At 67.9% G+C, this 57,494-nt stretch carries 54 protein-coding genes, 1 other RNA gene and 3 pseudogenes (1 of these 58 running past the window's edge); 28 read left to right on the top strand and 30 right to left on the bottom strand.

Annotation, left to right across the window (positions count from 1 at the left end; genetic code table 11):
- Positions 1 to 33 (top strand): annotated as a pseudogene (locus A5780_RS42930) (recombinase family protein); its annotated part reaches 777 nt to the left of the window's first position; the annotation flags it as partial.
- A gap of 342 nt (positions 34 to 375) precedes the next feature.
- On the opposite strand, the gene A5780_RS00600 reads toward A5780_RS42930, so the two are convergent.
- The 3 genes from A5780_RS00600 to smpB form a co-directional block, all read right to left on the bottom strand.
- Positions 376 to 819: a hypothetical protein gene (locus tag A5780_RS00600; RefSeq protein WP_064907443.1), complete on the bottom strand. Its 444-nt coding sequence runs from the start codon at positions 817 to 819 to the stop codon at positions 376 to 378.
- Between the two features lie 88 nt (positions 820 to 907).
- Positions 908 to 1,278, bottom strand: a transfer-messenger RNA (tmRNA) gene (gene ssrA, locus A5780_RS00595).
- A gap of 81 nt (positions 1,279 to 1,359) precedes the next feature.
- Positions 1,360 to 1,833, bottom strand: coding sequence for an SsrA-binding protein SmpB (gene smpB, locus A5780_RS00590; RefSeq protein WP_063013852.1), 474 nt, complete (start codon positions 1,831 to 1,833; stop codon positions 1,360 to 1,362).
- A 340-nt stretch (positions 1,834 to 2,173) separates the two neighbouring features.
- Between smpB and A5780_RS00585 the strand changes: the two genes are divergently transcribed.
- On the top strand, positions 2,174 to 2,542 hold the full coding sequence (locus A5780_RS00585) for a hypothetical protein (protein WP_064907442.1): 369 nt from the start codon (positions 2,174 to 2,176) through the stop codon (positions 2,540 to 2,542).
- A 7-nt stretch (positions 2,543 to 2,549) separates the two neighbouring features.
- On the opposite strand, the gene A5780_RS00580 is transcribed toward A5780_RS00585, so the two are convergent.
- The 9 genes from A5780_RS00580 to A5780_RS00545 all read right to left on the bottom strand — a co-directional run bounded on the left by A5780_RS00580 (position 2,550) and on the right by A5780_RS00545 (position 10,364).
- A complete protein-coding gene (locus A5780_RS00580; protein ID WP_030515490.1) occupies positions 2,550 to 2,786 on the bottom strand; it encodes a hypothetical protein in 237 nt (78 codons plus the stop codon).
- A gap of 15 nt (positions 2,787 to 2,801) precedes the next feature.
- Complete coding sequence (locus A5780_RS00575) at positions 2,802 to 3,053, bottom strand: hypothetical protein (RefSeq protein ID WP_146098649.1); 252 nt, start codon at positions 3,051 to 3,053, stop codon at positions 2,802 to 2,804.
- 145 nt (positions 3,054 to 3,198) lie between these two features.
- On the bottom strand, positions 3,199 to 5,319 hold the full coding sequence (gene recQ / locus A5780_RS00570) for a DNA helicase RecQ (protein WP_064907441.1): 2,121 nt from the start codon (positions 5,317 to 5,319) through the stop codon (positions 3,199 to 3,201).
- 192 nt (positions 5,320 to 5,511) lie between these two features.
- Entirely contained in the window at positions 5,512 to 6,417 is a 906-nt protein-coding gene (gene ftsX / locus A5780_RS00565; RefSeq protein ID WP_063013804.1) for a permease-like cell division protein FtsX, read from the bottom strand.
- Entirely contained in the window at positions 6,417 to 7,106 is a 690-nt protein-coding gene (ftsE, locus tag A5780_RS00560) for a cell division ATP-binding protein FtsE (RefSeq protein WP_063013806.1), read from the bottom strand. Before ftsE ends, ftsX begins: the two co-directional genes overlap by 1 nt.
- 74 nt (positions 7,107 to 7,180) lie before the next feature.
- Positions 7,181 to 7,339 carry a hypothetical protein gene (locus A5780_RS39685; protein ID WP_156055619.1) on the bottom strand — a complete coding sequence of 53 codons (159 nt, stop codon included), beginning with the start codon at positions 7,337 to 7,339 and terminating at the stop codon, positions 7,181 to 7,183.
- Positions 7,326 to 8,183, bottom strand: a complete 858-nt coding sequence (locus A5780_RS00555) for a mechanosensitive ion channel family protein (RefSeq protein WP_063013854.1) — start codon at positions 8,181 to 8,183, stop codon at positions 7,326 to 7,328. Before A5780_RS00555 ends, A5780_RS39685 begins: the two co-directional genes overlap by 14 nt.
- A 127-nt stretch (positions 8,184 to 8,310) precedes the next feature.
- The gene (gene prfB / locus A5780_RS00550; protein WP_063013808.1) at positions 8,311 to 9,423 is read right to left on the bottom strand and encodes a peptide chain release factor 2; all 1,113 of its coding nucleotides are present in this window, start codon (positions 9,421 to 9,423) and stop codon (positions 8,311 to 8,313) included.
- Positions 9,424 to 9,506: 83 nt separating this feature from the next.
- Positions 9,507 to 10,364, bottom strand: a complete 858-nt coding sequence (locus tag A5780_RS00545) for a helix-turn-helix domain-containing protein (protein WP_064907440.1) — start codon at positions 10,362 to 10,364, stop codon at positions 9,507 to 9,509.
- Positions 10,365 to 10,496: 132 nt separating this feature from the next.
- On the opposite strand from A5780_RS00545, the gene A5780_RS00540 reads away from it, so the two are divergent.
- The 7 genes from A5780_RS00540 (at position 10,497) to A5780_RS00510 (ending at position 17,429) form a co-directional block, all read left to right on the top strand.
- On the top strand, positions 10,497 to 11,084 hold the full coding sequence (locus A5780_RS00540; protein ID WP_064907439.1) for an NADPH-dependent FMN reductase: 588 nt from the start codon (positions 10,497 to 10,499) through the stop codon (positions 11,082 to 11,084).
- Positions 11,085 to 11,229: 145 nt separating this feature from the next.
- Positions 11,230 to 12,036, top strand: coding sequence for an SDR family oxidoreductase (locus A5780_RS00535; RefSeq protein WP_064907438.1), 807 nt, complete (start codon positions 11,230 to 11,232; stop codon positions 12,034 to 12,036).
- A 60-nt stretch (positions 12,037 to 12,096) separates the two neighbouring features.
- On the top strand, positions 12,097 to 12,882 hold the full coding sequence (gene hisN, locus A5780_RS00530; RefSeq protein ID WP_227462794.1) for a histidinol-phosphatase: 786 nt from the start codon (positions 12,097 to 12,099) through the stop codon (positions 12,880 to 12,882).
- 67 nt (positions 12,883 to 12,949) lie between these two features.
- Complete coding sequence (locus A5780_RS00525) at positions 12,950 to 13,843, top strand: ABC transporter ATP-binding protein (protein WP_063013818.1); 894 nt, start codon at positions 12,950 to 12,952, stop codon at positions 13,841 to 13,843.
- Positions 13,843 to 14,637: a hypothetical protein gene (locus A5780_RS00520; protein ID WP_063013820.1), complete on the top strand. Its 795-nt coding sequence runs from the start codon at positions 13,843 to 13,845 to the stop codon at positions 14,635 to 14,637. The genes A5780_RS00525 and A5780_RS00520 overlap by 1 nt, the downstream gene beginning before the upstream one ends.
- Positions 14,638 to 14,758: 121 nt before the next feature.
- Complete coding sequence (locus A5780_RS00515) at positions 14,759 to 16,144, top strand: acyl-CoA dehydrogenase family protein (protein WP_063013822.1); 1,386 nt, start codon at positions 14,759 to 14,761, stop codon at positions 16,142 to 16,144.
- A 46-nt stretch (positions 16,145 to 16,190) separates the two neighbouring features.
- Positions 16,191 to 17,429 carry an acyl-CoA dehydrogenase family protein gene (locus tag A5780_RS00510; RefSeq protein ID WP_063013824.1) on the top strand — a complete coding sequence of 413 codons (1,239 nt, stop codon included), beginning with the start codon at positions 16,191 to 16,193 and terminating at the stop codon, positions 17,427 to 17,429.
- A gap of 586 nt (positions 17,430 to 18,015) precedes the next feature.
- On the opposite strand, the gene A5780_RS00505 is transcribed toward A5780_RS00510, so the two are convergent.
- Positions 18,016 to 18,618 (bottom strand): chloramphenicol phosphotransferase CPT family protein, encoded by a 603-nt coding sequence (locus A5780_RS00505; RefSeq protein ID WP_064907436.1) that lies wholly within the window; start codon positions 18,616 to 18,618, stop codon positions 18,016 to 18,018.
- 176 nt (positions 18,619 to 18,794) lie between these two features.
- On the opposite strand from A5780_RS00505, the gene A5780_RS00500 reads away from it, so the two are divergent.
- The gene (locus A5780_RS00500; RefSeq protein WP_064907435.1) at positions 18,795 to 18,989 is read left to right on the top strand and encodes a hypothetical protein; all 195 of its coding nucleotides are present in this window, start codon (positions 18,795 to 18,797) and stop codon (positions 18,987 to 18,989) included.
- A gap of 6 nt (positions 18,990 to 18,995) precedes the next feature.
- Positions 18,996 to 19,124: pseudogene (locus A5780_RS42925) on the top strand (acyl-CoA dehydrogenase); the annotation flags it as partial.
- Positions 19,125 to 19,439: 315 nt separating this feature from the next.
- Here A5780_RS42925 and A5780_RS00495 read toward each other — a convergent pair.
- The 3 genes and pseudogenes from A5780_RS00495 to A5780_RS38780 all read right to left on the bottom strand — a co-directional run.
- Positions 19,440 to 20,327, bottom strand: a complete 888-nt coding sequence (locus tag A5780_RS00495) for a proline iminopeptidase-family hydrolase (RefSeq protein WP_064907469.1) — start codon at positions 20,325 to 20,327, stop codon at positions 19,440 to 19,442.
- 176 nt (positions 20,328 to 20,503) lie between these two features.
- Positions 20,504 to 20,689, bottom strand: a complete 186-nt coding sequence (locus A5780_RS40565; RefSeq protein ID WP_064907434.1) for a hypothetical protein — start codon at positions 20,687 to 20,689, stop codon at positions 20,504 to 20,506.
- A gap of 2 nt (positions 20,690 to 20,691) precedes the next feature.
- Positions 20,692 to 21,063 (bottom strand): annotated as a pseudogene (locus A5780_RS38780) (FAD-dependent oxidoreductase); the annotation flags it as partial.
- Positions 21,064 to 21,223: 160 nt separating this feature from the next.
- Here A5780_RS38780 and A5780_RS00480 point away from each other — a divergent pair.
- The 7 genes from A5780_RS00480 (at position 21,224) to lhgO (ending at position 30,356) form a co-directional block, all read left to right on the top strand.
- A complete protein-coding gene (locus A5780_RS00480; RefSeq protein ID WP_369829499.1) occupies positions 21,224 to 22,894 on the top strand; it encodes an acyl-CoA synthetase in 1,671 nt (556 codons plus the stop codon).
- Positions 22,895 to 23,038: 144 nt separating this feature from the next.
- Positions 23,039 to 24,697, top strand: a complete 1,659-nt coding sequence (locus A5780_RS00475; protein WP_063013836.1) for an acyl-CoA synthetase — start codon at positions 23,039 to 23,041, stop codon at positions 24,695 to 24,697.
- Positions 24,698 to 24,825: 128 nt separating this feature from the next.
- Complete coding sequence (locus A5780_RS00470; RefSeq protein WP_064907467.1) at positions 24,826 to 25,404, top strand: hypothetical protein; 579 nt, start codon at positions 24,826 to 24,828, stop codon at positions 25,402 to 25,404.
- Positions 25,405 to 25,697: 293 nt separating this feature from the next.
- A complete protein-coding gene (locus A5780_RS00465; RefSeq protein WP_082976206.1) occupies positions 25,698 to 27,203 on the top strand; it encodes a PepSY domain-containing protein in 1,506 nt (501 codons plus the stop codon).
- A gap of 284 nt (positions 27,204 to 27,487) precedes the next feature.
- Positions 27,488 to 28,186, top strand: a complete 699-nt coding sequence (locus tag A5780_RS00460; protein WP_064907432.1) for a hypothetical protein — start codon at positions 27,488 to 27,490, stop codon at positions 28,184 to 28,186.
- A 196-nt stretch (positions 28,187 to 28,382) separates the two neighbouring features.
- Positions 28,383 to 29,045 carry a YcnI family protein gene (locus tag A5780_RS00455; protein ID WP_063013842.1) on the top strand — a complete coding sequence of 221 codons (663 nt, stop codon included), beginning with the start codon at positions 28,383 to 28,385 and terminating at the stop codon, positions 29,043 to 29,045.
- A 108-nt stretch (positions 29,046 to 29,153) separates the two neighbouring features.
- Complete coding sequence (lhgO, locus tag A5780_RS00450; RefSeq protein ID WP_064907465.1) at positions 29,154 to 30,356, top strand: L-2-hydroxyglutarate oxidase; 1,203 nt, start codon at positions 29,154 to 29,156, stop codon at positions 30,354 to 30,356.
- Positions 30,357 to 30,366: 10 nt separating this feature from the next.
- On the opposite strand, the gene A5780_RS00445 is transcribed toward lhgO, so the two are convergent.
- Complete coding sequence (locus A5780_RS00445; RefSeq protein WP_063018484.1) at positions 30,367 to 30,630, bottom strand: hypothetical protein; 264 nt, start codon at positions 30,628 to 30,630, stop codon at positions 30,367 to 30,369.
- Positions 30,631 to 30,642: 12 nt separating this feature from the next.
- Positions 30,643 to 32,364 (bottom strand): sodium:solute symporter family protein, encoded by a 1,722-nt coding sequence (locus A5780_RS00440; RefSeq protein ID WP_228794972.1) that lies wholly within the window; start codon positions 32,362 to 32,364, stop codon positions 30,643 to 30,645.
- A gap of 200 nt (positions 32,365 to 32,564) precedes the next feature.
- On the opposite strand from A5780_RS00440, the gene A5780_RS00435 reads away from it, so the two are divergent.
- From A5780_RS00435 to A5780_RS00425, 3 genes are read left to right on the top strand one after another with little or no spacing between them, the layout of a single operon-like run.
- Entirely contained in the window at positions 32,565 to 33,113 is a 549-nt protein-coding gene (locus A5780_RS00435; protein WP_104363743.1) for a pyruvoyl-dependent arginine decarboxylase, read from the top strand.
- Positions 33,110 to 33,709 carry a hypothetical protein gene (locus A5780_RS00430; RefSeq protein ID WP_063018488.1) on the top strand — a complete coding sequence of 200 codons (600 nt, stop codon included), beginning with the start codon at positions 33,110 to 33,112 and terminating at the stop codon, positions 33,707 to 33,709. Before A5780_RS00435 ends, A5780_RS00430 begins: the two co-directional genes overlap by 4 nt.
- Positions 33,709 to 35,250 (top strand): GGDEF domain-containing protein, encoded by a 1,542-nt coding sequence (locus tag A5780_RS00425; protein WP_082976205.1) that lies wholly within the window; start codon positions 33,709 to 33,711, stop codon positions 35,248 to 35,250. The genes A5780_RS00430 and A5780_RS00425 overlap by 1 nt, the downstream gene beginning before the upstream one ends.
- Positions 35,251 to 35,257: 7 nt before the next feature.
- On the opposite strand, the gene A5780_RS00420 is transcribed toward A5780_RS00425, so the two are convergent.
- From A5780_RS00420 to A5780_RS42680, 3 genes are all read right to left on the bottom strand, one after another.
- Positions 35,258 to 36,121: a TIGR03619 family F420-dependent LLM class oxidoreductase gene (locus tag A5780_RS00420; RefSeq protein ID WP_064907431.1), complete on the bottom strand. Its 864-nt coding sequence runs from the start codon at positions 36,119 to 36,121 to the stop codon at positions 35,258 to 35,260.
- Between the two features lie 15 nt (positions 36,122 to 36,136).
- A complete protein-coding gene (locus tag A5780_RS00415) occupies positions 36,137 to 36,514 on the bottom strand; it encodes a MerR family transcriptional regulator (RefSeq protein ID WP_064905963.1) in 378 nt (125 codons plus the stop codon).
- Between the two features lie 102 nt (positions 36,515 to 36,616).
- Positions 36,617 to 37,381, bottom strand: a complete 765-nt coding sequence (locus tag A5780_RS42680; protein WP_064907463.1) for a DUF6319 family protein — start codon at positions 37,379 to 37,381, stop codon at positions 36,617 to 36,619.
- 416 nt (positions 37,382 to 37,797) lie between these two features.
- Between A5780_RS42680 and A5780_RS00405 the strand changes: the two genes are divergently transcribed.
- From A5780_RS00405 to A5780_RS00395, 3 genes are all read left to right on the top strand, one after another.
- Positions 37,798 to 38,583, top strand: a complete 786-nt coding sequence (locus A5780_RS00405) for a maleylpyruvate isomerase N-terminal domain-containing protein (RefSeq protein WP_064905961.1) — start codon at positions 37,798 to 37,800, stop codon at positions 38,581 to 38,583.
- Positions 38,584 to 38,701: 118 nt separating this feature from the next.
- Positions 38,702 to 39,505, top strand: coding sequence for an SAM-dependent methyltransferase (locus A5780_RS00400; protein WP_082976203.1), 804 nt, complete (start codon positions 38,702 to 38,704; stop codon positions 39,503 to 39,505).
- A 32-nt stretch (positions 39,506 to 39,537) separates the two neighbouring features.
- Positions 39,538 to 40,833, top strand: coding sequence for a sensor domain-containing diguanylate cyclase (locus A5780_RS00395; protein WP_063018496.1), 1,296 nt, complete (start codon positions 39,538 to 39,540; stop codon positions 40,831 to 40,833).
- On the opposite strand, the gene A5780_RS00390 is transcribed toward A5780_RS00395, so the two are convergent.
- Positions 40,827 to 41,267, bottom strand: a complete 441-nt coding sequence (locus A5780_RS00390; protein WP_064907430.1) for a MerR family transcriptional regulator — start codon at positions 41,265 to 41,267, stop codon at positions 40,827 to 40,829. The genes A5780_RS00395 and A5780_RS00390 overlap by 7 nt on opposite strands.
- A 157-nt stretch (positions 41,268 to 41,424) precedes the next feature.
- Between A5780_RS00390 and A5780_RS00385 the strand changes: the two genes are divergently transcribed.
- Positions 41,425 to 42,330: an MBL fold metallo-hydrolase gene (locus A5780_RS00385; protein ID WP_231982759.1), complete on the top strand. Its 906-nt coding sequence runs from the start codon at positions 41,425 to 41,427 to the stop codon at positions 42,328 to 42,330.
- 87 nt (positions 42,331 to 42,417) lie between these two features.
- Entirely contained in the window at positions 42,418 to 43,509 is a 1,092-nt protein-coding gene (locus A5780_RS00380) for an aminotransferase class V-fold PLP-dependent enzyme (RefSeq protein WP_064907428.1), read from the top strand.
- Here A5780_RS00380 and A5780_RS00375 read toward each other — a convergent pair.
- The 5 genes from A5780_RS00375 to A5780_RS00355 form a co-directional block, all read right to left on the bottom strand.
- Positions 43,503 to 45,998, bottom strand: coding sequence for an AAA family ATPase (locus tag A5780_RS00375; RefSeq protein ID WP_064907427.1), 2,496 nt, complete (start codon positions 45,996 to 45,998; stop codon positions 43,503 to 43,505). The genes A5780_RS00380 and A5780_RS00375 overlap by 7 nt on opposite strands.
- Positions 45,995 to 47,374 (bottom strand): LuxR C-terminal-related transcriptional regulator, encoded by a 1,380-nt coding sequence (locus A5780_RS00370; protein ID WP_064907426.1) that lies wholly within the window; start codon positions 47,372 to 47,374, stop codon positions 45,995 to 45,997. Before A5780_RS00370 ends, A5780_RS00375 begins: the two co-directional genes overlap by 4 nt.
- A gap of 64 nt (positions 47,375 to 47,438) precedes the next feature.
- Positions 47,439 to 48,023 (bottom strand): dihydrofolate reductase family protein, encoded by a 585-nt coding sequence (locus A5780_RS00365; protein ID WP_030515447.1) that lies wholly within the window; start codon positions 48,021 to 48,023, stop codon positions 47,439 to 47,441.
- Between the two features lie 123 nt (positions 48,024 to 48,146).
- Entirely contained in the window at positions 48,147 to 48,656 is a 510-nt protein-coding gene (locus tag A5780_RS00360; RefSeq protein ID WP_064907425.1) for a hypothetical protein, read from the bottom strand.
- Between the two features lie 142 nt (positions 48,657 to 48,798).
- Complete coding sequence (locus A5780_RS00355) at positions 48,799 to 49,533, bottom strand: MerR family transcriptional regulator (RefSeq protein WP_064907424.1); 735 nt, start codon at positions 49,531 to 49,533, stop codon at positions 48,799 to 48,801.
- A 117-nt stretch (positions 49,534 to 49,650) separates the two neighbouring features.
- Here A5780_RS00355 and A5780_RS00350 point away from each other — a divergent pair, with 117 nt between their 5' ends.
- On the top strand, positions 49,651 to 50,016 hold the full coding sequence (locus A5780_RS00350; RefSeq protein ID WP_036524529.1) for a DUF1707 domain-containing protein: 366 nt from the start codon (positions 49,651 to 49,653) through the stop codon (positions 50,014 to 50,016).
- Between the two features lie 6 nt (positions 50,017 to 50,022).
- On the opposite strand, the gene A5780_RS00345 is transcribed toward A5780_RS00350, so the two are convergent.
- Positions 50,023 to 52,452 (bottom strand): serine/threonine-protein kinase, encoded by a 2,430-nt coding sequence (locus A5780_RS00345; RefSeq protein ID WP_082976201.1) that lies wholly within the window; start codon positions 52,450 to 52,452, stop codon positions 50,023 to 50,025.
- A 127-nt stretch (positions 52,453 to 52,579) separates the two neighbouring features.
- Complete coding sequence (locus tag A5780_RS00340; RefSeq protein ID WP_063018512.1) at positions 52,580 to 54,130, bottom strand: amino acid permease; 1,551 nt, start codon at positions 54,128 to 54,130, stop codon at positions 52,580 to 52,582.
- Positions 54,131 to 54,314: 184 nt separating this feature from the next.
- Here A5780_RS00340 and A5780_RS00335 point away from each other — a divergent pair, with 184 nt between their 5' ends.
- Entirely contained in the window at positions 54,315 to 55,577 is a 1,263-nt protein-coding gene (locus tag A5780_RS00335; RefSeq protein ID WP_064905944.1) for an SPFH domain-containing protein, read from the top strand.
- Between the two features lie 135 nt (positions 55,578 to 55,712).
- Here A5780_RS00335 and A5780_RS00330 read toward each other — a convergent pair.
- A partial coding sequence (locus A5780_RS00330) for an NAD-glutamate dehydrogenase domain-containing protein (protein ID WP_197521631.1) occupies positions 55,713 to 57,494 on the bottom strand: 1,782 nt, incomplete at its 5' end.

Here is a 57,494-nt window from a genome sequence, read left to right as displayed (position 1 = left end):
GGATGGATCGACTACGACGGCGAGCTGTACCCCGGCCGCCACGAGCCGATCGTTACCCAGGAACTTTTCGACCGCGTGCAAGACGTCATGGATATGCGCAGTCGCCTAGGGCAGCGGGACCGCGTTCTGCAGCACTACCCGAAGGGTGATCTCTTCTGTGAGCGCTGCCGTCGAGCGGGACGTACCTCCCGGTTGATCTACACGGAGGCGCGGAGCCGAAATAGGAGTCTCTACGGCTACTTCCTGTGTCGAGGAAGACAAGACCGGCTGTGTGATCTGCCCTACCTCCCCGTCGAACAGGTCGAACAGGCCATTGCCGACCACTACAGCACGCTTCAACTCCCCGCACGGTTCCTGGATGAGATTCGCGAAGCCCTAGAGGCGGCGCTGAGCGACGAACAGGGCGACTTGCGTGACACACACGGCACGCTGAGAAAGCAGCTCAAAGAGCTCGACGGCCAGGAAGAGCGATTGCTCGATCTCGCGATGGACAAGGCTCTCCCCCAGCCCAAGATCAAAGCACGCCTGCGCCGCATCCAGAACGACCGCGCCAGTATCGAGGCACGTCTCAACGCAACCACCGCAGAGCTGACGGTGGGGGTCGAAGTGCTCACCAGTGCTCTTGACCTTCTCCGCGACCCCCAGCAGATGTACGAAGACGGCAGTGATGCCGTGCGGCGTCATCTCAACCAGACGTTTTTCGAATGCTTCTACGTGGACATCGAAGGGGTGCTGACGGACCAGCTCAAGGAGCCGTTTGGGGACCTGCACGAAGTCGTTGGTGTGGATCGCACCTTTCACCGGGCGATCACCGGCCATGTATCGCCAGGTAGAAGGTCTAGAAACGAAGAAAGTGGTCCTACTCTCCCCCTGGTCCCGAAGGACCCCGGTTCGAGTAGGACCACCCTTGTGGAGCTGCCGGGAATTGAACCCGGGTCCTCCGCCGCTTCTTCAGGGCTTCTCCGTGTGCAGTTCGCTGAGCCTCTACTCGGATCTCTCGGTCACGCGAACAAGCCGAGATGACGATCCCAGTCGCTGTTCGATGTCCCGTACGACTCCGCGACCGAGCCGCACGGTAGAGCTCTCTAGCTGATGCCAGTACCCGGGCCGAGAGCAAACCCGGACTGACAGACACGCTCTACTGCTTAGGCAGCGAGAGCGTAGTCGCGCTGATGAGAATCGGCGCTTATTGGGTTACAGCGACGCTTACGGTGGTCTCCTGCCTGCACCGACACGCTTCCCCTGAATCGACGTACGCAGTCGAAACCGATCAGCCCCGTACTCAACTCAGTTGAACACCCGGCTGGTGGGCCGGGCTGTTCATATTAACATCACTTCGCCGTCATACATTCCCGCCGGTCAGTGCATACCTTTCACGCGCCGGCCGAGTTCGCGCGTCACCTCTCGCTCCGCGGTCCGGCGGGCCAGGTCGTGGCGCTTGTCGTAGTCCTGCTTACCCTTGGCCAGCGCCAGTTCGACCTTCACCTTGCCGTCGGCGAAATACATCGACAGCGGGACGAGGGTTTGTGAGCTCTCCTTGGTCTTGCCGGTGAGCTTGTCGATCTCGCGACGGTGCAGCAGCAGTTTCCGAGTGCGGCGCGGGGCGTGGTTGGTCCAGGTGCCGTGCCCGTATTCGGGAATGTGCAGGCCACGCAGCCACACCTCCCCGTCGTCGATGGTGGCGTAGGCGTCCACCAGCGACGCCTTACCTTCCCGCAGGCTTTTCACCTCGGTACCGACCAGCGCGATCCCCGCCTCGTAGGTGTCGAGGATCGTGTAGTTGTGCCGCGCCTTGCGGTTGGTGGCGATGACCTTGCGCCCCTTCTCCTTCATGAACACCTTTCCCTCGACTCCGCGCAGCTCGGCGGCGCTCCACGCTGTCATTGTGCCTCGACGCCCGCTGAGCGTACGGACCTGTCCGGTTTACACGGCCGCCGAACAGAAGGAAAACGAAATTCCCACGCGGAACATGCCGTGATCCGGCTCACGGCCGGCCGGTCTCCGGCAACCCGCCCGCGCCGCCCGGGCGCCGGTGTCGCGGGAGAAACCACCGCACCGGCAGGCGGCGGCAGCGGACGAATGCGGACATCCCCACCGCCGGGAACCGATTTTGTGTGCCCATCGCCGAGTGAGCGCGCAAAATGGTTGCGTGACAACGGTACCCAGATTCAGAGTGAGCACCGCCTCGGATCGTGTACTCGACGACCCGACCGATGCGCAACTACACGATCTCCTGGCCGAGTTGGATTACCGAGAACCCCAACTCGTCGTCGAACGCCCGGGTTCGCCTGCGGCCCAACACTATCTGCGCGTCGAGATGGATCGGCGCATCGATCCCGACGACGGTCGCGGCTATATCGTCGAATACGGCGGGGGCGGGCCGGGCATGCAGTTCCGCGCCAGCGTGCGCGACACCGCGCGCTGGGGAACCCCGCACTCACCCGCCTTCGAGCTCGTCGCAAAGACCGTGCAGGACTGGGCCTTTCAGCGCTACGGCTGGCAGAACGCGATGATGTGGGAGCGGGTGAGCACCGACTGCTGACGCGCGGTCAGCCGCCGGGGCGGACCTGCAGATAGAGAATCAGCAAGGCGATCCACGCGAGTAGCAGCACCACGGTCGTCAGCCGCGGGCGACCGAGCGGGTTCGCGTGCGGGCGCAGCCACCCGGCCTCGACCGAATCCGCTCGGGTGCGGCGAGGTCCGGGTTTCGCGGCATCCGGCGGATCGCCGCCGGGGCCGGAATCCGACGACTGATCGGAGCGGTCGTCGTGATGGTCGTGGGACATAGCGGCACGCTACCGCTATCCGCCCGGTCGCACCGCCAGATACAGCGCCAAGACGGCAATCCAGACAGTGATCAGGGCCAGCGTCGAGGGCCGCATGCCGGTGCGGGCTCGTCGCAACTGCCGGGTCATGCCGATCCGGCCCAGAGGCCGCACCCCGAGCCGGGAAGGATCCGGCGTGGCCGAGACGGCCCAATCGGCGCCTGAAGCCGGGTCGTGGTTCTTCGGCGACCCGTTGGTTTCGATCACTCCGTCCTGCCCATGTGTCACGGCGAGACGGTTACCCGCGCCGGGCGGAGGGATAAACGTGGAACGGGCGCCACCCCGAGTCCGGCGTGGCGGTCGACACCGGCGCGCACAGCGACCGCAACCACCGTCCGCGCTGGTGAGCGGGCACGCCGATGCACCGAGCGGTTCAGTAGAAGTCGTCCGGCGGGGGCTCGAAATCGGCGTCGGGGATGTCCCGGTTCACCGAATCGTTCGGGGCTGCCGGTTCCGCGGCCTCGAACCTCGAGCGTGTGACCGGGCCGCGAGACGGTTCCGGGCGCGGGCGGGCACCCGATGCGGCTGCGCGGGAGGAGCCGCGCCGGCCGGCCGGTCGCTCGGCTCGGTTCGGACGCGGGGCCGGCGCCTCCGCCGCCCCGACCGAGCTACCCGCATCGAATCCCACGACCACTTCGAGGACACCTTCGCCGTACTTCGCGAGCTTGTTCTCACCGATTCCGCTGATGCCGCCGAGTTCGGCCAGGGTCGCGGGGGCACGGCCGGCGATATCGCGCAGGGTGGCGTCGTGGAAGACGACGTAGGCGGGAACGCCCTGCTCCTTGGCGACCGAGGCACGCCAGGCACGAAGCTGTTCGAACAGGTCTGCCGCGGCGGGCGCCAGCTCGGCCGCGGCGAGGCGGGACGCCTTCGCCTTGGCCGCGCGCGGTGGCTTCACGCGTTCCGGCTCGCGGCGCATGAGGACCGTGCGGTTCTTGAACAGCACCTCGTCGCTGGCTTCGGTGAGGGTCAGCACGCCGTATTCGCCGTGCACCGCGAGCAGGCCCTGGGCGAGCAACTGGCGGATCACGCCGCGCCATTCGGTATCGCGCAAATCGGCGCCGACGCCGAACACCTTCAACTCGTTGTGCTTGTGCTGCAACACTTTCGGATTCGACTTCCCGAGCAGGATGTCGACGATATGTCCGGCGCCGAAGCTCTGCCCGCGTTCGCGTTTGAGCCGCAGCACCGCCGAGAGCACCTTCTGCGCGGCGACCGTGCCGTCCCAGGATTCCGGCGGATTCAGGCAGGTGTCGCAGTTACCGCAGGTATCACCGGATTGGCCGAAGTAGTTGAGCAGCTGGGTGCGGCGGCACTGCACGGTCTCGCACAGCGCGAGCATCGCATCCAGGTGGAGCTGTAACTGCCGCCGGTGCGCCGCGTCGCCTTCGGAGGAGTCGATCATCTTGCGTTGCTGCACAACATCATTGAGGCCGTAGACCATCCAGGCGGTGGACGGCAGGCCGTCGCGGCCGGCGCGACCGGTCTCCTGGTAGTAGCCCTCCACCGACTTGGGCAGATCCAGATGTGCCACGAACCGCACATCGGGTTTGTCGATGCCCATCCCGAAGGCGATCGTCGCGACGACGATCAGCCCGTCCTCGCGCAGGAACCTGGCCTGGTTGGTGGCGCGGGTACGCGCGTCCAGACCGGCGTGATAGGGCACCGCCTCGATTCCGTTGCGGCACAGGAATTCCGCGGTCCGCTCGACCGAATTGCGAGACAGGCAGTAGACGATGCCCGCCTCCCCCGGATGTTCGGTGCGGATGAAGGACAGCAGTTGCTGATCGGCGCGATTCTTCGGTTCGATCCGGTACTGGATATTGGGCCGGTCGAAACCCGCGACGAAATGCTTGGCCCCGGTGAGGTCGAGCCGCTCGGTGATCTCGCGGCGTGTGGCCTCGGTGGCGGTGGCGGTCAAGGCGATCCGCGGCACGTCGGGCCAGCGTTCGTGCAGTACCGACAACGCCAGATAGTCGGGCCGGAAGTCGTGGCCCCACTGTGAGACACAGTGTGCCTCGTCGATGGCGAATACGGACACCTTGCCGCGATCGAGTAATTCCGCGGTCGATTCGAGCTTCAACCGCTCCGGCGCCAGATACAACACATCCAGTTCCCCGGCGACGAACTGCGCCTCGACCGTGCGCCGCTCGTCCGGGTATTGGGTGGAGTTGAGAAATCCGGCCCGCACCCCGAGCGCGGTCAGCGCGTCGACCTGATCCTGCATCAGCGCGATCAGCGGCGAGATGACCACACCCACCCCCGGCCGCACCAGCGCCGGAATCTGATAACACAGCGACTTGCCGCCGCCGGTAGGCATCAGAACGAGCGCATCGCCCCCGGAGACGACCTGATCGACGATCTCGCGCTGTAATCCCCGGAAACTGTCGTACCCGAATACACGCTGCAGAATCTGTTGCGCCGCATCGGTTTCCACAGTGCGCGACGAAGCATCGGCCGTCTCGAGCGTCTCCGGGGAATTCACGCCAGCCATCCTACGGACCACCACCGACGATCCGAACCCCCAATCCACAGCCGCACCCGTTGCTGTCGATTCTGCGAACCACCACCGATTGATAGTCTCCGCCGACGTGACCGACTCCGCCCCGATGCGACCGGCAACACCGAACGACGCCAGCGCGATTCTCGCGTTGCTGCTCTGCTCCGGCTGGAACCCGGAACGACCCTATTCGCGCACGTAGTAGCGCAGTGTGCCGTAGGCAGTCAGCGCGGCGAACACGATGCCGACCGGCACCACGGTCAGCGCCACCACCGCGATGTCGTCGCCGGTGATGCGCGGGAAGACCTTCGACGCGAACAGGTCGCCGAGGGCGCGGTCGATGACCAGCGGCCGCGCGATCATCAGTCCGATCACCGCCAGCACCGACCCGGCCAGCGCGGCGACCACCGCCTCGAGCAGGAACGGCAGCTGGGTGTACCAGCGCGTCGCACCGACCAGCCGCATGATGCCGACCTCCTCCCGGCGCGTGAACGCCGCGATCTGCACCATATTCGCGATCAGCAGCAGGGCGGCCAGGGCCTGCAGTACCGCCAGGCCGAAGGCCGCGTTGCGCAGGCCGTCGAACAGGCTCACCAGCCGGTCGACGATGTCCTTGTCGTTGCGCACGAATCCGACCCCGGGTTTGCCCTGGAAGTCCTTGAAGATGCGCGGATACTGCGAAGCGTCGGTCATCTTGACGCGCAGCGAGGCCGGCAGGGGTGACTCGCTGACGTATTTGGCCAGCTCCGGCTGATCCTTGAAGGTCTTCTCCTTCGCCTCCCGGACCGCCTCCTCGCGATTGAGGAACTGCACCGATTCCACGCCGGTCTCGGACTTCAGCGCCGACATCAGCGCCTTGCACGGGTCCTGCGAACAGTCCGGATCGTTGGCCGAGACGTCCTCGGTCAGGTACAGCCGCACCTCGAGCCGGTCCAGGAAGTACTGCTCGGTCTTGTCGGCCATCCGGACGGCCAGCATGCCGCCGCCGAGCATGGTGAGCGAGACAGCGGTGGTGAGGATCATCGCGATGGTCATGGTGACGTTGCGGCGTAGGCCGTTGAAGACCTCACCGAAGAGGAAGCTCGCGCGCATTACCGGCCCACCCCGTACACGCCGGTGGCCTCGTCGCGGACCAGGCGGCCGCGATCGAGTTCGACCACGCGCCGGCGCATGGCGTCGACGATGTGATTGTCGTGGGTGGCCATCAGCACCGTGGTGCCCGTGCGGTTGATGCGTTCCAGCAACATCATGATGTCCTGACTGGTGTCGGGGTCCAGGTTGCCGGTGGGTTCGTCGGCGAGCAGTACCAGCGGCCGGTTCACGAACGCGCGGGCGATCGCGACCCGCTGCTGTTCACCGCCGGACAGCTCGGTCGGCAGGCGATCCGCCTTACCGGACAAACCCACCAGGTCCAGCGCCTCCGGCACCGCCCGATTGATGAATTTGCGATTCTTGCCGATCACCTCGAGCGCGAACGCCACGTTTTGTTCGACCGTCTTCTGCTGCAACAACCGGAAATCCTGGAAGACGCAGCCGAGGCGCTGGCGCAGCTTGGGCACCCGTCGTCCCGGCAACCGGTCGACCCGGAAATCCGCGACATGCACTTCGCCGGTGGTCGGCTTGACCTCTTTCAGCAACAGTTGCATGAACGTCGATTTACCCGACCCGGACGGTCCGATAATGAAGACGAACTCGCCCTTGTCGACCTCGACCGAAACATTGTCCAGCGCGGGTCTCGTCGAGGTTTTATATGACTTGGTGACGTTCCGCAGGGTGATCACGAGGTGCCAGTGTAGCCAGCGAAGTCATGGCACACCCCGGCCCACTCCGGAGCATGCGACTTGTCACAGAGAGGTCAGCGGGCCGGCGCGGTCGTCAGCGCGGAACCGGAAACGGTATTCGCGATGTTGGGAAAACCGGAATGGTCCGGCGTGGCCGGCTTCACGAACAGATACAGCACGAGCGTCGCGACCCAGACACTGACCAAGATCGCGGTCGATTTACGCGGTTTCACTCAAACCCTCCCGACGCAGCGCCGCGGCGACACGCACTCGCAGCTCGCGTCCGACGTCGAATTGTTTACCCGGCAGTGTGCGGGCCACCATCCGAATGTTCATCTGGTCGACGGTGAGATCTTCCAGGCCCATCACCGTAGGTTCGTCCAGCAGTAGCGATTTCAGGCGGCGATCCTGAAATGCTTTGGCGCCCACTTCGTGCAGGATTTCGTTGACCTTGGTGATATCGGCGGTGGCGGGCACCGGCACATCGATCGCCGCGCGGGCCCAATCCTTCGACAGATTGGTCACTTTCACGATCTGCCCGTTGGGCACCGTGATGACCTCCCCGTCCGGATTGCGCAATGTGGTGATCCGCAGCGTGACGTCCTCCACGGTACCTTCGGCCGGCTCGGATTGCCCGGTGACCGCGATGCGCACCACATCACCGAATCCGTACTGCCGCTCGGTGATCAGGAAGAATCCGGCGAGCAGGTCCTGCACGATGCGCTGGGCGCCGAAACCGAGCGCGGCACCCAGCACCGCGGCCGGAGCGACCAGACCGCCGAGCTGAAAGCCCAAGCGCTGCAACACTTCCAGCGACACCAGGAAGTAGACGATGGACAGCACCACCCAGGTGATGACCTGGGCCAGTGCATGGCGATGTTTGGCGGCCTCGGTGCGCACCAGCGAATCGCTGCTCTGGAAACCGGCGTCGATGCGGCGGGTGATGCGGTCACGCACGAAGGTGGCGAAGCGGCTGAACAGCATCGCGCCCACGATCAGCAGCACGATCTCGAGCCCGCTGCCGCGCAGCCACGACGTGAATTCCGCACCGGATCCGGTGGCGAGAGTCGTCGTCATCGGCGCATCCTTTCCGGTATCAACCGTGCACCGACACAAGCCGATCTGCCGCCCGAACACACGCCAGACAGGTTACTACGACCGGCGACCGACCGATATGCCGTGATTGTGCCGTGATAGGCGGGTTTCACGCGTCCTGGCGCATCCGCCAGCGGATTCCCTCTTCGATGAAACCGTCGATATCACCGTCGAGAACCGAGGACGGATTGTTCACCTCGAAGTTGGTGCGCAGGTCCTTGACCATCTGGTACGGGTGCAGCACGTACGAGCGCATCTGGTTACCCCAGGAGGCGCCCTCGGTGGTCTTGAGCGCGTCCATCTCGGCGCGCTCCTCCTGCCGTTTGCGCTCCAGCAGCTTGGCCTGCAGCACGCGCATGGCCGAAATCTTGTTCTGCAGCTGCGACTTCTCGTTCTGGCAGGTCACCACGATGCCGGTCGGGAGGTGGGTGATCCGCACCGCCGAATCGGTGGTGTTGACGCTCTGGCCACCCGGGCCCGAGGAGCGATACACGTCGACGCGGATCTCCGACTCCGGAACCTCGATATGGTCGGTGCCCTCGACCACGGGCAGCACCTCGACCTCGGCGAAGGAGGTCTGGCGACGGCCCTGGTTGTCGAAGGGGCTGATCCGCACCAGGCGATGGGTCCCCATCTCCACCGAGAGGGTGCCGTAGGCGTAGGGCACCTTCACCGCGAAGGTGGCGCTCTTGATGCCCGCCTCCTCGGCGTAGGAGGTGTCGTAGATCTCGACCGGATACTTGTGGCGCTCGGCCCAGCGCACATACATGCGCATCAGCATCTGCGCCCAGTCGGCGGCGTCCACACCACCGGCGCCCGAGCGGATGTTGACCAGCGCCTCGCGCTTGTCGTACTCGCCCGAGAGCAGCGTGCGCACCTCCATCGCCTCGACGTCGGCGTGCAGCGCGGCCCGTTCGGCGTCGGCATCGGCGAGGGCGGACGTGCGGGCCTCGCCCTCTTCCTCTTCGGCGAGTTCGTAGAGCACCGGCAGATCGTCGAGCCGCTGCCGCAGTTCGGTGACGCGGCGCAGCTCACCCTGGGCGTGCGACAGCTCGCTGGTCACCTGCTGGGCGTGTTCCTGGTTGTTCCACAGCTCCGGGTCGGCGGCCTGATGTTCGAGCTCGTCGATGCGACGGCGCAGCTCGTCCACGTCGAGTACCGACTCGACAGTCTTCAACGTGGTGTCGAGTTCGGCGAGATCAGCGGAAACGTCAGGATGCACGGTTGTCCAATCTACCGCTCGCGCAGGTGGCGGTGAAATGCGGCGAGTCGCCGGCAGCCCGGGCGATGCGGCGGGCGGCCGGCTCAGCCCGATACCGCGCGCAATCCACCCGGGCGGCGGCCCAGCAGCGCATCGAGGGCCGCGGCCGTCGCGTCGTCGGCAGGCAGCTGGACCTGGATGTACTGGTCGTCGTCGGCGGACAGGTCCAGCCGTTCGTAGGCCAGCCGCAGCGGACCCGCCTCGGGATGGTCCATCCGGCTGATACCGCTGGTATCCGGCAGCCCGGCGATGTCGGCGACACGACGGGTGAATTCCGCACCCGCCAGCAGCGTCAGCTCGTCGGCGAGCGCGGCGATGGTCGGATCCGAGCGAAAGGGACCGGCCTTCAGGTTGGCTACCGCGAGATCGGCACGACGGTCCCACTCCGGGTAGACGATGCGGGCACGCGGATCGGTGAACAGCCAGCGCGGGTAGCCCGCGGGCAGGCCGTGATCGAGCAGGCCGGTGCCGCCGACCAGCGCGCGATAGCCATCGGTGCAGCTCAAAACCTCACCGAGGCGGTTGAAGACGGCCGCGGGCGCCGGTGCGAGACGGTCGAGAATGGTCTGCACCGCGGCCCGGACCAGGCGATTGGGCAGCGCGCCGCCCGTACAGCTGAATCCGGGATCGGCGGATTTGACCAGCCGATGCAGCTGGACGCGCTCACTCGGGCTCAATCGAAGGGCATCGGCCAATGCGGACAGCACGCTCGCCGACGGATGCCGGTCTCGGCCCTGCTCCAGCCGGATCAGATATTCGACGCTGACTCCGGCGAGTGTCGCGAGTTCGGCGCGGCGCAGCCCCGGGGTGCGGCGGCGGGGCCCGGCCGGAAGCCCGACCTCGGCGGGGGTGACCGCCGCACGCCGAGTACGCAGGAAAAGCCCCAGCTCGTTATCGCTCACAGATCGACGCTAACAGCGCGGGGCGCGCCGAGGGTATCCCTCTCACTACCACCCTCGCAGCGGGCTCCCTGGCCTCACGCCCGGACGGCAGAGTCGACGACAGCGAACGACGCTTTCCGAAGGAGATCCGAAATGTCCAGCAGCACAATGCGGCTCGCAGTTGTCATCGCCAGCGTCCGGGAGGGCCGCTTCGGGCCGGTGGTCGGTGAGTGGTTCGCCGAACAGGCCCGACGGCACGACGGATTCGAGGTCGACCTCATCGATCTCGCCGTTGCCGATCTGCCCGTCGCACTGCCGGCGGTTCCCCCGCGAATGGAACCGAATCCGCCGCGGCCCGCCGGCATGGTCGATCTGACCCGGCGTCTGGATGCCGCGGATGCGATCGTCATCGTCACGCCCGACATCAACAGCAGTTACCCGGCCTCGATCAAGACGGCGATCGACTGGCACTACACGCAGTGGGACCGCAAGGCGATCGGCTTCGTGGGCTACAGCGGGGCGAGTGGCGGGCTGAACGCCATCGCTCACCTGCGGCAGGTGTTCGCCGAGCTGAACGCGCACACGATCCGCGACTATGTGTCCTTCCCCCGGTACTACCAGCAGTTCGACGCCGAGGGACGGTGGACCGCACCGGGCGAATCCGAGGCGGCGGCAGCGGGAATGCTCGACCAATTGCATTGGTGGGCGAGCGCTTTGGCTGCGGCGCGGGTCGCGGCGTGAACAACGGCTCGCGGTGGCATGGGCCGGTCACAGACGCTCGGCCGGGCCCGCTCAGTGGAACGACCCTCCACACGACGGGAGCCCACAACTAGCCTCGATTCGAATATCTGATTCGTGGTTTCATCCAGCCGAAACAGGAGGGTCGATGGGGACCATCGCCGTAACCGGGAGCGCGTCGGGGATCGGGGCGGCCGTCGCCGCCCACCTGGAGAAGGAAGGGCACCGGGTCATCGGGGTCGATCTGCGCGACGCCGAGGTGACCGCCGATCTGGGCACGGCCGAGGGACGCGCGCACGCGGTCGCCGAGGTCTTCCGGATCAGTGCGGGCCGGCTGGACGGATTCCTGCCCTTCGCCGGTGTCGCCGCCGCGACCGGGCGGCCCGGTGGGCTCGTGGTGTCGGTGAACTACTTCGGCGCGATCGCGCTGCTGGAGGGGCTGCGGCCGCTGCTGCGCGAGTCCGGCAACGCCTCGGTGGTACTGGTGTCGTCGAATTCCACGACGACACAACCACTCTGGCCGGTGGAACTGACCGACGCCTGCCTGGCCGGCGACGAGGAACGCGCCCGCGGCATCGCCGAATCGTTCGGCGACCTGGGCGCGATCCAGGCCTATCCGGCGACGAAAGCGGCCCTGGCCTGGTACGCGCGGACGAAATCGGCGGAGTACATCGCCGACGGCATCCGCCTCAACGCCATCGCGCCCGGCATCATCGACACCCCGATGACTCAGGAGGGCAGCAAGGACGCGCTCACCGGGGAGGGCATGAAGCAGTTCCTCGCCATGACCCCGATCGGGCGGCCCGGTCGGCCGGAGGAGATCGCCGACCTCGCGGCCTTCCTGCTGTCGGACAAGGCCGGTTTCTTCGTGGGCTCGGTGATCTTCTGCGACGGCGGCATCGATGCGGCCTTCCGCGGTAAGGACTGGCCCGCGGTCTGGAATCCGCAGCAGTAGCTCGTGGCCCCGGCGAGACCGCGAATGGCTCCGATCGGGTCCGCCCATTACGGTGGCCGTGTGACCGATCATGCCGGCGATCTCGACCTTGCCCTGCTGTTGGCCGATGCGGCCGATGCGATCACCCGTGATCGTTTCGGCGCCCTCGACCTGAAGGTGAACAGCAAACCGGATCTGACCCCGGTCTCGGACGCGGATCTGGCGGTGGAGCGGTCGCTGCGCGACATTCTCATCGAGCGGCGTCCGCACGACGCCGTGCTCGGTGAGGAGTTCGGCGGTGAGGCCGAGTTCATCGGACGGCAGTGGGTGATCGATCCGATCGACGGCACCAAGAACTTCGTGCGCGGAGTTCCGGTGTGGGCCAGTCTGATCGCGCTGTTGCAGGACGGCGTTCCGGTCGTCGGCGTCGTCAGCGCGCCCGCGTTGAGCCGACGCTGGTGGGCCGCAACGGGTTCCGGCGCGTGGACCCGTTTCGAGGACGGGGAGCCGAAGCCGATCACGGTCTCCGAGGTCGGCGGGCTGAATTCGGCCAGTCTCGCGATCTCCAGCCTGTCCGGCTGGCGAGACCTGGGGCTGCGTGAGCAGTTGATCGACCTGACCGATCAGGTGTGGCGCACCCGCGGCTACGGCGACTTCTTCGGCTACTGCCTGCTCGCCGAGGGCGCGCTCGATATCGCCACCGAACCGGAGGTCTCGCTGTGGGACCTCGCGCCGCTCGATGTGCTCGTGCGCGAGGCCGGCGGCCGCTTCACCGCCCTGGACGGAACCCCCGGACCGCATCACGGCAGCGCGGTCGCCACCAACGGACTGCTGCACGACTCCGTACTCGAGGCGCTGCGCGGGTGACATAAGTCCGTCCCCACGGGTTCGCAGGGCTCTGCTCTGTCCGGCCCCGGCCGCGCAGTCTGGGACCATGCCACCGATGCTCGCGATGCGCGGCCTGACCAAGTTCTACGGTCACACGCCGGCACTGCTCGACCTGGACCTCGAGGTTCCGCCCGGAGTGATCTTCGGATACCTGGGACCCAACGGGGCCGGTAAGACGACGACCGTTCGGATACTCGTCGGCCTGATGCGTCCGAGCCGCGGTTCGGTGACGGTCGCGGGCGCGGACGTCGGACGTGACCGATCGGCCGCCCAGCGCCATATCGGCTATCTCCCCGGCCAATTCGTCGCCTATCCGAATCTCACCGCCGAGCGGTATCTGACCTACCTGGCCCGGCTGCGCGGCGACGTCGATCCGGCGGTTCCCCGCGAATTGGCCGAACGCCTGAACCTGGACACATCGGCTCGAATCTCGGCGATGTCGCACGGCAATCGGCAGAAGGTCGGGCTGGTGCAGGCATTCATGGGCGAACCGGACGTACTCGTGCTCGACGAACCGACCCAAGGGCTGGATCCGCTGGTCCAGCGAGAATTCCTGACTCTGCTGCGTGAGGCCCGCGACGCCGGGCGCACCGTATTCCTGTCCTCGCACGTGCTGTCGGAGGTGCAGGCGGTCGCCGACACGGTGGCGATTCTGCGGCGGGGCCGGTTGGTCGAAGTCCGGTCGGTCGCGGCACTGGCGGCACAATCGCTGCGGCGGCTCGACCTCACCTTCGCCTCCACACCTCCGGAACCGCAGCTGCTGGCCGCCGTCGGCGGGGTGCGATCGGTGAGCGGCGCCGGTCCGGTGCTGCACGTCGAGGTGGACGGCTCGACGGCCGAACTCCTGAAGTTCGTCGCACCCTACGGGGTGGTCGACGTGATCAGCCACGAACCCGATCTCGAAGAGGTCTTCCTCACCTACTACGGACAGGACAGCTGATGTTCAGCACGGTGTTCGTCAAATGCCTGCGTGACCAACGGCGCGGGTTGATCGGCTGGAGCCTCGGGATCGTCGCGCTGGTACTGCTGGAATCGGCGCTGTGGCCGTCGATATCGAACATCCCCGGGCTCCGGCAGATGGTCGACAACTACCCGCCGGCATTGCGGAAGCTGCTCGGGATCGAGGACTTCCTCACCGGCACAGGCTTTCTCAACACCGAGCTCTACAGCATCATGCTGCCCATTCTGTTCCTGGTCTTCTCGGTCTCGCGCGGCGCCCGCGCGATCGCCGGGGAGGAGGAGTCCGGGACCCTCGAGGTGTTGTTGGTGACGCGGGTGACGCCGGTGCGGCTCGTGCAGGAACAGGTCGCGGTGCTGCTCACCGGCCTGGTGGTGCTCGGCACCGTGCTTTTCGCCTCCGTTGTCGTGTTCTCGGCGATATTCGGGATGCATATCGGCGTCGGGGCCGCGGCGACGGGATCGATCGCCATGATCGCGCTGGCCGCGCCGTTCGGCGGGCTGGCCTTGGCGGTGGGCGCCGCTTCCGGTCGCCGCCTGGTCGCGGTCGCGGTGGCGAGCGTGGCCGCGGTGGCCGCCTATGTGCTGTACGCGGCGTCGAAGATCGTCGACGCGGTGCGCCCGTGGGGCCGGTGGTCGCCGTTCGAACAGGCGCTGTCCGACGGCCCGATGGGCGCGGGACTGCGGCCGGGCTATCTGTGGCTCGTGGTGGCCGCGGCTGTCTTCGTGGTCGCTTCGCTGCCGATTTTCGATCGTCGCGACATCGCCGGGGTATGAGAATCGATACAGACCGATCGGCACTCGACTGCCTTCTTACTCTGGAGTAAGATAGACTTACTCGCAAGTAAGATCCTGGGACCCGATCACCCGAAACCCATACCCGAGAAGACTGGTGACTATGAGCACTCGAGACACCGCAACGGAGCGACGTCCGGATTCCGCCGTCGGCCTCAACCCGGTCAAGCGTGACTGGATGGGCGCGGCCATGCGGGTCATGACGACCATTACCGGTTCCGAACTGGCCGAGAAGTACAACCTGCGCAAGCCCATCGAACGGCTGACCTACGAGGGCACCAAGACCGGCTTCCGCACGCTCGGCGCAGCCACCCGCGCATTCGGCAAGGTATCCGGTGGCGGTAAACCGAAGCGCTTGCCTGCCAACGAGTCCCGCAGTAAGGACTACTTCGACCTCACCCCCACCGACGAGCAGCAGATGATCGTCGAGACGGTGCGCGAATTCGCCGCGGAGATCCTGCGCCCGGCGGCCTACGAGGCCGACGGCGCGGCCCAGGCGCCCAAGGATCTGCTCGAGCGCGCCGCCGAACTGGGCATCACGCTGATCAACGTGCCCGAGGAGCTCGAGGGTGCGGCCACCGAGCGCGGCGCGGTCACCAACTCGCTGGTCGCGGAGGCGCTCGCGCACGGAGATATGGGCCTGGCGCTGCCGATTCTGGCCCCGTCGGGTGTGGCCGTCGCGCTGTCGCAGTGGGGTTCGGACGCACAGCAGCAGACCTACCTGGGCGCCTTCACGGGTGAGAACGTGCCGCAGTCCTCGGTCGTGATCAGCGAGCCGCGGGCACTGTTCGACCCGTTCGCGCTGCAGACCAAGGCCACCCGCTCCCCCAGCGGCTACCGGATCAACGGCGTCAAGAGCCTGGTTCCGGCCGCCGCCGACGCCGAGCTGTTCATCGTGGGTGCCGAAATCGACGGCCGCCCCGCGCTTTTCATCGTCGAATCGGATACGCCGGGTGTGGTGATCGAGGCCGATCCGAGTATGGGCCTGCGCGCCGCCGGTCTGGGCCGGCTGATCCTGGACAACGTCGCGGTTCCGGCCGAGGCCATCCTGGGCGACGGCGACGCCGCCCAGCGCGCCGAGGAATACGCCGACGCGGTGCGGCTGGCCCGCCTGGGCTGGGCGTCGCTCGCGGTCGGCACCGGCCAGGCCGTACTGGACTACGTCAAGCCGTATGTGAAGGAGCGCGAGGCGTTCGGCGAGCCGATCGCGCACCGGCAGGCGGTGGCGTTCATGGTCGCCAATATCGCCATCGAACTCGACGGCCTGCGGCTCGTGACTCTGCGGGGTGCGTCACGCGCGGAGCAGGGGCTGTCCTTCTCCCGGGAGGCGGCGCTGGCCCGCAAGTTCGCCACCGACAAGGGCATGCAGATCGGCCTGGACGGCGTGCAGCTGCTCGGCGGCCACGGCTACACCAAGGAACACCCGGTCGAGCGCTGGTACCGCGATCTGCGGGCGATCGGCGTCGCCGAAGGTGTGGTCCTGATCTGATCCGGGTCTCCTCGACCCCCTGAACCGTATTGATGGAGACATTCCGATGATCAATCTCGAACTCCCCAAGAAGCTGCGGGCCAGCGCCAACCAGGCCCACCAGGTCGCCGCCGAGATCTTCCGCCCCATCTCGCGCAAGTACGACCTGGGCGAGCACGAATACCCGGTGGAGCTCGACACCATGGCAGCCATGGTGGAGGGCCTGGCCGACTCCGGCACCCAGGACATCTCCGGCGCCACCGGCGGCCGCAAGGCCAAGTCCGGTGAGGAGGCCGCCGACAGCCACTCCACCGAACTGCTCGGCAACAGCAACGGCGGCAACATGTCGGCTCTGCTGAATGCGCTCGAAACCTGCTGGGGCGACGTCGGTTTGATGCTGTCGATCCCCTACCAGGGACTGGGCAACGCCGCGATCGCGGCGGTCGCCACCGACGAGCAGCTGGAGCGCTTCGGCAAGGTGTGGGCGGCGATGGCCATCACCGAACCGTCCTTCGGATCGGACTCCGCGGCCGTGTCGACCACCGCGGTGCTCGACGGTGACGAGTGGGTCCTCAACGGCACCAAGATCTTCGTGACCGCCGGCTCGCGCGCCACCCACATCGTGGTGTGGGCCTCGGTGGACAAGTCCAAGGGCCGCGCGGCGATCAAGTCGTTCGTGGTGCCGCGAGATGCCAAGGGCCTCACCGTAGCTCGCCTCGAGCACAAGCTCGGCATCAAGGCCTCCGACACCGCCGAACTGCGCCTCGAGGATTGCCGCATTCCGGCCGACAACATCCTCGGCAGCCCGGAAGTCAACGTGGAGAAGGGTTTTGCCGGGGTCATGCAGACCTTCGACAACACCCGCCCGCTGGTGGCCGCGATGGCCATCGGCGTCGGCCGCGCCGCACTCGAGGAACTGCGCAAGATCCTCGAGGAGTCCGGCGTGGAGATCTCCTACGACATCCCCGCCAACAACCAGTCCGCCGCCGCGGCGGAATTCCTTCGCATGGAATCGGATTGGGAAGCCGCCTACCTGCTCGCCCTGCGCGCGGCGTGGATGGCCGACAACAAGAAGCCCAACTCCCTCGAAGCCTCCATGTCCAAGGCCAAGGCCGGGCGCATGGGCACCGACGTGACCCTGAAGGCCGTCGAACTGGCCGGCGCGGTGGGCTACTCCCAGCGCACCCTGCTGGAGAAGTGGAGCCGTGACTCGAAGATTCTCGACATCTTCGAAGGCACGCAGCAGATCCAGCAGCTGATCGTGGCGCGGCGGGTGCTCGAGCTGAGCAGCGCGCAGCTGAAGTAGGTTGCGGGACAACGGAAAACCCGGTGCGGGTTCGCTTCATCACTCGCACCGGTTCTTTCACCTCCGGCGTTTTCCAAGGCGGGGTTGGAACAGAAGCCGGATAAGCCGGGAAACCGGCCCGGCAAAGGACTGACCGCCGGTAGTGAGCTACCGGCGGTCAGCAACCTGTCACACGCCGCCGTCAGTGGACGCCGAGGTCGATTCCGAACATCAGCTCAATCCACCGCAGAGCGGCAGTAAAGGCGACACTGGTATCGAGTCCGAATGAACCCATCGTCCTCATCTCCTTCAAATGGATTCTTTCTGATTCCCGACCCGATCGATGGCTACCACCCCCTGGTAGCAACGAAACACAAAAAGCAAACAAAAATCGACATAATCGCTGGTCAAAAGACCAGTTACCTTGCCGAGGTCCCGCCGATGCGGTCTACCGACGTGGGCGTCCTTCGGCCGCGTGGCCCTGGTGGTGGTCGGCCCTGCATTGTGTTCCCGCGCCCCTCCAGCCTCGAGGGCGCTACGCGTCACTACGTGATGGGCATTCGCCCACCCATGTACGCATACCGACCACCACCACGGCCAAACAACGTCACTGGCCGGCAGTCTGCTCTCGATGCAGTACAACTCGGGCCAGTTCGGCGGGCGTCGCAGTAGTCGTGTCGACAATCACGTCGTAGGGGAAACCGTGATCGTGCACTGTGGCCAGATGGCCTCGCGCCAACCCGATCGTTTTGCCACGAACCAGTTCCCGCTGCTCGGCGACAGCGAGCGGACAGGTGACACCGACCAGTTGAACATCCAGGCCGGCCAATTCATCCAGCCATATCGGCAGCAGATCCGGGGAAAGCAACATCTCGTCTATGACCAGATGATCACCACCCCGAGCGAATTCAGCAGCCGCAGCACACCCCGACCGCAGCATGCGGTACCCGACCTGGCCGTAACGGACGACCAGCACCGAATGACCGTCTGCATCCTGGCCAGTCCGGTCGTACCAGAAACCGTCGCGACTAAGCCGGCCGTCGCGCCCACCACCCCAGTTCGGCGGCACCAGACTGAACAGGGTGTCGATCCCCCAGTAGACGAACGGGACGTCACTCTCATCCTGGATGGCCCGCGCCAACGTGGTCTTTCCCGCGCACGACGTGCCGTTGAGGAAAATCACCCGCGAAGGACGCTCAACGCTCCGCATCCACCCACGTTATCCGATCGCTTTCGCGTCAACCCGAGAGCCGGCGACAAAGACCACCGCACACAGCGACAACCACGATCCGCCGTCCCAATGCGGCGCAGCACTCAGGACCACCAGGTGCTGTATCGGCGATCCTTCTTTCCAGCTCAGTGGCACCACGGTGTGATTCGATCCGCTTGGCGATCGACGACTTCGGCCGCGGCGAAATCGAGGCCGCGATGCTGCATACGTGTAACGCCGTCGACGGCACCGCCGAGAAGGTATATCCCACAAGACAAGTCGGTGACCGGTTCACCGCACTGATTCGCGACAACGACGACATCTTCGGTCCGATGGCCATCAGAGGGGTGAACACCGCAGCGACCCGCTGAACACGATCTTTGCGCTCATTGCTGTCGCAGTCGTTGAGCCGAAAGATTCTGGTCATCGTCGAAGGCACGCAGCAGATTCAGCAGCTGATCGTGGCCCGGCGGGTGCTGGAGCTGAGCAGCGCGCAGCTGAAGTAGGTTGCGGGACAACGGAAAACCGATGGGGGTCCGACTCGCACCGGTTCACCGATCGGCCCTACACCGGACCGGCCGACGGCCGGTTACCGCTTGGAGAAGCGGCCGGTCAGGTAGGTCGTCACGATGACCATGATCGTGAAGAGGAGAGCGATCAGGACTGCGGCGGTCGGCCAGTTCATGGTGTCATCCTCCCTTGCGGCACTGCCGCTCCTCGGTGTACACCTTCGACGGTAGGGCGCTGACGGTTCCCGATCCCGTGCCGTAGGTCCCGTTCGAGGCGCTGGAGGTCACCCCGAGCGAAGGACCGAGGTCGATTCACGCCGTCGGCTGGGCCGGCCTGCCTTCCACCTCGGCGAGGAAGCCGGTCAGCTCGGCGTGGAACGCGTCCCACTGCTCGGCGAAGCACAGGTGCGAGGCGTCCTCGACGGTCACCATTCGCGAGCCGGGGATGCGGCGGCGCATATCCTCGAGATGCGCCGGACGGCATTCGTCGTGCCGGCCGCCGATCAACAGGGTGGGCACGCCGATTTCCCCCAGCCGTTCGGTGACGTCCCACTCTTTCAACGAACCGGTCACGGTGAACTCGCTGGGTCCGATCATGGTGTGGTAAACCTCGTAACCCGCTGCCGCGTAAGCACGTTCGAGCCCGACCGGCCACGGCCGCAGCCGGCACACATGCTTGCGATAGAAGCCGAGCGTCGCGGCCTGATACTCCGGGCACCCGGTGAACCCGCTCGCCTCGTGCCGCCGGATCGTCTCTCGCACCTCGGCCGGCTCCTCCTCGAGCAGTTCCGCGCAGTCCCTCGACCACCGCGGCATACTTGCCGGAGCACCGACCAGCACCAGACTGTCCAGTGCCGGCTGCCGGTCGAGCGTGTACTGCAGGGCCAGCATCCCGCCCCACGAATTGCCGAGCAGATGGACGCGCTCCAAGCCCAGCGCCGCACGCACGGCCACGAGTTCCGCGACGAACCGGTCCACGGTCCACAGCGAGGTATCGCTCGGCCGATCGGAATTGCCGCAGCCGAGCTGGTCGTAGAAGACGACCCGGCGCTCACCGGCTATCTGCGCCAGCGCCTCCAGATAATCGTGCGGAAAGCCCGGCCCCCCGTGCAGGCACAGGAGCGGAGTTCCGTTCTCGCCGAGCGACCGATACCAGACGCGCCCGCCGGGAACGTCGATACGACCTTCTTCCGAACGCATATCCACTCCTCTCGAACGGGTAGCGCGTAGACATATCCGAGATAACCACGCCGGCGAATTACTAGCGACGCGGTTCCACAACCGAGGCCAATTCGTTGGCAACAATGGTCTGGCGTGGTGCGTCGATGCATCCGCGGATTGCACGGGTGCGGGTGATCGCCGTCCCCGCTCGATCGCTATCGACTGATCCGGCGACGTACCCCCAGCGTGGCGAGTTTGTCAGGGTTGCGGATGGCGTAGAAGTTGGCGATTCTGCCGTCGACGACTTCGAGTAGGTAGACGCCTACCAGGTGGTCGTCGGCGTAGGCGGCGATGGCGGGCGCGTTGTTGCAGTTGACCGCGTCCATCCGCAAGTTCGGCATTCCGGGAAGGCGAGTTCGGCCGCGCCGGGCACCGACGACGGTATCGCAGACGCACTGCCGACCGCGTAGACGACGTGGTCGTAGTCCACGGCGCGGCCCGACGCCAGCCGGACGACCCGGGCTGCCGTGTCGATGCGCGTAGCTCTGTCGACGACCAATTCGATGCCCGCACCGAGCAGCGTGCCGTAGTCGACCGTGGCGGCACCGGTACCGGCCACGAACTGATGCAGCCGGACCCGATCGACGAATTCCGGACGCGGATTGACCAGCGTGATATGGACATCGGTACGAATCCGCAGATGGTTGGCGGCAACCGTTCCGGCGTAACCGCCACCGATGACGACGATCCTGTGGTGTGTGTTGTGTTCGGTCATGCTCTCGGGACACCGCCGGCGCGCGAAACATGACACCCGACGCTATGGCGTGCGTCACACGTCGCCACCCACAATCGAGGCCAAGCTGTTGACCGGAAGTGTGTACCAAGTCACACTTGCGGCTGCTACCGTCCCCAGCACGCGATCGGGTCGTGTGGAGGTGGTTGACGTGGGCGTCGGTATCGGGTCGATTCTGCAGGGGGTGCAGCGCAAGGCGGTCGAGGTGACCGAGGCCGTGCGGGCGCTGAATGTGCTGCGGGAGCGCGGTTTGATCGACCCGCGCAATCTGGGTGAGACGGTGTTGTCGGCGAAGGAGGGGCGCCGGCTCGGACCGCAGGCGACGATGGTCCGGCATGCCGCGCGGATGTGGCCGCAGCGGCCCGCGCTGGTCGACGAGCACGGGAGTATGACCTTCCGCGAACTCGACGACAACTCCACGCGGCTGGCCCGCGGCCTGCAATCGCTCGGCGTCGAACCCGGAACGGTGATCGGCATTCTCGCGCGCGATCATCGCGGACTGCTGCTGGCGATGGCGGCCGCCGGGAAGGCCGGGGCACGGCTGGCGCTGATGAACACCGGCTTCGCGAAACCTCAGTTCGCGCAGGTCTGCGAGCGCGAGCACGTGAAGGTGGTGCTGCACGACAGTGAATTCGTCGGCCTGCTCGACGCGCTGCCGCCGGAGCTGCCGCGGGTGATCACCTGGGTCGACGACGGCGCCGAATTGCCCACGGGCGCAATAACGATCGAGGAATTGATCGCGGCCCATCCACCGACCGAGCTGCCGCTGCCGGCCAAGCCGGGCGGCTTCGTGATCCTCACCAGCGGCACCACCGGCCTGCCGAAAGGCGCTCCCCGGGAGGCGGTTTCGCCGATCGCCTCGGCACAGATCACCGATCGGATCCCGTTCCCGGCGCAGGGCACGATGCTCATCGTGTCGCCGATCTTCCACAGCACGGGCCAGGCCACCTGGCTGATCGCCACCGCGCTGGGCGCGACGACGGTGATGATGCGCCGCTTCGACGCCGAGCGGACCCTGGCCCTGATCGCCGAACACGAGGTCGACCTGCTGGTTGCGGTGCCGACGATGCTGCATCGGATGGTCGAACTCGATCCGGCCGTGCGCGAGCGGTACGACCTGTCCTCACTGCGATCCATCGTGCTGGCGGGATCGGCGCTGTCCCCGGAGTTGACCGTGCGCGCCACCGAGGCGTTCGGCCCGGTGCTCTACAACCTCTACGGTTCCACCGAATGCGCGGTGGCGACGGTCGCCCAGCCGGCCGATCTGGCCCTCGCCCCGGGTACGGCCGGCCGCGCGCCCGTCACCTGCGAGGTGGCGTTGTTCGACGAGAGCGGCAAGCGTGTGCACGGCGCGAATGTCAAGGGGCGCATATTCATTCGGTCCGGCGCACCCTTCGGGGGATATACCGACGGTCGGCACAAGCAGATCATCGACGGCTACATGTCCTCCGGCGACGTCGGCCACTTCGACGAGCACGGGCTGCTGTTCGTCGACGGCCGCGACGACGACATGATCGTCTCCGGCGGCGAGAACGTCTTCCCACAGGAGGTCGAGAACCTACTGCTGGAGCGGGCGGACATCTTCGACGCCGCGGTGGTCGGCGTGGACGACGTGGAATTCGGCAAACGCCTGCGCGCCTTCGTCGTGCCCGAGCCCGGCGCGACCCTGGATCCGGACGAGATCAAGGCCTACGTCAAGGGCACCCTGGCCCGCTACAAAGTGCCTCGTGACGTGGTGTTCCTCGACGATCTGCCGCGCAACGCCACCGGCAAGCTGCTGCGCCGGGCACTGGTGGAATACCAGATCACATAACCGGTCACCCGACCAGTTGTACGGTACCGTCGGTTACAGAGACGCGAACCACACCCGCGTGCCCCTGCTTGCTAGGGTTGGCAGGCACTGGATCTCGATGTTGCGGTCCCGCCTGCCTGGCGGAATCCGCGGAAGGTTGTACCTATGTCAGCTGTCCTTCCGTCAGCAAGCACTGCCCTCCGAAAGGCCGGAGATCTGGCTCTGGGGGTCAACGTCATGCGCAAACGCGGGCTGTTCAGCCCGCTGCGACCGGACCATGCGGTCAGCTCGGCGCTCAACGTCACCAGGTTCGGACCCTTCGCGGGCGTGATCATGCACGCCGCGAAGACCAATCCGAAGTCCGCGGCGCTGCTGGACGAGCGGGGCGAGCTGACCTTCGCCGAGGTCAACGAGCAGTCCAACCAGCTGGCTCGCGGCCTGGCGGCACACGGTCTGCGCGAGGGTGATGTGGTGGCGCTGCTGGCGCGCGACCACCGCGGCATGGTGCTGAGCCTGGCCGCCACCGGCAAGCTCGGTGTGCGGGCGGTATTGATGAACACCGGCTTCGCGAAACCGCAGTTCGCCGATGTCGCCACGCGCGAGCAGGTCAAACTGGTGCTGCACGACAGCGAGTTCTTCGACCTGATGAGCGCCATTCCCGACGAGATCCCCCGCATCCTGACCTGGGTGGACGAGTCCGACAACGTCGATCCTTCGATCCCGACCGTCGATTCGCTGCGCGAGGGCCAGTCCCCCGATGCGGTGAGCGCGCCGACGAAGCCGGGCGGCATGGTGATTCTGACCTCCGGCACGACCGGCACCCCGAAGGGCGCGCCGCGCGACAAGGTCAGCCCGTTCATCTCCGCGCAGTTCCTGGATCGAATTCCGTTGCCGCGCAACGGTTCCATGGTCGTCGCGGCGCCGGTCTTCCACGCCACCGGGCTCTCGCAGTTCACCCTCGGGCTCTCGCTCGGCAACCGGATGATCTTCCAGCAGCGCCGGTTCGATCCCGAGAAGACGCTCGCCAACATCGACAAGTACAAGGCGGAGTCGCTGGTGGTGGTGCCGACCATGCTGCAGCGCATGCTGGACCTGCCGCCCGAGACGCTCGCCAAGTACGACATGTCCTCGCTGCGGATGATTTTCGCCGCGGGCTCGGCGATCCCGCCGGACGTCGTGACGCGCAGCCTCGACTACTTCGGTGACGTCCTCTACAACGTGTACGGCTCCACCGAATGCGCGCTGATCACCGTCGCGAGTCCGGAGGATCTGCGCAAGTCGCCGAGCACCGCGGGACGCCCGCCCCTCGGGATCCGGCTGGCGCTGTTCGACGAGAACCGCAAGCGCATCACCGAACCGAACGTCACCGGCACGATCTTCATCGAGAACGCGCACTCCTTCAAGGCCTACACCGACGGCCGCACCAAGGAGACCATCGACGGCATGATGTCCAGCGGCGACGTCGGGCACTTCGACGAGGACGGGCTGCTGTTCATCGACGGCCGCGACGACGACATGATCGTCTCCGGCGGCGAGAACGTCTTCCCGCAGGAGGTCGAGCACCTCATCGCCGATCGCGCCGACGTGCAGGAGGCGGCGGTCGTCGGTGTCGACGACAAGGAATTCGGAAAGCGCCTGCGCGCCTTCGTCGTGCCGGGTCCCGACTCCAAGCGCGACGCCCAGGAGATCAAGGACTACGTCAAGGCGAACCTCGCGCGTTACAAGGTGCCGCGCGAGGTGATCTTCCTCGACGAGCTGCCTCGCAACGCCACCGGCAAGCTGCTGCGCAAGCCGCTGACCGAAATGGACGTCACGGGCGACTGAGTTCACCGGCACCGATCGGCCCGGGAGTTTCGACTCCCGGGCCGATCGTGTTTCCGCGGAGCTTCCACGCGGGAAGAGTCGAACGTATCTGTGAATTCGCTTCGAAGCGGTCGGCTATCATTCAGCTCGTGTTTCCCCCGTCCGGCCGCGCATCGGCCCGCGCCCAGGTGTCGACGCGTGCGCGTCGGGCCGCGGTGGCGCGGTTGCGGGGCGCGTCGGCCGGATCCGTATCGGGCGCCCTGTCGATCGCCGCGCACGGATGGGCGGCGGGCGGGATGCCGGTGCAGTCCAGCACCTTGATGCTGCTCGTGGCCGCCTCCACCGTGGTCGGCGCGCTCGTCGCGGGGCTGGCGCCACTGCGCACCACCGCCGTCGGACTCGTCGCGGCCCTGTGGGGCGGGCAGCTGATCGGCCATCTGGTGATGTCGGCCGATATGGCGCAGATGCACGATATGCCGCTGTGGACGCCCGCCATGCTGGGCGCTCACCTGGTCGGCGCGGTGTGCGCCGCCGTCGTCATTCTCGGCGCCGAGGCCGCCTACCGGATCGGCACCACCGTCGTGCGGGCGCTGCCCGTCCCGGTCAGCCTCCCGGCCGTCGACGAACCGATTCTTCCGCGCAGCGTTCACCGCGACCGGGTGATCCTGCGGATCTTCCCCACCGAGACCTTCCGCACTCGCGGACCCCCGCTCGCTGCGTCCTGCTGATACATCTCATCACCCACATTCGCGAATCCTTCTCGCCGACAGTGCGTTCCGGGCAACCGGCGCAGCATTTCGGGTGCTTCGACCGCGGGATCGGGCGGCGTATCGTCCGCACCGAGACTCTGCGGGTGAATCCGAACCGCGTCGTCCCGGCGCGTATTCGGCTGACTCGGAAGCGGGTACCGCCACAGTCCCAGTGCGGCGGAACCCGAGACCACGCCGATCCCGGATACGGTTGCGAGCCACGCGGTTTTCGCGCACAGCCATGTGGGTGCCCTCGAACAGGAGCACTACCAGTGAGCATCACCGATATTCCGGCTGCCGGCACCGAGCCGCCGCAGCCGGAGAAGTCGCCGCCCGAGGCGGCGCAGCAGTCACCACCCGGTTCGGCCGATCGGTCGCGACCGTCTGGGTCCGGCACCGCACGAGCGGTGCAGGCGCTGGCCATGCGGCTGCACTTCTATGCCGGCGTCTTCGTCGCGCCGTTCATCCTGATCGCGGCGGTGACCGGGGCGCTGTACGCGGTCGCCCCCAGCCTCGAGTCGATCGTGAATCGGGATCTGCTGCATGTGGATTCGAGTGGCCCGGCGCGGCCGCTGTCGGAGCAGATCGCGGCGGGTGTGGCCGCCGAACCGGGACTCGCGCTGGTCGCCGTCGACCCGGCGCAGCTCGCGGGCGACACCACCCGCGTGATCTTCACCGATCCGAGCCTCGGTGAATCCGAGCGCCGCGCCGTCTTCGTCGACCCAGCGACCGCGACGTCCGTGGGCGACAGCGTCGTGTACGGCAGTACGGGCGCGCTACCCATGCGCACCTGGATCGATGTGCTGCATCGCAACCTGCATCTCGGCGATGTGGGCCGGCTCTACAGCGAGATGGCCGCCTCGTGGATGTGGATCATCGCGCTGGCCGGTGTGGTGATGTGGCTGCGCCGCTCCCGTGGCTCGCTGCGGCGGCTGCTGTGGCCGGACCGGTCGAAGGCCGGTCGCCCGCGCAGCGTCGGTGCGCATGCCACGGTCGGCGTGTGGATTCTGCTGCCGCTGCTGTTCCTCTCGGCCACGGGCCTGACCTGGTCGTTGCACGCGGGGCAGCACATCACGTCGCTGCGGCAGCAATTGAGCTGGACCACGCCGGTCGTCGACACGGCGCTGCCGGGTGCACCGATGCCGTCGATGCCGGCCGGTGGCGAACACGCCGAACACACCGCCGGCCACGGCATGTCGATGCCCGTTCCCGCCGACCGCGCCGCCCAGGCGGACAAGGTGCTCGCGGTGGCCCGCGGACACGGCATCGACGGTCCGGTCGAGATCTCCGTCCCGGCGAAGGACACCACCGCCTTCACCGTCAAGGAGCGCCGCCTGCCCGGGGTCTACACCCAGGACGCGATCGCCGTGGACGGTAGGACCGGCGATGTCACCGACATCCTGCGTTACGCGGACTGGCCGCTGATGGCCAAACTCGCCAACTGGGGCATCGCGCTGCATATGGGCATGCTGTTCGGCCTCGCCAATCAACTGCTGCTGCTGGCCACGATGATCGCGCTGATCACCGTGATCGGACGCGGCTATCTGATGTGGTGGCGACGACGGCCGACCCGCGCGGACGGCCCGTTCACCTTCGGGCGGGCACCGGCACGCGGTGTGCTGCGGCGGGCGCCGCTGTGGATCAGCGTGCCGCTGATCGCGGTCACTGTGGGGATCGGCTGGTTCGCACCGGTGCTGGGCGTGAGCCTGCTCGCGTTCCTGATCGTCGATGTCGTCCTCGGCCTGATCGCGGGACGACGCCGGGGAGCAGTCGTCTGAGGTCCTGAATCGCACTCGGTTACGACACCGGCCGAGGTAATTCGGTTGCGCCGCACCATCATTCCCGCGCACGCGAGCACCACCGCGTCGCCCGTGCGATGGACCGCGCGCTCGGCCGGGTCGTAACAGCCGCCGACAGCGATCGGCCGGCATCACCGATTGCGCCGCAATACGCAGGACGTACCGCTTGCGGTCGCCCGGGGCTGCATCATGCCCATATTCGGCGCAGTCGGCACACCTACAGCAACTTTCGTTTACCTGATACCGCAAAGGGATTCATCACCATGGGAATCAAGAACATCGCCGCCACCGCCGCCCTCGTCGCCGCCGCCCTGGGCCTGAGCACGGCCACCGCCGGCGCCGCCCCCACCGACGCCGGCGCGGTGGGCTTCAAGGCCACCACCACGCCGAGCGGCACCGTCATCTCCACCGATGCCGGATCGCTGTCGGCCGACGACGGCGTATTCACCGTCAAGGCGGCCGACGGCACGGTCCTGGCCGGAACGCAGCTCTCGTTCCGGGTCGACGATTTCGTCTTCCCGATCGAGGCGCGGATCCACGACCGCACCGCGACCCTCACGCCGAAGTTCGACCTCGCGCACGCGGCCTACCAGCCGGTCGCGATGCCGTTCGAGGACAGCGCGCCGTGGAAGACCCCGTACGACCGGGAGCAGGCCGCGTGGAGCCGGATGACCAGCACCCTCAGCGCCGGCGCTTCCATCGGCACCCTGGTGGGTGGCATCGGTGGCGCCGGAATCGGCTGCGTCCTGGGCGGAATCGCGGGCGCGACCATCGCGGCGGCCACCATCGTCGGCATGTTCGGCCCGTTCGTACCGGCCGCGGTGGTGGGCTGCCTCGGCGGCATCGTGGCCATCGGCGCGCTGGGCACCCTCGCGGGTCAGCTGCTGGTCACCGCCCCGGTCGCGGTCCTGGCCGCGGCCCAGTACTTCACCACGGTGAACTCCCCGTTCCCCGCGAAGTGAGGTAGCGAGACGACGCGGCACCCGCACCCCGATATCCGGTGATCTGCCGGGTATCGGGCGCGGGGCCGCCGGCGGAACAGCGAAGGCGCCCAGCGCAATCCGCCGGGATCGGCGCCGGCGCAGCCCTTCCGGGATATCGTGCACACGATCAGCACAGGTTGTCTCCGTTTTCCCTTCGCGAAGGAGTGACCGCGTTATGAACGATTCCTGGTTCCACCGCACCGCACGCGCCGGTGTCGCCGCCGCGGGGGCCACAATCCTCGCGGCCGCCCCGGCTCTCGCCCACGTCACCGTCTCCGGTCCGGACGCGGCGCGCGGCGGTTCGGCGGTGCTGACCTTCCGGGTACCCAACGAATCGGCCACCGGTAGCGCCACCACCCAATTGAGCGTGCAGCTTCCGGCCTTGACCGAAGCCGAAACCGAACCCGTGCCGGGCTGGAAGACCAAGGTCACCCGCAACGACAACCACAGGGTCGTCGCCGTCACCTGGATGGCGGATACCGGCAGCGGCATCGAGGCCGGGCAGTTCGAACAGTTCTCCATACTGGCCGACGGACTGCCGGATGCCGACACCGTCCCCCTGCCCGCCACCCAGACCTACGCCGACGGCCGGGTCGTGCGATGGGACCAACCCTCCTCCGGGGACAGCGAACCCGAATTCCCCGCTCCGACACTGGCATTGGCGCCGGCACACGCGGGCGGGGCACACAACCACGGCGACGTCCACGCCGCCGCCGCGGCGGAGGAACACGAAACCGACACCACGGCACGATGGCTGGGCAGTATCGGCATCGTGCTCGGCGCACTGGGTGTCCTCGCGGCGGCCACGATGTTCACGCGAAATCGGTCTCGGCGGTAGGCGACACCGCCGCGGCGCCCGATCGGCCCCGGAAACGCGATCGCCGGAGACCGCCCGTACATTGACCACGAGCGCAATGGCCGATCTCGGGTGAGAGTGGGAGTGAGCGTGCCGGAGCAGACCGTCGGCATCATCGGCGCCGGCATCATCGGACTGGCGATCGGCCGGGAACTCGTCCGCCGCCGGCCCGGCACCCGGGTCGTCGTCGTGGACAAGGAGGACCGGGTCGCGGTCCATCAGACCGGGCACAACTCCGGAGTCGTCCATGCCGGAATCTATTACGAACCGGGCTCGCTGAAGGCCACCCTCTGTGCCCGCGGGCGGCAGCTGCTGCGCGACTACTGCGCCGAGAAGCAGCTGCCCTACGACGAGGTCGGCAAACTGGTCGTCGCCGTCACCCCGGACGACGTGGTGCGAATGGACGCGCTGGCCGAACGAGCGGGCAGCAACGCCGTGCCGGGACTGCGGCGCATCGATGCCGGCGAGATCCGCGAGATCGAACCGCATGCGACGGGTCTGGCCGCGCTGTATTCGCCGCACACCGCCATCACCGACTACCCGCGCATCGCGGCCGCCTTCGCCGACGAGATCACCGCCGCCGGCGGAGAGATCCGGTTGTCGTTCCCGGTCACCGCCGTCACGCGCGCCTCGAACGGCATCCGCGTCGGCTCGGACGCCGCGGCGATCGTGGTCGATCGGCTCATCGTGTGCGCGGGCCTGCACAGCGACACCGTGGCCGGACTGGCCGGAGACCGGCCGGGGCCCAGAATCGTTCCGTTCCGGGGCGAATACATGCTGGCCCGGTCGGAGAAGAAGGAGCTGGTGCGCGGGCTGATCTATCCGGTACCCGATCCGCGGTATCCCTTTCTCGGCGTGCACTTCACCCGCCGGGTGAACGGCGAGGTCGAGGTGGGGCCGAACGCGGTGCTCGCCTTCGCCCGCGAGGGATACCGCCGGTCCGCGGTCTCCGCGCGGGACCTGCGCGACCTCGCGACCTGGCCCGGGACCTGGCGAATGGCGCGCCGGCACTGGCGCACCGGGGTGCGTGAAGTGCACGGCTCACTGTCGGCGCGAGCCTATATGCGCGCGGCGCAACGGTATGTCCCGGATATCGGCGTGCACGATGTGTTCCGGGCCGGGTCGGGCGTGCGAGCGCAGGCCGTCGACGCCGGCGGGGACCTCGTCGACGATTTCCGCATCCACCGCCTCGGCCCGATCACCGCGGTCCGCAACGCGCCCTCCCCCGCGGCCACCTCGAGTATGGCCATCGCCGAGCATGTGGCCGACGTACTCGAGCGCGAGGGCGAATAGCGTTGGGCCGCTAGGGTTCCGACGGGCCGGCGGGCGGCTCGGTGTCGGCCGGCTCCGGTTCGGCTTCGGTGAGCTGACGGACCGGGCGTAGCACCACCCACAGCAGGAACGCCGCCGCCGCGACGAGCATCCCGATCCCGGCCCAGAGGTTGATGTTCCAACCGCCGGTGCGCACCCGATCGGCCGCGGTGTCGTGGACGAGTGCGGTGACGACGAGGATCAGGCCGTAGCACCCGAGCAGGGAGCCGACGATGGTGCGGATATCGAAAAGCATGGCGTCACTTCCTCATCCCACGAAGATGTTCAGCGCGATCACGATGACCAGCGCGATCCCGGCGAGCAGCACCGGTCGCTGATACCACGGCAGCGTCGCGGCATCGGGATCGCTGAGCTGGGCCTTCGGCGTCTCCGAATACACCAGCCCGACCAGTTCGGCGTCGGGTTTGGGCGCGGTCCACATACTCACCGCGATACTGAGCACCATATCGACCACGAAGGCCACGCCGGCGGCGACGAAACTCGAGCCCTGCCCCGACAGATGGAACACCTCGGCCTTGTTCAGGATGAAAACCACCACCGCGCTGAGCGTTCCGAACACCAGACCCACCCAGCCGGCGGTCGGGGTCATCCGCTTCCAGAACATGCCGAGGATGAAGGTCGCGAACAGCGGCGCGTTGAAGAACGAGAACAGCGTCTGCAGATAGTCCATCATGTTCGAGAAGCTGCCCGCGATGAACGCGGTGCCGATCGCGATGGCCGTGGCGCCGACGGTGGCGAGGCGGCCGACGGTGAGGTAGTAACCGTCGGGCTTGTCCTTGATCACGTACTGCTGCCACAGGTCGTAGCTGAAGACGGTGTTGAACGCGGAGATGTTGGCCGCCATCCCGGCCATGAACGCCGCCAGCAGTCCCGCCAGGCCGACGCCCAGAAGTCCGTTCGGCAGGACCTCTTTCATCAGATAGAGCAGCGACTGGTTGTAGGTCGCGTCACCGTGGCCGGTGTTCTTCAACTCGGCGATCTGCGGGATCAGCAGCGCGGCGACCATACCGGGGATGACGACGATGAACGGGATGAACATCTTCGGATAGGCGCCGATGATCGGGGTGCGCCGCGCGGCCGAGATCGAATGCGTCGCCAGCGCGCGCTGCACCTCGACGAAATTCGTTGTCCAGTAACCGAAGGACAGCACGAAGCCGAGTCCGAGCACGATCCCCGTCACCGACAGGAAGTTGTTCGAGAAACCGCTGAGCTCGTGGCCCGGCCAGGAATGCCACTGTTCGGAGCCGTCGGGCCGGGCGGTCACCTGGTCCTTCAATCCGCTCACACCGCCGATGCGATGCAGGCCGACCAGGGTGAGCGGCAGCAGCGCCGCGACGATGACGAAGAACTGCAGCACCTCGTTGTAGATCGCCGCCGACAGACCGCCGAGGGTGATGTAGGACAACACGATCAGCGCCGCCACGATCACCGATACCCAGAGTGGCCAGCCCAGCAGCACGTTGACGATCGAACCCAGCAGATAGAGGTTCACCCCGGCGATCAGCACCTGGGCTACCGCGAAACTGAGCGCGTTCACCAGATGCGCACCGGTGCCGAAGCGGCGCCGCATGAATTCCGGGACGCTGCGCACCTTGGAGCCGTAGTAGAACGGCATCATCACCACGCCGAGGAACAGCATGGCCGGCACCGCGCCGATCCAGAAGTAATGCATGGTCGGCATGCCGTATTCGGCGCCGTTGGCCGACATGCCCATGATCTCGACCGCACCGAGATTCGCGGAGATGAAGGCCAGGCCGGTGACCCACGCCGGCAGCGAACGACCCGACAGGAAGAAATCGATACTCGAGGAGACCCGTGCGCGGGCCATCAGTCCGATTCCGAGTACGAAGACGAAATACACGGCGACCAAGGCGTAATCGACGGGCGCGGCATCGAGCCGGAGCTGATCCGACCCCAGCACCGCCGCCGCAGAATCGAACCGGTGCGGTGGCTGAGCTAGCGGCTGCATACGGATCTCCTGTCGGAAAGACCAGCGGTCGACCGGGTCACGATGTGCCCGGATCGTAGCGCGCCCCAGTGCATCTCCGGGGCCAGTCCGCCGCCCGCGCGGCGCGCGCCGGGTCGATCTGCCACTCTTCGAAGGAAGAATTTAGAGAAACATCGCCCTGCAAAATGCAACACTGGTGAGCCCGGGAAGGATCGAACACGATGCTCACAACTCATACTTCGCTCGACCCACTCGGCCGCCGCGATCGCGATCGCGAGGGACCTGCGACGCTGACCATCGAGATCGGCACGGCGACGGGAACGGGCGCTACCGAGGTGGCCGCCTTCGACGCGGCCCTGTGCGAACTCGGTGTGGGAGAGGCGAATCTGATCCGATTATCCTCGGTGATCCCGCCCCGGGCGCAGGTGCGGCGGACGGCGCGGGTACGCCAGCGGATCGGCTGGGGCGATCGTCTCTACTGCGTCTACGCCCTCGGGCACGCGCGATCGCCCGGCGCCACCGCGGCCGCCGGGATCGGCTGGACCCTGTGTGCGGACGGCTCCGGCGCGGGCCTGTTCGTGGAACACGCCGCCGAAACTACCGGGCAGGTCGAGGATCTCATCAACGCCAGCCTCGCCGATATGACCACCGCACGGCCCGGGCGCTTCGGCCCGATCCACACTGCCACCGTCGCGGTGCGCGCCGACGGGCGCGACACGTGTGCGCTGGTGCTGGCCGCCTACCGAGCCAGCGGCTGGGATCGTCCGTGAGCGATGCCCTCGGAACCGGGGCGTCGTGGCCGGGCGTCGAGATCACCATCGAGACGGCGATCGCGGACGCCGAGATCGACCTCTTCCACGACCTCTACGAGCAGGCTTTCGGACCGCTGCGAGCGCGCGCGATCGCCCGGCAGGTGCTGCATCGCAACGAGTTCCGCGCGGAGATGACCGACACCCGGGTCGACAAGATCGTGGCCCGCACACCGGCCGGCGAACCGATCGGACTCACCACCCTGACGCGGCATCTGGACACCGTGCCGTGGATCAGTCCGGAGTATTTTGCGACACGGTTTCCGCAACACGCCGAGCGCGATGCGATTTACTATGCAGGTTTCACCCTTGTTACCCCAACTGCGCGACACGGGGTGGCTTTTCATGCCATGATCAGTACAGTTGTCCAGATCCTGGCGGCAGATGGTGGGGTCGTCGGCTGGGACATCTGCTCGTACAACAATTCTCAATTCTCGTTTGCCGACGCACTGCGCAGTGCGGTCGGTGAACAGGCGAACGTGGAAGTCGCGGTCGAGGATTCACAAACCTACTACGCGGCTCGGTTCCTGAACGACGACGCGGACCAGGGGGGCTGATGACATCCGGCACACAGCACCACCACACCACCCGCATCCGGCCGCTGCGCACCTGGCCGCCGGAAAAGCTTTGGCGCACAGCGCTATCGACGGTCGTCGTCTCGATCGTGGCGGTCCTGGCGATCGCCGAATCCCCGGCGCTGTCACTGACGGCGATGCTGGGTGTCGTCGTCGCGACGCTGACCATGATCGGGACGGGAGTGCGCCGGCATCGGCCGCCCGCGCCGGCGGCCTGGTATCTGCTCGCCCTCTCCGGCGTCTTGTTCGCCGCCGGAACACTGCTGCGCGATTTCACCGCCAGCGGCTTCCCGCCGTACGACGATCTGGCGACGCTGGCCGGCTACGGCGGCGTCGGAGTCGCTGCCTTCCTCTGGTTGTGGCCGCGGCGCTCGAGCTGTCAGCGCGATCTGGTGCTGGATTCCGGTCTGATCGCGCTCGGCGCCCTGCTCGCCTCGTGGACCTTTCTCATCTCCCCGGTGCTGCACAACACCCGGCAGTGGGACGCCTCGGCGCTGATCATGCCGATCTATCCGGTGATCGATGCCTTGCTGCTGACGCTGGTCACCCACTCCGTGGTCACGTCGTCGCGCTCGGAGACCTCGTTGCGGCTGGTGCACGTCGGCCTGCTGGCGATCCTGGTGGCCGACCTCGGCTACAACCTGCAGTCCGCCGGCTCGGTACATCTCGACGCGCGCATGCTGTTGACGCCGCTGCTCGTCGCCTATGCGATGGTCGGGCTGGCGGCGCTGCATCCGACCATGGTCACCCTCGGCGGCGCCCGCCGGGTGCATCCGCACCGGTCCCGGCAGCGCGCCAGCGTGATCGCGGTGACGCTGGTGGTCGCCTCGCTGGTGCCGACCGTCGGCGCGCGGGTCGGCACGGTGGACCGGGTGGTGGTCTCCACACTTCTCGCCACGCTGTTGGTGGGTGTGCTGGTGCGCAGCGAGCGCGCGATCGTGCGCAGCGCGCGCAGCGAGCGCCGGGCCCAGTACCAGGCCGACCACGATATGCTCACCGGCCTGCTCAATCGGTCGGCGTTGCTGCGCGCCCCGGCGCGCAATCGCGAACTGTGGGCCGGGCGCCCGATCTGCCTGCTGTTTCTCGATCTGGACGGCTTCAAGACCATCAACGACAGCTACGGCCACGCGGTCGGCGACGAACTCATCGCGAACGCCGCCGCCCGCATCCGCCGCGTCATCCACCGCGACGATGTCGCGGCCCGCTACGGCGGCGACGAATTCGTGGTGCTGGCCGGCGCCAACCGCGCCGAGGCGGCCGTACTGGCCGAGAAACTGCTGGCCGCCTTCGGCAAACCCTTCGAACTGTCGGTCACCGAGGTGACCATCGGCGCGAGCATCGGCATCGCCTGCAGCGGCCCGCGCAGCACCGATGCCACCATCTACGACCTACTGCGCGAAGCGGATTCGGCCATGTACCACGCCAAGGACTATTCGCTCGGCTGCGCCTTCCACGACGACCTGCGCCATCTCCCCCAGGCCGAGAGCCGGCGGCGAGTGCGCCGGCACGAACCGGCGGTGTGAGCCGGCGTCACACCGCGGGTGCGATCGCGAAACGTTCGGCGAATTCCGACATCTGATCGTGTTGCTGCGCCGGCTCGGCTCCGGCGAATCCGACGACGAGGCGATGCACACCGGTTTCGGCGAGTTGTCCGGCACGGTCGGCGGAGATATCGGCCGATCCCCATCGCGTGTACTCGAGAGCCGCGGGGTCGCGGCCCGCCTCGGCAGCGGCCCCGCGCGCCAGCGCGAATTGCCGGTCGCGTTCGGCCTCGGTCAGCATGCCGCCGGCGAAATAGCCGTTGCCGCGCCGCCCGGCACGACGCGCGGCCGCCGCGCTGGAACCTCCGACATGGATGGGAAGTTCGCTCACGCCATGGGGTTTGGGGTAACTGCACAGATCGTCGAAGGAGAAGAACTCACCACGGTGCCCGACACCCTCCGGACCGCCCGACCACAGCAGCCGCAGCACGTCGATCGCCTCGTCGGCGCGGCGGCCGCGGGTGCGGTAGTCGACCCCGAGCGCCCGCGCCTCCCCCGGCAGACTGCCGAGGCCGACGGTGAGCAGCCGCATCCGGCCGCGCGACAACACGTCGATCGTCGCCAGCCGCTTGGCCAGCACGACCGGATGGCGGTAGGGAAGCAACAGCACGCCGGTGCCGAGCAGAATCCGCCGGGTGGCGGCCGCGACGAAGCTCAGGCAGTCGAGCGGATCGAAATACGGCAGGGTGGGCGGCAATTCGCCCGCGCCGTAGTCCGCCCCCGGATACAGCGCGATGTGATCCTGGACGTAGAGCCCTTCGAATCCACAGTCCTCGGCATGCCGGGCGAAGGCGACGAGCCGATCGGGATCGGTGCCGTTGAATGCCGTGCTGTAGCTGACCGCGAAACGCATCCGGAAACCTCCGAGTTAGCAGGTGAACGCACACTTCGGCGACGGTCCGGTGACAGCGTCGATCCGATCCGTCAGATGCCGGCGTGCGGCGCCGAGTCGAGCGATCGCGTCGTCGATCTCGGCCAATTTGCGACGCAGTGACTCGACAGATTCCGGACATTCGTCACCCGACTCGTTGCCTGCGCGCAGACAGGTGACGAACGGCTGCGTGTCGGCCAGATCGAATCCCAGCTCCAGCAGATCGCGAATCTTGCGTACGACATCCACCTCGTGCTCGTCGTAGACGCGGTAGCCGTTCGCCGACCGCCGGGACCGGACCAGACCCTGCTGCTCGTAGTACCGCAGCATCCGGGCGCTCGTTCCCACCCGCTCGGCCAGTTCTCCGATCAGCATGAATTCCCTCTCGCCACTGCAGCCGCCACGCTAAACGTTGTCATCGGTGTCAACGCAAGGCCGCGGCCGCGAATTCGGAGGGAGCTGTGGCGTGCGGCCCGGTTAGCCGGACAGTTCGTCGAGCAGGCGCCGGGCCTGTTCGAGTTCGGCCTGGAGTTGTTCGACCTTGGCGCGCTGAGAGTCGCGAACGGCGTCCAGGACGGAGTCGACCACCTCGGCGACCTCCGGATGCAGCAGCTTCGCGGCCTGCGCCACCGAGGCACCCGCCACCGCCAGGCCCTTGATCGTGCGCTTCTTACCGTGCACCACATCCACGGCCCATTCCCCGTCGGCGGTGCCGGACAGGGTGACCGTCACCTCGGGGGCCTTGGATTTGCGGGCGGCCGCGGCCGACTTCTGGGGACGGGCGGCCGGCGTGGCGGCGGGTTTGGCCGCCGGCTTCTGATCCGAAGCAGGTTGCGGCGCAGGCGTTTTCGACGCCGCGGCGGGCACGGCTGCCGGTGTGGTCGGCGCGGACGGCGCGGTCACGGACGACGACATGCTCACTGCGGTGTCCTTCCTCGTTTCCGGCGTAGCGCCGGTGGTCTCGGATGTGGTGGTGCGCTTGTCCTTGCGGGCGGGCTTGGCCAATGTCACCTCGGTCGGCGAGAACGACATGACATCCTTCGATCCGGTCGGCCGGACCTGCAGGAAATCGCCGTCGGCTGGATCACCGAGTGCGATCACCTTGCCCGAACGCCCCTCGGATACTCCCACTGCCGCCGGAGTGAACCACACCATGGGTGGCCGGCCGTCGGCGAGCTCGGCCGCTATCTGTCGAATCTCGGTGTCGGACAACGGTTGCGGTTTGGTTCGTGGGGACGACATGGTGTACTCCGGGCGGGCTCGTAGACATCTGCGTGCCAAGAGCATGCCCCATGGCACCGACAAGTCCACATCGTGCGCGACACCCGGGTTACGGCAGACATATCGGCAACAGCTCAGCGAATCGGCCGATCCGCGCGCGGCGAACTCGGCCGCGTGCACAACGCGGCATCCGGAATCGTCGGTGTCCGTCGGTTCGCCCGCGTACGAGACCACTGCAATGTTTCGGCGAACCGTTCGGCCGGCCCCTTCGCCGGCGCACCGGCACAGACGGACGTCCCGGCGGGTGCGGCGACGTTGCCGCAGTGTGCCGAGGCGCCGGTCCGGGGCCGAAATCGGCGCACGCTCTGGCTCCCGGCGACCACGAACCGGTAGCGTGCGCTGTTCATGAGGAGTTCGGTGGTCGTCGAGGTCTGCCGATGAGTTCGCGATATCTGCCCGGCCTCAGTGACGAGCGCCGCGCGGTGCTCGAATTCTGCGGGGAGTTGACCGAGGAGCAGTGGGCCGCGCCCAGCGCGGCCGCCGGATGGTCGGTGGCCGAGGTCGTCATCCACATGACGACCGGAGTGCGCGCGCTGCTCACCCCGAGTGCCGCCGCCATCGTGGCCACTCGCGATCTGGAGCGCCTCAACGAACAGCTGGTGGACGAAAAGCGTTCGCACACAACGCGTCACGTATTGCCGGAATTCGACACCTGGTCGCGGCGCGGCGTGCGGGCGCTGTCGCTGTTCACCGCGGCGGGGATACGGCGCATACAGCTCCCGATCGGTGAGCTGGGCTGGTACCGGCTGGACCTGATTCCGGCGATGCTGCTCTTCGACTGGCACACGCATCTGCGCCACGACATCGCGCCCGCGCTCGACCTTCCCCCGCCACCCACCGACGCGCTGCGCATGAACGCCATCCTGACCTGGCTCACCGTACTGCTGGAGCGTTCCCATCGCGAGGCGCTGAGCTGGCTCGACGCCCCGGTGGCGCTGACTTTCACCGGCCCCGGCGGCGGTACCTGGCGGATCGAGCCGCGGGGCGGACGGCTGCGGGTGCGGCCCGGTCAGGCCGCCGGCGCCGCCGCCCATATCGCCGCGCTGGCGCTGGAGTTTCCGCAGTGGGGTACCCGGCGGTTGCCGTGGCGGGCGGGCGCGGTCGCGATCACCGGCGATGCCGAGCTCGGCGCCCGCGTACTCGACTCGATCAATCTGGTCTGAGCGGCCGACGCATGTCCGCGGACCGGACCCGCGTGGGCGTACAGTTGGGCTTCGACAAGATCGGCCCCGGACCCCGCGGTCCGGCGGGCCGATTCTCGATCGGCAAGAGGGGATTCGAGTGGACAGGCCAGCGTGGGCGCCCGAGGGCGTGGATATGCAGCGGCCCAGCCCGGCCCGGATGTACGACGCGCTGCTGGGCGGTTCCCACAATTTCGAAGTGGACCGGCACGCTGCGGCGGAGGGGCGCAAGCTGGTGCCGGATCTGCCGCGGCTGGCATTGAGCAACCGCGCTTTTCTGCGCCGGGCGGTCCGATTCATGATCGACTCCGGGATCCGGCAGTTCCTCGATGTCGGATCAGGAATTCCCACCGCTGGGAATGTGCACGAGGTCGCGCACGACATCGATCCCTCGATCCGGGTGCTCTACGCCGACATCGACCCCGTCGCGGTCACCCATGCGGCCACCATCCTGGAGGGCAACGACCACGCGGGCGCCATCGAGGCGGATCTGCGCAAGCCGGAGGAACTGCTCGCGCGCGCCCGTGAGACCGGCCTGATCGACTTCGATCGTCCCGTCGGTCTGCTGCTGGTCGCCGTGCTGCATCTGCTGCAGGACGAGGAACGTCCGCGCGAGCAGGTCGCCGCGTTGCGGGCGGCCGTGGCGCCGGGCAGCTATATCGCGATCTCCCATCTGTCCTCGGCACACCGGCCGGAGGCGGCCGCGCGGATTCACGAGGAATCGACCAGCGGCGTCGGAATCCGTTTCCGCGACCGCGCGGCCATCGTCGACATGTTCACCGGCTGGGAACCGGTCGAGCCGGGCGTCGTCGAATTACCTCTGTGGCGCCCGGAATCCGAGCGTGACCTGCACGAGACGCCGGGACGCTCGCTCGGTTTGGGCGGCGTGGGGCACAAGGTGTGACGGGGTCCACGGGATAGGCAGGGGTTTGCAGGGTGGGTTCGCAGGAGTTGGCGGCGCGGTGGGCCGACGCACTCGACGGAGTGGTCGCGCCGACCCTGACGCGAACCGAGATCGAGACCCTGCTCACCGGCCTGTGCGAGGAACTGCTGGGCACGCTGCGCGGCACCGTCGGCGTCGAGGCGGCCCGGCTGGCCGCCTCGTCGCTGGTCGCCGCGAATTATCGCGACGATGCCGCGGTGAGCCGATCGGTGGCGGTGATCTGCCGCGATATGGTCGCCGAGATCTGCCCGGACCCCGGTGACCCCGATTACGAGACCGTCCGCGACCGCGCCGTCACCGTGGCCGGGGAGTTCGCCGCCGGATTCACCGCGGCCCTGCGCGGTGCCGCTCTCGCCGAACAGGAGACGACGCTGAGCGCCGCACTGGCCGCGGTCCGTGAGGAACAGGCGCGGCGGCAACTGTCGGAGGCCCGGTTCGGCGCCATCTTCGCCGGCGCCTCGGTGGGCATCGGCACCATCGACGCCGAGACCGGCAGGGTCCGCGATGTGAACGCCGCTTTCGCCGAGATGCTCGGTGTGCCGATCGACCTGATCCTCGGCCGGTCGGTGGCGGCGGTGCTGGGCGAGGGCAACGTCGGTGAGGCCTACACCCAGTTCCAGCAGCTGTTGCGCGGCGGTCTGGACCGCTTCCGGATGGAGACGTCGCTCACCCGGCCCGACGGTCACCATTCCGATATCGACCTGTCCATGTCGGTGGTGCGGGACGCGCGCGGCAGGGTGCGATTCCTGATCGGGGTGGCCGTCGACATCACCGAGCGCAAGGCGCTGGCCGACCGGCTCTGGCACGAAGCCCATCACGACGATCTGACCGGGCTCGCCAATCGGCTGCTGTTCTTCGACCGGCTGGCGCAGGCCGAGCCGCCGATCGGACTGTGCTATCTCGACCTGGACGGATTCAAGGAGATCAACGACGATTACGGGCACACCATCGGTGATCGCGTGTTGCGTACGGTCGCCGAGCGACTGGGGGCGGCGGCCGAGCCCGATGGGCTGGCCGCTCGGATCGGGGGCGACGAGTTCATCGTGCTGATCGAGCGGTGCGCGGGCGAGACGCAACTGGTCGACATGTCGTCCCGGCTGCTGGCGGCACTCGGCGAACCGGTCGTGGTGGCCGGTGGGGCGATCACGGTGGGCGCCTCGATCGGCACCGCACTGGTCACCCGGCAGCCCGAGGCGGTCGACGATCTCATGCATGCCGTCGACACCGCGATGTACCGCAACAAGAGTGCGCGGCAACGGCCCGGCAGCCGGTCACGCCTGCATCAGTGAGCCGGCAGCGGCGAGGGGTCTCGATCCGCGAATTCGTGCCGGTCGCGCTCGTCGCCGTATCGGGCGAGGAAACCGGAGCAGTCGGGACATTCGGCGAGGATGGGATGGCGGCAATCGAGGATGTGGGCGAGGAAGCGATCGGTGGCCTCGAACAGGTCGATGCGGCGGCGCAACTGTGCCCGCTCGGCGGCAATCAGGGCCAGCCGTTCGTCGCGCCCGGAGATGCCGAGTTCCCGGATCCGGCGCAGCGACAACCCGGTGCGCTGCAGGGTGCGGATCAGCCGTGCCCGGTCGAGAGTCTGTTCGTCGTAGGCGCGATGCCCGGAGGGACTGCGGGCCGGATGCAGCAGCCCGACCGATTCCCAATGGCGCAGCACATGCGCCTCGACGCCGATCGCCACGGCGGCGTCGCCGATCTTCAGTCCCTCGTCCATCGCCGGCCTCACCCCTTTACTTCATGTCGACCTTAAGTTTTATCGTGCCACAACACGTGGCGACGATCCCGTCGTTCGCGGCCCACCCACAGAACGGACGAATGACATGCCGGATCCGGTGAAGACACCGAGTGTGCTCGAATGCTGCACTGCCGCAGTGGGTTCCGTGCGCGGGCTGATGCTGCCCCGCCGGCTCGATCGGCGCTTCCTGGCCTCGATCCCCGATGCCGGGCTGCCCGAGCCCCGAGGCGTCGTCTCGGTGCGCGCGCTGCCGCAGGCACCACGGTCGGTGCCGACGGCGGCGGTCGTCGAGGGAACGTTCACCCCGCGCCGTATCGACAACGCGCTGACCGCCTTCGTCGTCGAACATCCGCAGGCCCGGTTCGTGGTCGACCCCGGCGTCTGCCTGGATGCCGAACGTCGCGCGATCGCGCAGCTCCCGGCGGTCCTGCGGGTCGCGGTGCGGCCCCCGGCCGCAACCGTGGCGACCGTCGACTCGCTGCGTCAACACGATCCGCGACCGCTGGATTTCGCGCTGCCCACGCACGCGCATTGGGATCATGTCTGCGGTCTGCTGGATCTGCCGGAACTGCCGGTCCACATGCACCGCGTCGAGCAGCGGTGGATCATGACGGGTCCGGTCGCGCCGGTCGGCGGCGTCCGCGATGCGCTGCGGGAGCGGCCCGTGGTCGAATACGACCTCGACGGACCGCCGGTGCTGACGTTCACCGCGAGCCACGATCTGTTCGGCGACGGGACCGTGGTGCTGGTGGATCTGTCCGGGCACACCCCCGGCAGTATCGGCGTCCTCGCCCACACCCGGCGGGGCTGGGTCCTGCTCGCCGGGGATGCCGCCTGGCACCACCTGCAGATCGACAAGATCCGCCAGAAGGCAAGCTACCCGGGCGGTTTCGCCGATGACGATCGCGAACTGACCTTCCGCACACTGCACCGGCTGCATCTGGCGCGCACGACGGTGACGGTGGTGCCGACCCACGACCACGCGGCCGCCCAGCGGTTGCGCGCCGAGGACGCGAACGTGGGCGTGGCGAACGACGGCTGAGGTCGCGGCGGTTCGGCACCTTCGACCGGTCCAGCGAGCCTCGGGTGGCTATGGACCGGCGGGCCACTCGCTCGCGACCATGGCCTCATGACCTCCTCGGCGTATGTTCCCGCTCTGGCCGGCCACGAATTCGCGGTCGACACCACCTATCTCGACACCGCCTCGTACGGCATTCCGCCGGCCCGCGCGTTCACGGCGGTGCGTGAGGTTCTCGACGGGTGGGCGAGCGGGCATCGCGCACCCTCGCGCTACGACGATCGGGTGGATCGGCTGCGCGCGGCCTATGCCCGCATCCTCGACGGCGCGACGGCAGCCGATGTGGCGATCGGCAATTCGGCCGCCGCGCTCATCGGCCCGGCCGCGGCCGCACTCGCGCCCGGCTCCGAAGTGCTGGTCGCCGCAGGCGATTTCGCCTCCGTACCCAATCCGTTCCGCTACCGCGGAGATCTGCGGGTACGCACGGTGGAACTGGAGCGATTGGCCGAGGAGGTTCGACCGGATACCGCGCTGGTGGCCTGCAGTCTCGTCCAGTCCGCCGACGGCCGGACGGTCGATCCGGCGCGGTTGCGCGAGGCCACCGCGGCGCACGACGCGCTGCTGCTGTTCGACGTCTCGCAGGCGGCGGGCTGGTTGCCGCTGCGATTCGCCGATGCCGACATCTGGGTGTGCGCGAGCTTCAAATGGCTGCTCGGCGCTCGCAGTGTCGGGCTGCTGGCGATCCGGCCGGAGATCGCCGACCGGGTGCGCCCGCATGCGCCGGGCTGGTACGCGGCCGCCGACCGCTGGGCGGAAATGTATGCGCCGCAACGACTTGCCGATACGGCGCGGCGCTTCGACGCCACGCCCGATTGGCTGGGTGTGGTAGGCGCGCTGGCCGGAGCGGAACTGCTGGAGGAGTTGACGATTCCGGCGATTCAGGCCCACGATCTGGCGCTGGCCGACCGCTTCCGCGCCGGACTGGACGACCTGGGCTTCGCGCCCGTGCCCGGACGCGCGCCGATCGTGTCGATTCCGGGCGCCGCGGCCGCCGCCGACGCCCTGGCCGAGGCCGCGGTGGTGACCACGGCCCGAGCGGGTGCGCTGCGGGTGTCGTTCCACGTCCACAACGATTCCGACGATGTCGACCGTGCCTTGAAAGCCTTGAGCGACAGCCGGAGTCGAACGATGTCGGGTCAGTAGGTGCGGCGCGGACGTCCCGGTGGCTGTCGCGATTCGGCACGCACGCGATCGCGCAGTTCGCCGGGAATGCGGTGGATGATCGCCGAGCGGTCCGCGGCCGCGAGTTTGCGGCGAATGGTCGCCACCTGGGCGTCGACCGTGCGGACCGACGTCCCGCGGCGCACCGCGACCGCACTGTTGGTCCAACCGGCGGCCACCAGAATCGCGATATCGCGTTCGGCGGGTGAAAGTTCCTGCCATCGTGCGTCGTCCGGGCCGGCATCGGCGTCCTCGACGATCTCCAGCCGCCCGAGGAAATACCGCTGCAACTCGTTGTCTTGCGGCCGCATCCGCCCACCGCGACGCACCGCGGCGGCGTAACGCTCGGCCCCGAGCACCGCGGTCGCGGCCGCGCGCGCCGCCGAGGATCCCTCCACCACCAGCGGCACCCGGTCCGAGGCGATCCCCATCGAGCGATGCAGCGCGGCCGTGCCGCCCTGCAGGTAGGCGATCTCCCGCGCGGCCGCCGCGAGCTCGTCCGGGCGCGCGCCGGATTCGATACGCCGCGACAGGATCGCGGCCAGCGCGACGGTGCAGAAATGGATGATCCAACCCGCGGTCCAGGTATCTCCGCGATCGAGATGCGCGGCCACCGCCGCCCGGCCCCGGCGCACGGCGTCCGCGGGGTCGCCGTGGCGGATGGTGGCGACCAGTTCCGCGAACTCGGCCCACGAAACCGCCCACGGCGCATCCGTTTTCGCCGCGTCGTGCAGGTGGCGGCGCACCACCCGCCCGGCCACCTCCGGGGTCGCCAGGCTGGCGGCCGCGAGCACGGTGAACAGATCACTGCGCTGGGTGCCGCCGCGATCGCCGACGGCCGCGAACTTCCGGCGGGCGCGCGACAACACCTCGATCGAGCGCAGGTCCAGGCGAATCAGGAACAGTTCCAGTCCCCAGGTGAATTCGACCTGGGCCGGCAGGCCGATGTCGTCGGCGGTGTGCTCTCGCCACTCCCGGCGCAGCACGGGATCGGTGAGACATTCGGCGGCACATTCGCCGAGAAGGCGGGAGGTGTAGTCGAATCGGCCCTGCCACACCGCGATCCAGCCGATCAGGGCCTTGGCGGTGATCCGCAGCGACGACAAGGCCGGATCGTCGCCGACCACCGCGAGGGCGCGTTCGGTGAGCCCGGCGACCGCGCGGTTGGTGCCGGTGAGGAACGGCACCCGCAATGCCATGACCACGGTGGCGATCTCGAGTCCGATCACGGCCTCGGCCGGATCGCCGAGGCTGGTCTCCACCGCGAGCAGCACGTCGTTCCATGCCCCGCGGACCCAGTCGATCCACTCCATCTCGTCGGGGCCGTACCACATCGCCTGTCCGGCAACGACTTTGTCACGGAAGTAGCGACGATGGCGGGCAGGCATGCCGGACGGTGAGGCCGCACCGTCCGGTCGCTCCTGCAGCCGGAGGCGGGCGAACGCGCGCACGCTCTCGGGCAGGAAATAGCGCACCGAGGTGGCCGTCATGCGGGTCGACACCAGCGACCGTTCGACCAGTCGCTCCAGCGTGGCGGCGATGACCGGCTCGGGCAACGCCTCGTCGGCGCAGACCTGCGCCACCGCGCTGTATTCGATACCGCCGCTGCGGGTTTCCTCGTCACCGGGGTCGAATCCGGCCGCGAAGACCGACATCCGGTCCAGCAGCAGGCGTTCGGCGTCGGTGCACAGCCCGTAGGACCAGGCGATCACGTCACCGACGTTGCGATGACGCTCGTCGGCGCCGGCCCGCACACCCGACGACCAGTGCATCCACGCCTCGGAGTCGGTGCCGGTGAGATCGCGCAACACCTCGGCGAGCGGCCGGTAGCGCAGCCGGGCCGCGGCCAGCCGGATGAACAGCGGATTGTTGTCCACCTGCCGGCAGATCCGGGCGGCCAGTTCCAGGGTCGCGGGATCCGCGGCGATGGGCCGGCCGGTCAGTTCGGCACGCCGCCGGAACAGTTCCAGCGCATGGTTTTTGGTGAGTGGCGGCACCGGCACCAGCCGCTCGTCGGTCCAGCCGATCGGTTCCCGGCTGGTGGCCACGACGGTGACGTCCGGATTCACGCTCAGTAGCTCGACGATCAGCCGCGCCACCGGATGCAGCACGTGTTCACAGTTGTCCAGGACCAGGACGGTGCGAGCGGCGCCGAGCGCGGCGAAGGCCTCGAGCAGGCAGTCTTCCGCGCTGCTGCCGGTGGTCGCGGTCGGTGCGACGGTGCGCACGATCTCCTCGGCGACCGCCTCGGCGTCGGCGCCGGTCTCCAGCCGCGCCAACCGCACCCACAGCACGTGATCGCGACCGGGCCGCTGGGACCTGCGCAACGCCTCGGTAGCCAGCGTCGTCTTACCGATCCCACCCGGTCCGAGCAGCGTGATCAGCCGGGGCCCACCGGGTTCGAGCAGTTCGGCGATGCTGCGCAGTTCCGCTGTCCGGCCGACGAATTGGGATATCCACGGTGTGGTCACGACCGGGCCGTCTCGCGCCGGGCCAAAGCCTCGCTGCGCATCCGCTCCCGGGCCTCGGCGGGCAGATGCCGGGCGATCTCCGCGCGCGAGGTGATCTGCAACTTCTGCCGGACCATCGCCACCTGGGCATCGACCGTGCGCACCGAACTGCGGCGGCGCACGGCGATGGCGCTGTTGGGCCAGCCCGCGGCCGCCAGCACCGCCACCTCACGTTCCGCCCGCGACAGGCTCTCCCAGCGCTCCGACTCCGGCCGCGCCGCCGCCACCGCGCCGACCGGCGGTTGTGCCGTGACGACACACGGCTGCTGGGGCAGCGCCGAGCCCTCGGCGCGGCGCACCTCCAGCCGGCGCAGCTGCAGATGCCGGGCCGCGAGCCGATTGGCCTCGACCGGATCACGCCGGTGCAGTTCGGCGCGCGCGACGAGGCGGACACATTCGGTGAGATACCACCGTGCCGAGGTCCCGGTCAGCCGCACGATCACCAGCGACCGTTCCACCAGCCGGTCCAGTGTCGATTCGATCGACACCGCGGGCAACGCCTCGTCGGCACAGATCGCCTCGATCGCCTCCCGATCGGCTCCGCCGCCCGCGGAGCCACCCGGAAAGACCGACAACCGTTGCAGCAGAATGGATTCGGCCGGGGTGCAGCGACTGGTGGACCATGCGATGTTGGCGCCGATATCGCGGTGGCGTGCTTCCACCCCGACCCGGGCACTGTCGGACCATTGCAGGCGACGGTCGTAGGCATCGCCGCTCACCTCGTGCAACACGATGGCGGGCGGATGGTGCCGCAATCTGATCGCGGCCAGCCGCAGGCCGAACGGATTGTGGCTCATATGCGCACAGATCCGCCGGAGGATATCGTCGTCCTCGTCGCCGTCGCCGGCCGTGCGGCCGGTGAGCTCCATGCGAATGCGCAGCAGCCGCAACGCCTGTGCGGGATCCAGCGAGGGCACCGGGACGAGTTGTTCGTCGATCCAGCCGATCGGCTCGCGACTGGTGGCCACGACGGTCAGCGCCGGGTCGGCTTCGAGCAGGTCCGCGAGCTCGGTCGCGAGGGAGGTCACCAGCCGATCGCAGCTGTCCAGCACCAGTACGTGCGGGGCGCCGCCGGGCCGGGGCGCGAACTCGCGTAGTTCGGCGATCGCGGTCTCGGCGTCCAGTTCCGCCAGCGCCAGCCAGCGCGTGGGCAGGTCTACGTCGCGGCGCAGCGTTTCGATGGCCAGCCTGGTCTTGCCGATACCGCCGGGGCCGGTCAGGGTGATCAGCCGTGCGCCACGGGCGATCAGCGCGGTTATCCGCTCTCGCTGCGCGAGCCTGCCCACGAACTCACTGCTGGTGGCGGGCAGTACACCGATGCGCGATCGCTGGAACATAGTAGGAACAAGTTAGCCCACCGTGCCCCCGTCGCGTGTCCGGATTCGATACCGCGATCTGCGACTACCCCGTTCGCGCGACCGGCGCGGCCTGTTGATAGTGCATCTGCACGACCGCGCTGTCGAAGGTCATGATGTCCACCAGCTGCAGTCCCGCCGTATCCAGCGGTTTGGGGAACAGCGGCACCCCACCGCCGAGGAGCAGCGGGTGCACGAACAGCCGGTATTCGTCGACGAGATCGTGTTCGAGAAAGTACGAGGCGGTTTGCGCACCGCCGAAGACCACGACGGGTCCGGTCGAGGCCGCCCGCAGCGCGCTGATCTCGCCGATCGGATCCGCACCGATCACCCGGGTGTTCCAGCCCGGATCGCGCAGCGTATGGGAGAACACCAGTTTCGGTGTGCGTTTCCAGCAGCGCGCGAATTCGACGTAGAACGGCGAGATGGCCGGATCGGCATCGGCATAGGGCCAGAACGCGGCCATGATCTCGAATGTCTTACGGCCGTAGACGAACACCTCGGCCGCCCGTAGTTCGTCCAGGAAGGACTCACACAGCTCTTCGTCCACCACCGGCCAGTGAATTTCCTGGTCGGGCCCCTCCGCGTATCCGTCGAGCGACATCTGCATCCACAGTGTCACGCCTGCCATCGCTCACCCATCTGCCGTAACTTGCCGACGTGTGATTGTTCCCCCCGGTGGGGGCGGCGCGCATCGGTAATGTTCGGGCGCACCTACTTAAGTAGGTTGCGCCCGTTACCTATAGGTGCCGGATCAGAGCAGTTCGCCGTCGCGGCACAGGCTCGACGAACGCCAGGTCGGCGCCGGGCCCTCGCCCTGGAAGCGCCACTGGGAGATCGGCCCGGCCGCTCGCCAGTACAGACCGCCCGAGGCCGGAACCGCCTCGTACACATCCTCGGTCCCCGCGATCAGCTGATCGCCCACGCAGTAGTCGTTGTAGGACGTGCCCGGCTGGCGTGCGCCGGGACTGAAGCGACCGGCCGGGTTTCCGAGCGCGCCCGGATTGGCCACGGTGTCGGCGCGGTGGGACGGACCGTCCGCATTCCATCGGGCGGCGCCGAAAAGTTCACTGCGGCAACTGAATGCCCAGCCGCCGGCATGCACCTGCGTCCCCGGGGCGAAGGCGGCGCCGGCCCACAGACAGTACGGTCCGGGCGCCTGCGCCGCGGCCGGACCGGCGGACAGGCCCACGACCGCGGCACCCGCGACGGTCGCGGCCAGCAGCAGGGATCGGGTGGTGCGGGCAAAGGTGGCTGCGGTCATCGGTGTGTCTCCGTTCAATCGTGCACTTCCGACGCTGATGGACGGAAGTATCGGCCACACCGTTAATGTACCGTTAGATAACGGCACGTTATACTGTGAAATATCCCCAGGGATGGGAGTGAAGGAATTTCGCGGTGAACGCTCAGGAGTCGGCGAGCGCCTCGTTCAGCGCACTGTCCTGATCGAGATACCGGGCCACGAACCGGCCGATCAGTTCGGCGCCGGCCTGTGCCGGGACGGTCCGGATCGCCTCGGAGCCCGCGGCCAGCCCGGCCACATCGGCCGGCGTGCCCGCCGAATCCTGGAAGCCGGTCCACACCGTGCGCTGGAACAGGTCCGTGAAGCGGCGCGCGATCCGGTCGCATTCGGTCGCCAGCCGCTCGAATTCGGCGATGATCTCCGGCTCCGGCACACCCGCGGCGACCAGCCGGTCGGCGGCCTGCAGCAGCATCGGATCGGCGGCGCGGTAGGTGCCGGCGTCGACCGGCTCGTAGAGGCCGAGGGCGACGACCCGGGCCAGTCCGTTGGGCACCTCGCGCAACCGCTGCGCCAGGTCGGTCGCGGCGATCGTCACATCGGCCGGCGATTCGGCGCCCGACGACGCATCGGGCTCCGCGACGCCCAGAATGTCGCCGAGATCGTCACCGCGATCCCAGGCGTTGAGCAGTTCCTTGATGCCGTTGAGTTTGATGCCGCGGTCGAGCAATCGGCTGATGGTCCGCACCCGGTTGAGGTGTTCGGCGCTGTAGAAGCCGGTGCGACCCTTGACCTGCGGCGGCGGCAGCACACCGCGCTCGTGGTACACCCGCAGGCTGCGCACGGTGGTCCCCGCCTCACGCGCGAGCTCGTCGATGGTGTACTCGGTCCGGGTCGTCATACATCAAGGAAACCACACTGAAACATACGTGGATCGAAAGTGTGCGGCGGCATGCCGGTTCCCATCCTTGGCGGTTCGATTGCGATCCGCGGGGGTGGCGGACCTATCCTGCTGTGCATGGACGATATGGCGGACGCGCGCCCCAGCGCCGCCGAGCGAGAGCGCGCACTGCAAGAATTGTCACAGCAACTGGGCGCCGGCAGATTGACCCTGCCCGAATTCGACGAGCGCACCGCGCTGGCCACCCGGGCCGATACCCGCGTCGAGCTGGCGGCGCTGTTCACCGATCTGCCCGCCGTCACCCCCGATCCCCCGGCCGCGCCCGCACCGGCCAATCCGCTGCCCTCCCTGGCCGTCCTGGCCGGTGCCATCACGGTCTTCGCGGGGGCGGCGGCATGGGCGGCCGGAAACTGGTTGTGGCTGTTGCTGATCGCCGCGGCGCCGGTGGCCGTGGTGCTCTGGCGGGTGCGCGGGGTCGCCTGAGCCGGTTCACCACCGGGTGCGCGGACGTACCTGATTGGCCAGATCGACGAGCCGGTAACGATGCAACCGGCCCGGTGCCGTGCGGGCGAGGGCGCGCAGCGAGGTCTCGAGCCCCAGCTGCAGACCGGATTCGGTGAGCGCGAAGCCCAGCAGGGTCGCCTCGGGCCGGCGCGGCTGCCCGCCCGCACGCACCCATTCCAGCGCCGCGCCCACCACGACGACCTGCAACTGCAGGGCCCGCGGTTCCTCCGGCAGCGCCTCCAGGCGCAGCGCGGCCGCGGCGAGGTCCTCCTCGGTCACCTCCGCCACCGGTCGCGACACCAGCAGCAGTCCGCCGGTCATGTGGGCCAGCGCGTAGTGCCGTGAGGACATCGGCACCCGGTCGAGTACCGCGACGGCGTCGAGCAGTTCGCCGTCCGCGGCCAGTCGCCGCGCCAGTCCGAACGCTGCGCTGACCACCCCGTGGTTGGTGCGCCAAACGGTCCGATAGAAGTCGACCGCGGCCCGGTGCCAGCGATCCGGATCGGCCGGTAGGTCGAGATGTTGCAGGACCAGTTCGGCGGTGGCCGCCAGCGCGAGCGCGGGGGCGATCTCCCCGGGCAGCATGGCGTGCACGGTGTCGAACTGCGTGTAGGCGTGCTCGAAGGCGCCGTCGAGCAGATCGGCGATACCGCGGTACCAGGTCAGCCGCCAGTCGGTGTCGTAGTCGAGCATCAGTTCCCGCAACAGGGCCCGCGCCGGTTCCACCTCGCCCAGATCGAGATGGGCGCGCACCGCGGTGAGAGCGCCCTCGAGTTCGAAGGAACCGGTGTCGGCCAGCACCCCGGAGGCGATCCGATCGTGTATGCGCCGCAACGTATCCAGCGCGTGGCGCGGATCCCCGTGCAGCAGCGTGGACATCAGCTCGGCACTGGGATCGGTGCTGTCCATCAGCGGAACCGGCAGGGCGGCCACCACCGCGCGCGCGTCGAGGGTCGGCATCCGGTGGCGGCCGTCGACGATACCGTCGGTCTGGCCGATCAGCGTCTCGATGCCGAAATCACCACGCATGGAACCGAATTCGACCGAAGCCTGCGGATGTTCCCGGTCGGTGTCGGTGGCCAGCACCATCCGGAGCACGCCGGTGAGCTGGCAGTACATCGAATAGGTGGAGGGGAATCGGCGGGCCGGTTCGGGATCGGTGGCCCGGCACAGCAGCCGATACAGCGACGGATAGCGGACCAGCAGCGGATGTGCCTGCGGCTCCGGCATTTCCGGCAGCTGATGGCCGCGCTCGTCGCGCGGCAACTGCATCACCAGTGCCGCCAGGGTGCGGCCCACGGTGTAGATGTCGGAGGCGACGGTGGGCCCGGTCTCGGTGATCTCGGGCGCCTGGAAACCCGGTGTGCCGTAGATACTTCCGAACGACTCCATGGCCGCCACCGCACCGAGGTCGATGAGTTTGACCTCGTCCTCGCTGACCATGATGTTGTCGGGTTTGAGGTCGTTGTAGGACAATCCGAACGAATGCAGGTAGTCCAGCGCCGGCAGGACCTCCATCACGTACGCGATCGCCTCCGCCACCGGAATACGCTGCGGCGCACGCTGATCGAGCACACGCTTGAGCGACTGCCCGCCGACGTACTCCATCACGATGTAGCCGTCGGCGACATCGCGGCCCGGGCCGCGGTGCTTGACGAAGTTGTAGATCTTCACGATGCCGGGATAGGCGACCTCCGACAGGAACTGCCGCTCCGCGAGCGCGACCACGTGCGCCTCGAAATCCTGCGGATTCTGCAGGCCCTTCAGCACCACCCAGCGATCGCTGACGTTGCGGTCCACGGCCAGGTAGATCCAGCCCAGACCGCCGTGCGCCAGGCAACCCTGCACCTCGTACTGTCCGGCGACGACCTCACCCGGTTGCAGAATCGGCCGGAAGTTGAACGGGGACCCGCATTTTCCGCAGTCCCCCGCGACCTGCCCGGGGCCCGCGTCGCCCGCGCGCCCGACCGGGGAGTTGCATTTCCAGCAGAACCGCTTCTCCTCGGGCACTTCCGGGTCGTCCAGCACCGCCGCCCGCGGATCCACCGAGACCACCCGCGGCATCTCCACCAGACCGGCGCCCAGCCGCCGCGGACTCGGCCGCGAGCGCGCGCTGCGACCGGAGCCGGTGTCGGTGCCGAGCGTGTCGACCTCGACATCCGCGGTCACCGGCCCCGAGAACGGGTCCGGCTCGAAACTCGTTGCGGCACCGTTCTTCTCGACAGCGATGCCGCCGGCCTGCCGCACGGACGGTTCATCCGGAGAGTCCACCGCGACGCGCAGTCGCTGCGAGAGTTCTGTCCCACCGTTGCGTCGCGTCGCCCACGGATGCGCATCGGGTCCGCGCACCTCGCTGCGGCGGATGCGGCGATTCGCCCACGGATGCGGAAGTGGCGTATCGGGTCGCTCCGGCATGAGAAACCTCCCGAGGCCGCTGATGAACCGGGGCCTCATTCTCGTTCCCCGTTCGCGGTCCCGCGTTCGCGAGCTTCCCAAGGCCGGGAACAGCTCCGCCCCGGTGGTACCGGGGCGGAGGGAGCGACTACTTCTGGGCGTCGGGCGCTGATCCCGGCTCCCCGGATTCGGCTGCCGACTCGGCCGCCTCGTTCTGTAGCGGACGCTCCGCCAGCACCGGGAACTGACCGGTGTAGCCGAGACGCTCGGTGGCCATGGCCAAGACCTTGCGGCGGGCCAGGAACCAGCCCGCGACCAGCGCGGGCAGCATGACGCACACCATGGCCAGCACGGCGAAGCGCTGCACGTCGTCGTCGCTGGCGGCCATGAGGACCACCACGGCCGCCAGGAACACCAGGGTCGCGATGCTGGTGTACGGAGCGCCGATCAGCCGGAACGACGGCCGCTCGACCTTGCCGATGCGCGACCAGCGCCACAACTGCAACTGGCACAGGATGATCGCCGTCCACGCGAAGATCGTGCCCAGCGCCGACATGTTCAGCACGATCTCGAACGCCTTGTCCGGCACCATCGCGTTGAGTCCGACACCGATCAGCGCGATGCACCCGGTAGCGAGGATGCCGACGTAGGGCACACCGGAACTCGACATACGCGAGGCCACCTTGGGCGCGCTGCCGTTCATCGCCATCGAGCGCAGGATCCGGCCCGTGGAGTAGAGCCCGGCGTTCAGGCTGGAGAACGCGGCGGTCAGCACGACGAGATTCATGATGGACCCGGCGCCGTTCACCCCGAGTTTGGAGAAGAAGGTGACGAACGGGCTCTCGCCGGCGTGGAAGTCGCTGTAGGGCAACAGCAGTCCGAGCAGGACCAGCGAACCGACGTAGAACAGCGCGATCCGTGCGATCACCGAATTGATCGCGCGCGGCATGATCTTCTCCGGATTCTCGGCCTCACCCGCGGCGGTGCCGATCAGCTCGACCGCCGCATAGGCGAAGACGACACCGGTGGTGACGGTGACCAGCGGCAGGAATCCGGTCGGGAACAGACCGCCGTGCGCGGAGAGCAGGCTCAGGCCGGTGGTCTGGCCGTCCAGATCGAAGCGGCCGCCGAGGATGACCACACCCACGATCAGGAAGGCGACCAGCGCGACCACCTTGATCAGCGCCGCCCAGAACTCGAGCTCGCCGAACCAGCGCACCGAGATCAGGTTGATGCTCACCACGATCGCCAGTGCGATCAGCGCGATGAGCCACTGCGGAATGCTGCGGGTCCCTCCCCAATAGTGGACATAGGTCGCGATCGCGGTGATGTCTACGATCCCGGTCATACACCAGTGGAAGAAGTACATCCAGCCGACGCCGAAAGCCAGCTTCTCCCCGTAGAACTCGCGAGCGTAGGAGACGAACGATCCCGAGGAGGGGCGATGCAGCACCAGCTCGCCGAGCGCTCGCAGGATGAAGAATACGAAGATTCCACAGACGGCGTAGACGAGGAACAGGCCCGGGCCCGCGTCGTGCAGGCGGCCGGCTGCGCCGAGGAACAGGCCGGTGCCGATGGCACCGCCGATGGCGATCATCTGCAGCTGCCGGGGGCGCAGCGATTTGTGATAGCCCGCATCCTCGGCATGCAGCGCGTCCGCGGGCGCCGTCGCCTCCGAGGGAGGTCGAACAGTTGTCATGGGGGAGGACCTTTCACGTGACGGCGATCATATCTATGGGCAATGTACCGTCATTCAACGGCACGTTCAATACGTGGGATGGGTTGTAACACAACGGAAATGCCATCCGCCGAGGTCGGCGGTAGATCATACCGATAGGTATCGGTACGCTGGATAACGACAACGGCCGAGGAAGGGCGAGGATATGGCCTGGTTCGAGCGGGAATTCATCGCCGTCCCGGACGGTCGCAAGGATCAGCTGGTCTACAAGTGGCCCGATCTGAACATCCGGCGCTACAGCCGGACGATCGTCAACGCCGATCAGATCGCACTGTTCGTCAAGTCCGGCCGGGTCGTCGCGACGATGGGGCCGGGGCGCCATCGCGTCGACGCCGACGAGCTGCCGGTACTCGGTGCGCTCGTCGACACCGTCACCGGCAACAACTTCTACCGCGCGGAGCTGTACTTCGTTTCCACGCGCGAATTCGCGGGCGTCAAATTCGGCGGCCGGCTCGACGACATCGTCGACCCGGCCAGCGAGCAGATCGTGACGCTGCGGGTCTTCGGCGAATTCGCCCTGTCCGTCCGCGATCCCGCGCAACTGATCACCTCCCTCGTCGGCACCACCGATCTCACCGATCCTGCCGGAGTTCAGGCCTGGTGCGCGGATTTGCTGCTCAAGTCGATGAAGATGACCGTGTCGCACGGCATCTCGGAGGGCGACTGGCAGGTGCTCGGCCTCTCGGCGCAGCTGCAGTCGATCGAGTCCGCGGTGGTGCGCCAGACCAATCTCACGCTGTACGAGTACGGAATGCGGATCTCGCGCATGGGCAATTTCGACATCACCCTGGCACCGGAGGACGCCGAGCGGCTCAAACGACTCGCCAAGGATGTCACCTACATCCGGCTCGCCGGCGACTTCCAGCGTTACGCCGCCGGGGAAATGGCCCTGGGCGCGGGACAGGGAATGGCGCACGGACACGGCGGCGGAGAAGGTGGATTCCTCGGTGCCGCACTGGGTCTCAACGCCATTGCCGGCATGGGTCAGCAGTCGACGGTGCCGTGGGCCGCGCAGCAATCCCCGCCACCCCCGCCGCCGCCGTTCGGTCAGCCCGCGGGCCGACCGGCCCTGCAACCGCCACCCACACCGGAGCCGACGACCTCGGGCTCGCTGCCGCCGACAACTCCCGCCGGGGCCGACGACTCCGCGACGACCGGCTCCCCCGCCGCCTCCTCGAGCGCGGAATCGCCTTCGTCCGCGGCGTCACGGCTCGAGAGTGACGAGGCCACCGCCTCGGAGCAGGTGACCTGCGCGGCCTGCGATACCGACAACCCCCGCACCGCGCGGTTCTGCATGCACTGCGGGACCCGGCTGGCCGCTCCCCCGCGGCACTGCGCCGAATGCGGTGCGGACCTGCCGCCCGCGGCCCGGTTCTGCGGCGCCTGCGGCACCCCCGCCGGCCCGTGAACCGCCGCGGCTGCTCGCTGGGACCGGGATTCGCGGACGCCGCCGCCCACTCGGTTTCACGAGTGGGCGGCGGCGGGTTCCGGAGTGGGTTCGGGTGTGCCGGTCCCAGGCGGCGCACCCGAACCCACCGGCAGGTCAGCTGGGCACCGTCGCCGTCGTTTCGGCGCTGCCGACCATGCTGCGGACCTGGCGTGCGGCTACCGACAGGGTCGCCAGGTCGTGGGCGTCGGAGGTGAAGATCTCCCCGAGTGCCGCGCGAGCGCGGCTGAGACGGGAGCGGTTGGTCGATTCCCAGTAGGCGATCTTCTCCTCGGGGGTGTCGACCGGTTCCGTGGTGGTCAGCACGTCGGCGGTGAGCGAGCGCAGCGAATCGTAGAGATCCTCGCGAACGGCCAAGCGCGCCAGGGTCTGCCACCGATCGCCGCGATCCAGTCCGGCCACCGCGGACAGCAGGCGCTGGATGTCGAAGTGGGCGTCCAGCGCGTAGTAGAGGGCGGCCACCTCGTCGGCATCGCGTTCACAGATATCGGCGATGTCGAGCACGTCCAGCAGCGGGAACCGATGGATCAGCAGGAACACCTCCTCTGCCAGTTCCCGCGGCGCGCCGTGACCGATCGGTCCGCCGGAGCGCGACATCAGATCGTCGGCGAGCGCGCCGGGCCGCCAGGCCGGCACCCGGGCCGCCAGCGCCCGCACCCCGTCGCGGTAACGCGCGATGCCGGCACCGACCGCGATCGGCTGCGGCCGGTTGGTCAGCAGCCAGCGCGCCGCCCGGTCCAGGGTGCGCTTGGTCTCCATCTCCAGCTCGTTGCGCGCCGCGGCCGGCATCGGCGTGGTGCGGATGCGCTCCCACAGCGATCGCAGATCGAAGATCTCCACGGCCGCGGTGAAGGCGCGCACCGCATCGTCGGTGGTGGCGCCGGCCTCCTCGGCGAGCCGGAAGGCGTAGGTGATGCCGCCGTAGTCGACCATATCGTTGACCACCATGGTGGCCAGGATCTCCCGGCGCAGCGGATGCCGGCCGATCGCGGCGCCGAAGCGCTCCCGCAGCGGTGTCGGGAAGTAACCCGGCAGCAGCGCCTCGAACGCACTGCTGTCCAGCAGATCGCCACCGAGCAGATCCGACTTGAGCGAAAGCTTCACGTGCGCAAGCAGATTGGCGAGCTCGGGTGAGGTCAGCCCGGCACCGGCCGCGGCGCGCCGGTCCAGTTCGGCATCCGAGGGCAGTGCCTCGAGCTGCCGGTCCACACCGCGCCGGGTCTCCAGTTCCGCGATCAACCGCCGGTGCACCCCCACCATGGCGGCCGCATTCGAACGCGACAGACCCATCCGGAAGTTCTGGGAGATGTTGTCGCGCAACACCAGTGCCGAGACCTCGTCGGTCATCTCGGCCAGCAGGGCATTGCGGTCCGAGGCGGCCAGCTCGCCGGAGGAAATCGCCGCTCCCAGCAGGACTTTGATGTTGACCTCGTGGTCGGAGCAGTCCACGCCGGCGGAGTTGTCGAGCGCGTCGGTATTCATCCGGCCACCGAGTTTGCAGAACTCGATCCGGCCGAGTGCGGTGGCGCCCAGATTGCCGCCCTCGCCGATCACCTTGACGCGCAACAGATCCGCGTCGACCCGCACGGCGTCGTTGGATTTGTCACCCACGTCGGCGTGCGATTCGGTACTGGCCTTGATGTAGGTGCCGATACCGCCGTTCCACAGCAGATCGACCGGCGCCAGCAGGATCGCCCGGATCATTTCCGGCGGGGACAGCGTGCTCACGCCCGGATCCAGATCCAGCGCGGCGCGGATCTGCGGCGTGATCGCGATGGCCTTGGCGGAGCGATCGAAGACACCGCCGCCCTCGCTGATCAGCGAGGTGTCGTAATCCGCCCACGACGACCGCGCCAACCCGAACAACCGCTTCCGCTC

The organism is Nocardia sp. 852002-20019_SCH5090214 (genome assembly GCF_001665865.1).
Classification (GTDB): domain Bacteria; phylum Actinomycetota; class Actinomycetes; order Mycobacteriales; family Mycobacteriaceae; genus Nocardia; species Nocardia nova.
This window is presented reverse-complemented; position numbering and strand designations above follow the sequence as displayed.

Coding starts and splice junctions, on each gene's coding strand:
- A5780_RS00600 (WP_064907443.1), bottom strand. CDS start 819: ATGGCCGGTGATCGCCCGGTGAAAGGTGCGATCCACACCAACGACTTC.
- smpB (WP_063013852.1), bottom strand. CDS start 1,833: ATGAAGGAGAAGGGGCGCAAGGTCATCGCCACCAACCGCAAGGCGCGG.
- A5780_RS00580 (WP_030515490.1), bottom strand. CDS start 2,786: ATGTCCCACGACCATCACGACGACCGCTCCGATCAGTCGTCGGATTCC.
- recQ (WP_064907441.1), bottom strand. CDS start 5,319: ATGGCTGGCGTGAATTCCCCGGAGACGCTCGAGACGGCCGATGCTTCG.
- ftsX (WP_063013804.1), bottom strand. CDS start 6,417: ATGCGCGCGAGCTTCCTCTTCGGTGAGGTCTTCAACGGCCTACGCCGC.
- A5780_RS00555 (WP_063013854.1), bottom strand. CDS start 8,183: ATGACGACGACTCTCGCCACCGGATCCGGTGCGGAATTCACGTCGTGG.
- A5780_RS00540 (WP_064907439.1), top strand. CDS start 10,497: ATGTCCAGCAGCACAATGCGGCTCGCAGTTGTCATCGCCAGCGTCCGG.
- A5780_RS00535 (WP_064907438.1), top strand. CDS start 11,230: ATGGGGACCATCGCCGTAACCGGGAGCGCGTCGGGGATCGGGGCGGCC.
- A5780_RS00525 (WP_063013818.1), top strand. CDS start 12,950: ATGCCACCGATGCTCGCGATGCGCGGCCTGACCAAGTTCTACGGTCAC.
- A5780_RS00520 (WP_063013820.1), top strand. CDS start 13,843: ATGTTCAGCACGGTGTTCGTCAAATGCCTGCGTGACCAACGGCGCGGG.
- A5780_RS00515 (WP_063013822.1), top strand. CDS start 14,759: ATGAGCACTCGAGACACCGCAACGGAGCGACGTCCGGATTCCGCCGTC.
- A5780_RS00510 (WP_063013824.1), top strand. CDS start 16,191: ATGATCAATCTCGAACTCCCCAAGAAGCTGCGGGCCAGCGCCAACCAG.
- A5780_RS00505 (WP_064907436.1), bottom strand. CDS start 18,618: ATGCGGAGCGTTGAGCGTCCTTCGCGGGTGATTTTCCTCAACGGCACG.
- A5780_RS00495 (WP_064907469.1), bottom strand. CDS start 20,327: ATGCGTTCGGAAGAAGGTCGTATCGACGTTCCCGGCGGGCGCGTCTGG.
- A5780_RS40565 (WP_064907434.1), bottom strand. CDS start 20,689: ATGCCGAACTTGCGGATGGACGCGGTCAACTGCAACAACGCGCCCGCC.
- A5780_RS00475 (WP_063013836.1), top strand. CDS start 23,039: ATGTCAGCTGTCCTTCCGTCAGCAAGCACTGCCCTCCGAAAGGCCGGA.
- A5780_RS00460 (WP_064907432.1), top strand. CDS start 27,488: ATGGGAATCAAGAACATCGCCGCCACCGCCGCCCTCGTCGCCGCCGCC.
- A5780_RS00455 (WP_063013842.1), top strand. CDS start 28,383: ATGAACGATTCCTGGTTCCACCGCACCGCACGCGCCGGTGTCGCCGCC.
- A5780_RS00445 (WP_063018484.1), bottom strand. CDS start 30,630: ATGCTTTTCGATATCCGCACCATCGTCGGCTCCCTGCTCGGGTGCTAC.
- A5780_RS00440 (WP_228794972.1), bottom strand. CDS start 32,364: ATGCAGCCGCTAGCTCAGCCACCGCACCGGTTCGATTCTGCGGCGGCG.
- A5780_RS00435 (WP_104363743.1), top strand. CDS start 32,565: ATGCTCACAACTCATACTTCGCTCGACCCACTCGGCCGCCGCGATCGC.
- A5780_RS00425 (WP_082976205.1), top strand. CDS start 33,709: ATGACATCCGGCACACAGCACCACCACACCACCCGCATCCGGCCGCTG.
- A5780_RS00420 (WP_064907431.1), bottom strand. CDS start 36,121: ATGCGTTTCGCGGTCAGCTACAGCACGGCATTCAACGGCACCGATCCC.
- A5780_RS00415 (WP_064905963.1), bottom strand. CDS start 36,514: ATGCTGATCGGAGAACTGGCCGAGCGGGTGGGAACGAGCGCCCGGATG.
- A5780_RS42680 (WP_064907463.1), bottom strand. CDS start 37,381: ATGTCGTCCCCACGAACCAAACCGCAACCGTTGTCCGACACCGAGATT.
- A5780_RS00405 (WP_064905961.1), top strand. CDS start 37,798: ATGAGTTCGCGATATCTGCCCGGCCTCAGTGACGAGCGCCGCGCGGTG.
- A5780_RS00390 (WP_064907430.1), bottom strand. CDS start 41,267: ATGGACGAGGGACTGAAGATCGGCGACGCCGCCGTGGCGATCGGCGTC.
- A5780_RS00380 (WP_064907428.1), top strand. CDS start 42,418: ATGACCTCCTCGGCGTATGTTCCCGCTCTGGCCGGCCACGAATTCGCG.
- A5780_RS00370 (WP_064907426.1), bottom strand. CDS start 47,374: ATGTTCCAGCGATCGCGCATCGGTGTACTGCCCGCCACCAGCAGTGAG.
- A5780_RS00365 (WP_030515447.1), bottom strand. CDS start 48,023: ATGGCAGGCGTGACACTGTGGATGCAGATGTCGCTCGACGGATACGCG.
- A5780_RS00360 (WP_064907425.1), bottom strand. CDS start 48,656: ATGACCGCAGCCACCTTTGCCCGCACCACCCGATCCCTGCTGCTGGCC.
- A5780_RS00355 (WP_064907424.1), bottom strand. CDS start 49,533: ATGACGACCCGGACCGAGTACACCATCGACGAGCTCGCGCGTGAGGCG.
- A5780_RS00350 (WP_036524529.1), top strand. CDS start 49,651: ATGGACGATATGGCGGACGCGCGCCCCAGCGCCGCCGAGCGAGAGCGC.
- A5780_RS00345 (WP_082976201.1), bottom strand. CDS start 52,452: ATGCCGGAGCGACCCGATACGCCACTTCCGCATCCGTGGGCGAATCGC.
- A5780_RS00340 (WP_063018512.1), bottom strand. CDS start 54,130: ATGACAACTGTTCGACCTCCCTCGGAGGCGACGGCGCCCGCGGACGCG.
- A5780_RS00335 (WP_064905944.1), top strand. CDS start 54,315: ATGGCCTGGTTCGAGCGGGAATTCATCGCCGTCCCGGACGGTCGCAAG.